The sequence below is a fragment of the Bacillus sp. HY001 genome (assembly GCF_007558965.1).
GTDB classification, from domain to species: Bacteria; Bacillota; Bacilli; order Bacillales; family Bacillaceae_G; genus Bacillus_A; species Bacillus_A mobilis.
In genome coordinates this window covers 1-54,725 of record NZ_VLTE01000040.1, presented here as the reverse complement: position 1 = coordinate 54,725, position 54,725 = coordinate 1, and the positions used below count along the sequence as shown (strand labels likewise).

Sequence of the window (54,725 nt, the reverse complement as noted above, 5' to 3'; positions counted from 1 at the left end):
CAATCGGACTTTTATGGGCAGTTGATCCCACACCTAACTTCTTTGCTTTCGCTGCATTTTGAGGTGGGGGTCTTACTGCCCATTAAAGCGGGATAAAATAAATCGTGGAGAAGATAAAAGATGCAAAGAACAATATTAATTGTAGAAGATGAAGATATTTTACGTGAGATTATGAAGGATTACTTATTAAACGAAGGGTATAACGTCTTAGAGGCGATTGATGGAAAAGAAGCGTTATTTATATTTGAAGAGCATGAAGTGCATTTAATTATTTTAGATATTATGTTACTGGAATTAGATGGCTGGGCGGTCTGTCGGCGAATTCGGAAGAAATCTAATGTACCTATTATTATGCTAACAGCTCGGGTGGATGAGGAGGATCGCACTGTTAATAGTCATATTCGTAATTTGCGTCATAAATTAGGACAAAAGGCAGCTTGTATTGTAACTGTTGTACGAGCTGGTTATAAATTTGAGGGACAAGTATGAAAAAAGGAATTGTATTAAAGTTATTTATATTAACAACAGCATTATGCACACTTATTTTAGTAACTATTTTTATTGGACAAACTATATTTTTTAAGCAATACTACGCAAATCGAAAAGTGAATGATATTAAAACAAATATTCAATCCTTTGAAAAAGCATATGTAAAAGCTGGGGATGACGCGAAAGCAATTCAAGAATTGGAACAAAATTTCTATCAAGAGAATGCGACATGGATTACAACGTTAGATCGTGCAGGTAATATAAAATATGCAAATGATTTCTCTTTAGAAATTCAATTAGACCCTAGCGAAAATAAGAGATTTTCTGAACGTTCCATTCACATACCGTTGTATAGTTTTATCAATTTAGAAGATATAGAAAGGATGAAATATAGTTTAGAACAAGGAAGCCATATTATTATCGATGGAGTACAGAAGGGGGATATAGCAGTCCCTGCGATGTTAACGATAAAAGAGAAAAATGTTGGGCTGGAGAACAAGCAACTGTCAGAAAGATTGTATGGGCCAAAAGCTGTATCTTCAAAAGAAAGTTCACAATTATATTTAGCAGGAAGCATTCAGAACGTGGAATTACCAGAGGGGGCTGTAGGAACGAACTTTATATATGGAAATCGTGTGCTTATAGATAGAATAAAGCAATTTCAGGTTGATTTATTATTGAATCAAAAATCTAATGATGCTACTTCTACAGAAATAATGGATTACGAAGAAAATAATATTAAATATAAGCTATTAATCAAACCAACAACAGCTACAGATGGTGAGATAAACTATATTTTTGCTATGACATCATTGCAACCAGTTGATGAAGCAGTACAAATGATAAAGGATTATTATGTATATTTAATTATCTTTGTACTAATTTTAATTGTGTTGATATCGTTCTATTACTCCAAAAAAATAGCCAAACCATTATTACAAATAAATAACACTACCAAAAAAATTGCAGGTTTAGATTTCTCTGAGACGATACCTATTACTACAAACGATGAAATAGGTGATTTATCACAAAATATTAATACGCTTTCTACAGCTTTGCATTCGTATATTCATCAATTGCAGCAAGATATAGAAAAAGAAAAGCAATTAGAAAATACACGTAAAGAATTTATCGCGGGTGTTTCACATGAGTTAAAAACACCTTTAAGTATTATGAAGAGCTGCATTTCAATTTTGGAAGATGGTGTTGCTAGTAATAAAAAGGAGTATTACTTTAAAGCAATGTCCAAAGAAGTAGATAAAATGGATATGCTCATTATAGATATGCTGGAGTTAGCAAAATTCGAATCTGGTACGTATAAAATGGAAATAGATGTCTTTCATATTGATGAGATGATTGATTATATATGTGAGCAATTAACCTCGGATATAACAGCTAAGCAATTACATGTTCATAAACAACTTTCTAAAATTGAGGTTGTTGCAAACCAACATCGCATAGAACAAGTTATAACGAATTTTATTACGAATGCGATTCGCTATACACCAGAGCAGGAGAATATTATTATTTCTACAATAGAAGAGAATGAACGTGTAAAAGTATGTGTAGAAAATAAAGGTGCACATATTGAACTAGAACATTTAGAAAAAATATGGGATCGTTTTTATCGTGGAGATACGTCTCGTCAACGCTCCAAAGGTGGAACAGGATTAGGCCTTGCTATTTCAAAGAATATATTAGAGTTGCATGGTGCGGAATATGGTGTTTCGAATACAGAAGATGGAGTATTATTTTATTTCTATTTAAATAAAAACGTGTAGAATTTTTGTTCTACACGTTTTTATCATTTTTAAATGAAATCGACATTATCTGCATTTTATCTTTATGAGCATTCATTACTATTTTCATTAGAAACGGAATGAAAAGCTGATAAGGAGATTGTTAAAATGAAAAAAAGAGCGATATTGCTTTTGCTTATTATAATAATAATGGGTACAGGTGTTAGTTTCATACATGCTAAGGGGCACAAAAATATATCAAAAGAGGATTTACGATTAGAAGGAAAAACAATTGTAATTGATCCGGGGCACGGTGGAGGAGATAGAGGGACGAAAGGAAAGAAATTTGGAACGGTTGAAAAAGAACTTAATTTAAAAGTAGCACAAAATATAAAGAAAGGATTAGAAGAAAGAACGGATGCAAAAGTTATATTAACACGCGAAAAAGATATGAGTTTACTTCCAGAAACAAAACAAAAAGAAGAATTACAAGCGCGTGTCAAAGTAGCAAAAGACCATGCGGCGGATCTTTATATTAGCATTCATCATGATGCTTTTGAGGATACAAATGTAAAAGGAGTAACAACTCATTATGGATCTAATAAAAGGAAAGATAAAAAATTAGCAAAGGTCGTACAAGAAGCTATTTTTGATCAAAATATAGACAGCCGAGATCGAGGCGTTCATGGCAGTGATTTTCTTGTCTTACGAGAAAATCCTTCCCCGGCTATCTTAATTGAGTTAGGATTTACATCTAATGCCAGTGATGAAAAAAGAATGAATTCAGAAGAATTCCAGGCAAAATCGCAACAAGGTATTGTGGATGGCATTATTAATTATTTTATTATGTAATAAAATAGGCAAGTAGAAAAATACTATTCTTTCTAAATCTTAATTAGAAAGAGTAGTATTTTTTATTTTGAGTGTATATCCAGTTTTCAAATTTAAGAATTAACTTAACTTTATTCTTTAACTGATTTCGACATTATCTGCATTTTATCTTTATCCATCTCTATTAATCTATTTATTGTAAACACCGGTTGAAACTAATAATTCAGCCTTACAAATAATGAATATGAAAATTAATAGGGAAAGGATCGGAAAATCATGAAAGAATCGAAAAATAAGAAAAAAACAAGTGTAGTAACGAAGGCAATCATATCTTTAGGAGTTGTTTTAGCAACGACCTTTTTCACATTCTTCTTAATTGGGAAATGGAACTCTACTCCAACGAAGGGAGTAGCTAATGAAAGTAGTAATCAAGTTAGTACGCAACAACAAGAAAAGAAAAAGGAAACACCACCAGCAAAACAGAAAAGACCTGATGGAAAACCGGTAGGAAAAGTTGTGTATTTAACATTCGATGACGGTCCTAGCGAACTAACTGGGAAATTTTTAGATGTACTAAAAGAGCAAAATGTCGCCTCGACATTTTTTATGCAAGGTAGTAATTTACAAAATACAGGTTTTCAGGAAAATGTAAAACGAGCAGTAAAAGAAGGGCATTATATTGGTGCTCATAGTATGACACATAATAGTGAGAAGCTATACAAAAAAGGACAATTTGTACCAGAGATGAAAGAAACGTTAGATCTTATTCATAATATTACGGGTACAACTCCTAAACTAGTTCGTCCGCCATATGGATCTGCACCAGGATTAAAGGGTGAGGAAATTCGTAATCAAATTGTAGAAGCAGCAATAAAAGTTTGGGATTGGACAATAGACTCAAATGATTGGAAATTAAAAGATAATCCAACTCAGATTATCGAAAATGTAAAGAAACAAACAACAGAAGAAGTAGAAGTTGTTTTAATGCATGAAAAGGTGCAAACATTACAAGCACTTCCGGAAATCATTAAATTCTATAAGGAAAATGGATATGAATTTGGTGTTTACAATGATGCAGATCATTTTCGACTAAACTTCCAGAAAGATCAACGTCTATAGTATAAACATAGTTATCTTAAAAGATGTTTGTATTACTAAAACAATAACTAAGACAAAGTCGATTTCCATGAAGTGTACCCCGATTGTTAAGCATATTCTAACAATCGGGGTATTTTTTATATTCAAATTCTCTTAGCGTATGAAATTCGCATTTTTCTACATAGCGAAATAGGACTTACACGCTCTAACCTCATTGTCCTCTGTACATGAAATAAATTTGGTTTGTAATATAATCTGAACTAAATTGAAGTCCATTTTTTATCCACCACATGATGATTCCTACCAATGAAGCGGTTTTAATCTCAATGGCAACATAATCTTCGGGTAGCTCTGTCTCACTATTATTTCTGCGCGTTTCTACTAATTTCTTTATTAATAGAAATAATTGTTCCTCAAAATGATTCATATTAAATAAAATAGATAAATAATGTCGATGAATATATAAATAATCAAGCAATTGTGTTAACTGTTGTTTTTCTGATAAATTGCTTACGTGTATTAAAGCAGTAATTTTATTAGAAAGTTCGTTTGAAATTTCATCAGTGAGTTGCATGAGTAAATCCTGAATATCTTGATAGTGTAAGTAAAATGTTGTCCGATTTAACCCAGCTTTGTTTGCTATTTTCTGCACTGTTAAATTTGAAATGGTGGATTCCTCCTGTAAAAGGGAATAGACAGCATTTTTAAACATTTCTCTTGAACGAAGTGTACGAGGATCCTCTTTTTTAGATGTAGACATTTTGAAACTCCTTTATAGATTTTTCTTTGACTTTCTCGACATAGCATATTTTCAATGTCGATTAATGAACATTTTCAACAAAATTGTTCATGGTCAAGAATATGTATCTTTGTTACTATGAATTTTATCGACACTGTGTCGATAATGCAACTATAGAAAAAGGGAGTTTAGAAATGGAGAAGGGAATAACAGAAAGAAATAAGAAAGTTTTATTACTTGTACTAATTGCTGGCTGTTTTTTATCAACATTAAACCAGACGTTACTAAATGTAGCGATGAGTAACTTAATGGAGGTATTTGATGTTACAGCTGCAACTGTACAATGGTTAGCAACAGGATTTATGCTCGTAAACGGTGTGTTAGTGCCAATTACGGCATTTTTAATGAAGCGTTTTACAACGAGGCAATTATTTACTAGCTCAATGATTTTTTTATTCATCGGAACATTACTATGTGCCGGTGCCATCAATTTTGGCATGTTATTAACAGGAAGAATGATTCAAGCAATTGGGGCAGGAATTATTATGCCGCTTATGATGACAGTTATTTTATATTTATATCCTAGTGAAAAGCGCGGGAGTATTATGGGAACTATCGGCTTTGCTATGATTTTTGCGCCAGCCATTGCTCCAACGTTATCTGGTTTTATCATTGAATATGTATCATGGAGATGGTTATTTATTGGATTAGCTCCATTTTTATTCATCGTCATTATTCTTGCGCTAAAATATTTAATGAACGTTGCAGATACGACAAAAGCAAGATTGGATATTGTAAGTGTCATTTTATCAACGATTGGCTTTGGTTGTGTTTTATTTGGATTCAGTAGTGCAGGAAGTAAGGGATGGGATCACCCGATTGTTATTACGACAATTATTACCGGGGTACTTGTTACAACGCTATTTTGCTTACGTCAAATAAAGTCTAACGATCCATTATTAAATTTATCCGTATTTAAGTATAAAATTTTTACTCTTACATCAGTGATCAATGTACTTATCACGATGATTATGTATGCTGATTTAATTCTTTTACCGATTTACTTACAAAACGGAAGAGGCTTTACCGCATTTGAATCAGGTTTACTTCTATTACCTGGAGCGGTCATTAATGCATTCCTATCACCAATTACAGGTAAAATGTATGATAAATACGGAGCAAAACCACTCTTTATTACAGGGTTAGTATTTATTATTATTTCGATGTGGGGTGTAATTGATTTAACTGAATCCACAACGTATATGTATGTAATGGTGCGTACTATTATTTTACGAATTGGGTTAAGTTTCATTTCAATGCCTTTAAATACAGCAGGACTAAATGCTTTACCTAGAGAATTAGGTTCACATGGTTCAGCCGTAAATAATACGGTTCGTCAATTAGCCGGTGCTATTGGAACAGCAGTTGTTATTACTGTATATACGACTCAAGCAAGTTTACATGCTTCAGAGTTATCTTTACAAAATGGAAATATTACAGCTATTCAACTAGCGAAATTATCCTCTATTTTCGGCTCAAGTGATGCGTATCTATTCATGTTATTCTTATCTTTCGTAGCATTAATCTTTGCATGTTTCATGCCTAAAAAAGTGGCAACTCAAAAACTTGAAAGTAAGACAAGTAATTAGAATCGTTTATAGAGTTGTTTAGAAAGTATATGATGAAAGAAAAGCAAGTGATCTAATAATTAAGGTCATTTGCTTTTCTTTTTGTTTATGAACTTAACTTTATAAGAGTTCTTTTTTATAATTACTATAATTTCTACTTAGGAATTGAAAATAAAATTAATCCAGATTATTATATTGTTATTGTAAATTTATTTTATTGAAGGAGGATACATAAATGAAAAACTCAAAAGGTTCTATTGAATCAGAGATAAGTAAAGCAATTACTCACTGGGAAAAGGACTATCTAGGACGCGGGTCTATATCCGTTAAGACAGATATATTACGGGATATGATTATTGTAAATTTACAAGGTATTTTAACGCCGGCTGAATATACTGTGTGCGAAACAAAAGACGGTATGCTAACGATAAAGAAAAATCGTTCGGAGCTAGTTGAATCTGGAATTGAAGATTTAAAAGAGATTATACTAGAATTAACTGGAGAGAAAGTGAAAAGCTTTCATACGGATATAAGTTCCCGTACAGGTGAACGAGTAATGATTTTTAAATTGCTTCATAATCTTGAGGAGAAGTTTTAAAAATAAAAAACATCTTAAGATTAGTGGAAGGATTAAGAAACCTACAAGTTTTGCATTTTATTAACATACTAACAATTAAAAATTTGAAGTTATTTAGGTATAATAAATCTTAAAAACGGATAAATAAATTGACAAACTATTTAATATGGTTTATCTTATAATTGTTTTAAAAAATTGATAGATGCTCATTTTAACAGTTTTCTATAATTAAGGCTTTAGCATTTTTTTAATATGTAATATTGACTAAATGAAAAAGTTTCTTAATGAAAAGATAGCGTATAACATAAATTGATATATTGATTGCATAATCTAGGAGATCAGAAATATACTTTTCTTTTTAACAGGAGTAATACATACATTCCTTTATAAAATGGGAGCTCTTCAAAAAAACTTTATTGAAGTTAGTTGAAGGGAAACCGACAATCTCCATAATTCAATGATGATATAAAATCATTGAATTATGGAAGTTGTCGGTTTTTTTTATGGAAAAAAACGATGTACTAAAAAGAGTGAATGAAAATTGAAATTAAAAAACTATCTTAAAAGGAATTTTTATAGGTTATTTTCGTTTGGAAGGGAGTATTGTACATGTTAATTTCGCTGAGTTCATCAACACTGTTAACATTATTTTTTATGGCGCTTAGTGCTTCTTCGCTAAGTGGGTTATTGTTTTTAAATACAAGGATACCTTTACGTTTTGTTCATATCCATATTGGTATCGCTGCATTGCCTTCATTGGTTTCTTTACTCGCACTTGTTAATCACAATGGAGATAGCGTTGTAGGGCCTTGGCATTTAGATACTTTAGCTTGGTTCATGGCTTTCTTTGTTCTTACAATTGGCTTAATCATTCAGCGTTTTTCTATACGTTATTTACTGGGAGATCGCTCATATCGAAAATACTTTGCACTTTTTACATGTACTACAGGTGTATCTTCGGTTGCATGGTTAAGTGATGATCTTCGTTTCATAATTATTTGTTGGGGAGCAACTCTTATAGGATTGGTTTTACTCATCGGGCTAAATAAAGGGTGGAAAGTAGTTAGCGAAGCAACAAAAATTTCTAGTTATTTATTTACAATAAGCTGGATCGCTTTGCTAGTAGCTATCATTTGGCTTTTTCAAGTCACTGGACAGTGGCAGTTAACATCAGTTTTAACGAATGAAAATGTAGCTCAATTTGGAACATTGGAGAAAACAGGAATTAACTTATTGATTATAGTAGCTGTGATGATTCCAGCAGCACAATGGCCTTTTCAAAGATGGTTAATTGAGTCAGCTGTTGCTCCAACTCCTGTTTCTGCTATTATGCATGCTGGTTTAGTAAATGCTGGCGGTATCATGTTAACTAGATTTTCACCTCTTTTTCATGATGATATCGCACAAATCATTTTACTAATTTTCTCTAGTATTTCTATCTTAATAGGTACAGGAATTAGTCTAGTTCAAGTTGATTATAAACGTCAACTAGTGGGATCAACTATTGCACAAATGGGGTTTATGCTTATTCAATGCGCATTAGGAGCCTATTTAGCGGCTGTTATTCATTTAATTTTACATGGTTTGTTTAAAGCTACACTGTTTTTACAAGCTGGTTCTTCCGTGCAACGTTTTGGGGCAGTGAAGCAGTCTAATGAAAAGATATCTGATTTATGGATTATGGTCGGACGTGTTTTCGGATTATTTATAGCGGTTGCTTTTTGGTTTACGACTTCTGGAGAAGGGTATGAATTCGTTAGTGCGTTCATCTTAGGGTGGTCATTATACGTTTCCTGGAAACAGCTTGTTGTTTTTGGAGAGGGCAGAATGGGACGAATTGTTGGCGTATTTATTTTAGCTGGATTTTCTCTCATTTACTTTACCGTTCATAATTCTCTTTATAAATGGTTGCATACTGACATGTATCAAAATGTTCAACCTTCAGCTTCAGCCGTTATTTTTGTTATATGTCTCTTATTATTTGGTAGTGCTATTACTACTCTCGTTACTCGTAATCAATTCTCTACTATATTTGCTGTAATGTATCTTTGGTTCGTTCGAGTAGGTGAGGCGAGACAAAAGTCAGTAGAAAGTCATCCAAGCTATCTGAAACATTATGTATCAAAGGGAGGTAATCAGTGATGAGCATATCGTCAAGCGTAACGAAAGAAACTTTAAAAAAGAAAGAGACAAACATTGAAGTACAAGAAAAAAGTATGAATGATTTAGTTGAATCTGCTAGCCGAGTGATTGCACCACTTTGGCCGATCGCTACATTTGCAGCTCATCACCCTTGGATGGGACTTGAAAAACAATCATTTGAACAAGTTGCAGATTGGTTAAAAGAAATTCGTAATGTGGATATATATCCGAGTGCTGCTATGATTCATTCGGCAAAGGCAAAAGGGGAGATTGAGGAATCATTTTTACAAAGTGGCTTGTCTCGTTGGCTTGATTCACAATATTTTCATATCCCGCGAAAGAAAGCGGAGCAGTTTTGCCAAGCAGCTTTAAAATTAGAGGAATTACCTTCTAGTCTATTATCATCGCTACAATTAAATAAACTGGCAGAAGAAATGAGTTATATAAATACAGGAAGTATGAAAGACTCTTCTATGCAACCTGTAAGTACACTGATAGAGAATCAAAAGGGTGAAAACCTATCTGATATTCTTAATTATCATATTATTAAATGGTGTAAATTATATCTTGATGACTCCGGGTCAAGTTGGACGATGCCAAATCGGGAGAAAGGTTTGTATCGTGCATGGCATCACCTTATTACATTTGATCCAGCGCTCAGTAAAAATGAGCGTAGCGTTTTAAAAGATTGGCCACAGGATGCCGAAGTAGCTTTAAAGAGAGCGTTATCTGAACTAGGAATTTCTGAATGTAATATGCAAGCTTACCTTGAAGGGCACTTGCTTGCTTTGCCTGGGTGGGCAGGAATGATATTATGGCGTTCCCGACAGTCAACTCAGGAGCAGGAACTCGTTATAGAATATTTAGCCGTTCGAATTTCTATGGAGCTGGCCATTGCAAAACCGTATTTACCTATAAAAAATCAAAAGGCTGATAAAAAAGTTGCGATTGTCCCACTTATAGCTTCTTGGATCCATTGGGGGAATATTTCAACTCTGGAATGGTCACAAATGTCTGCAGCTGAACAAAGCGAATTATTAGCATTTGCATATCGTTTTGATGAAAATATTCGCAGGAAACTTTGGCTAGAAGCTTGGGAACAGACGCATGCAGAGCAATTAAGGAAGAAAATCGCTTCTAAACAACGTGCAACTAATGATAGAAAACGTGTACTAGCTCAATTCGCATTTTGTATTGATGTCCGTTCAGAACCGTTTCGTCGCCACCTAGAAAAATTAGGCCCGTTCGAAACGTTTGGAATAGCTGGTTTCTTTGGGTTACCAATTGCGACTAGTGAACTAGGTAGTAATGACAGCCATCCTTCTTTGCCGGTTATATTAAAACCGAAACATCAAATAAAAGAGCTCGCAGATGAAAATGAATATAAATCTTATGAGCAACGTAAGAAGATAGACAGCTCAGTAAGTTATACGTTTAAGACGATGAAACAAAATGTACTGACAAGTATGTTACTGCCTGAGGTAAGTGGCCCTTTACTTGGTCTACAGATGGTGACAAGGAGTTTTGTACCAAGAAGAGTAGGTAGTTTCCTTCGTAACCTTCGTAAAACGATGTTACAAAAACCTGATACAACATTCTCTCTTAATCATGTTCATGATACAAAATGTGAGATACCTATCGGTTTTACGAAAGAAGAAAAAGTGAACTATGTGCGTCAAGCTTTAAAAATGGTGGGATTGACAGAAAAATTCGCGCCTTTAGTTGTAATGTGCGGCCATAGTAGTCAAAGTACGAACAACCCTTATGCTGCAGCGCTTGAGTGTGGTGCTTGTGGCGGAGCGGCGGGAGGATTCAATGCAAAAGTTTTCGCTACTTTATGTAACCTTCCAGAAGTAAGAGATGCTTTGTCTGCTGAAGGTATTAACATTCCGGAGGATACCATTTTTGCAGCAGCTGAACATAAAACAACAGTGGATGAATTGGAATGGATTTACGTCCCAGAACTTTCGGAAACTGCGCAAGAAGTATTTGATAGTATTGAGTCGGTTATGCCGAATGTCAGCCAACATGCAAATAGAGAGCGTTTAATGCAATTACCTAATTTTAAAACGAAAATAAATAATCCGAGTAAAGAGGCACAACGATTTGCAGAAGATTGGAGTGAAATACGTCCGGAATGGGGATTGGCCCGTAATGCATCTTTCATTATCGGGCAGCGTGAATTAACTCAGGATTGTGACTTAGAAGGAAGAGCTTTCCTTCATAATTATGATTGGAAACAGGATAAAAGCGGTGATATATTAGCTAGCATCATAGCGGGACCAGGAACAGTAGCTCAGTGGATAAACCTGCAATATTACGCTTCAACTGTAGCACCTCATTATTATGGTAGTGGAAATAAAACAACCCAAACTGTAACGGCGGGTCTCGGTGTTATGCAAGGAAACGCAAGTGACTTGTTGCCAGGCTTACCTTGGCAATCCGTTATGCAGTCAGATAGTGAGACGTATCATTCACCACTTCGTTTACTAATTGTAATTCAAGCGCCTATTGAATATATAGAGCGTTTGCTAAATAAGGATTTCACATTTCGAGAAAAGGTTCAAAATGGATGGATTAGACTGGCAAGTGTTGATCCAGAAGGACAATGGAAAAATTGGTAACAATCATGTCATGAATAATCAACTATCGTTACGAGTTTAAAAGTTCCATAAATACAATAATGAAGAAGGAGTGCTTCCATATGAATCCAAAGAATAAAAAAGTATTAGTATTAACAGACATTGAACACAGAATAGAGCCTATTATCCAGCAAGTAACTAACATTCAACAAGAAAACATGTTGACTATACACAGCTATGATTCTGTAATTGTACATCCTTATGGAGATATAATGAGATCTGTTATTATTGCTATTTATGAAGAAAATGTAGAAGAAATTTTTGTTGTCGGAATAGAGGATAAAGAAACTGATGTAGTTAATCTACAAATTCAACGTGATTCCATAAAAAATAATAGAGAAATAGACTATCTCTTTAAAAATTGCATGCCTGAATTTTCAAGTGGTAGCTTGAATGCATGGCTAAGCGGACAAGAAAATGTTAGTGAAAATATTGAGAAGAGTATAGATATGATTCGTCAGCATCCATTAGTACCTTCTAATGTTAAAGTTCATGGCTTCATGATTGATAAAACAGGTGGAAAAGAAATGGTTGTTAAAGTTTCTGCTAATAAAGTAGTTGAAACAGTTAATTAATTTATTGAAGACAAATAAATTCTTATGTATAAATTGCTGTTGTATAATAAATTTTATTATGTTTTAAGAATCAGAAGAGGTAGCCATGCAAAATAAAATTATTGTTATGTTTCAAAAAGATTTTCGCTTATATGATAACCCGGCTTTATTTGAAGCTACTCAGTCCGGTGAGGTTGTTCCGGTATATGTACATGACGAAACTTTTTCAATGGGAAGTGCGTCAAAGTGGTGGTTACACCATGCTATAATAGATGTTCAAAAGCAACTTGAGGCATTGGGCTCTACTTTAATAATTCGTAAAGGAAATACACAGGAAGAAATACTTTCTCTCATAGAACAGTTAGGTATAACGGCTGTATATTGGAATATTTGTTATGATCCGGACAGATTACAATCTAATCAAAAAATGAAAATGATGTTAGAAGATAAAGGTATTACCTGTAAGGAATTTAATTCGCATTTATTATTAGAACCGTGGATTATTAAAAAGAAAGATAACACTGAATATAAGGTGTTTACGCCTTTTTACAATGCATTTCAAAAGCAGGTAATACCTAAACCTATTAGTAAAGTGCAGCGTATAAAAGGAGGAAACTCTTTACCAGCAAGCTTATCTGTTTCAGAATTACACTTGCTGCCGACTATACGGTGGACATCTCATATGGAATCAATATGGGAGCCTACAGAAGAAGGAGCATACAAAACATGTCAGAAATTTTTCTCTAGCAAATTAGCCTCTTATAGTGAAGGAAGAGACTTTCCAAATGAAAATGCTCATTCGATGTTGGCACCGTATCTTTCATTTGGTCAAATATCAGTAAAGTTTATGTATCATTACTTAGTAAATAAAAGTATCGAAAGACAATGTAGTCTTTTGGAAAAACAAGTGAATAGTTTTATACGTCAATTCATTTGGCGAGAGTTTTCTTATTATTTGCTATATCATTATCCATTTACAGTATATAAACCTCTTAATAAGAGCTTTGAACATTTTCCGTGGAATAATGAAGAGGAGTTATTAACAGTATGGCAGAAGGGTGAAACTGGCTATCCGTTTATTGATGCTGGAATGCGGGAACTATGGCAAACAGGTTTTATGCATAATCGGGCAAGAATGGCTGTCGCTTCTTTTCTTGTAAAGCATTTGTTAATTCCGTGGCAAGAAGGAGCAAAATGGTTTATGGATACACTGTTAGATGCTGATATTGCAAATAATACAATGGGATGGCAATGGGTTGCTGGAAGCGGGGCAGATGCATCACCGTATTTTCGTATTTTTAATCCAATCACACAAGGAGAAAAGTTTGATAAAGAGGGGGAGTATATAAGAAAATGGGTACCAGAATTAAGAGATATGCCTAATAAATATATACATAAACCGTGGGAAGCACCTGAGCATATTTTACAAAAGGCCAATATACAGCTTGGCAATACATATCCTTTGCCAGTTGTTGATCATAAGGCAGCACGAGAGAGAGCACTTTGTGCATATAAAAGTATGAAAGAATTCGTATGAAATAGATTAAATAATATGTATTTGAAATTTTAATATTAGAATTTTATCCATTACAAGGACACACTAATCATATACAGTTTCTATAATCTTTTAGTAAAAAGGAGAATGTTTATGAAAAAATCTAGTATTATAGTGTTTTTACTAACGTATGGTTTGTTTTATGTTTCTAGTATTTTATTTCCTATTGATCGTACTTGGTATGATGCGTTAGAAAAGCCGTCTTGGACACCTCCTGGTATGACAATCGGAATGATATGGGCTGTATTATTTGGACTTATTGCATTATCAGTTGCAATTATTTATAACAACTATGGATTCAAGCCAAAAACATTTTGGTTTTTATTCCTTTTAAATTATATATTCAATCAAGCGTTCAGCTATTTTCAATTTAGCCAAAAGAATTTGTTTTCAGCAACAGTAGATTGTTTATTAGTCGCTATTACTACGTTACTTCTCATAGCGGTTTCTTCCAAATTATCTAAAGTATCGGCATGGTTGCTAATTCCATATTTTGTATGGTCTACATTTGCTACATATTTATCTTGGACAATTTATAGTATAAATTAAAGACGTAAATAAAAACTTGAGCATAATAAAAATGCTCGAGTTTTTATGTTGATTAATGATAATCTAAAATATAGAATATACACATCTTAGGGAGGGCATATATGTGAAGAAGTGGTTGAAAATTGTTCTGTACTCTTTACTAGGTATTTTACTTGTGGGAAGTATTGCTTTTTTGACTTGGTCTCAGTTTACTTATAAACCAACGAAAGAGGCGTTGTCGTTAGTAGATGATAAAAAAGATGAAGATCATATCGTTTTTGGAGAGAAAGATGCTAAAGTAGGGGTTATTTTTTATCAAGGTGCTAAAGTGGAAGCTGAGGCTTATAGTTACTTAGGGGAAGCTCTTGCAAAAGATGGACATTTTGTAGTGATGCCTAAGTTACCATTAAACTTAGCGATATTTGGAATCGATGAGGTGGATAGTGTAATTAAACAGTATCCTGAAGTTCAAAAATGGTATGTTGCGGGGCATTCAATGGGTGGAGCTATGATTTCTAAGTATGCCTTTCAGAATGAAGACAAGGTAGACGGGATCATTTTCTTAGGCTCGTACCCTGCAGATGACTTCTCTACGAAATCGATGCCGATGTTATCTATTTATGGAGAAGTAGACGCTTTAGCAACTGTAGAAAAAATAGAGAACAATAAAAAGTTCATGTCAAAGAATACGACTATGCACATGATAAAAGGCGGAAATCATGCCCATTTTGGCATGTATGGTGAGCAAAAAGGTGATAATGCAAGCTTAATTACGCCAAAAGCACAACAAGATGAAACAGTGAAAGTAATTGAAGAATGGTTGTTAAAACAAGGATAATGAAATTAATAAATCGATTGAAAAAGACTCTTACTATATTAAGAGTCTTTTTGTGCTAATTTTTTTATGCCTGTTCAGATTTATAATGAATATATTCGCATTAAATGCCTAAATTTGGGTATGAATGCTGAAAAATACAAAAGAGAAAAACCAACTAGTTAACCCTTCAAACTAAGTATACTCGTCTCTTTTCTTGAACCCTATACAATCCTCTCCAGTAAATCCCCCACTTTTTCTGCCATTACACGTGGTGGATAAGGCATTCCATTCTTTAACCACCATTCAACTACCCCTACATAAGCATTTGCAACAAAGTGAACAATTACATCTTCACTTTGACCATGATTTTTCCCTTTAGTTATATCTACATCATTCTTAAACTCTTCGATATTAAATGTAAGGAATCGGTTACGAAAATATGGTGCTCCTTCACTCGCTAACATCGTTGAAAAGAATAAATAATTACTCTCAAAGTATTCCATACAGTGGACAGTGGATTCTATAAAATCCATTTCAGTTGCTGACTCACAAAAATTACCCATGTTGTTTATATGTTCTTCCATGATCTTATCTAATAGATCAAATTTATCTGCGTAATGAAGATAGATGGTTCCACGGTTAACATTTGCCCTATCAGAAATATCCTGAATGGTAATGTTATTAAAACTTTTTTCAGACATCAGTTCGATAAGAGCCTTTTTAATAGCATCTTGGCTTTTGGTTATTCTTCTATCCACCTTGGACATTGTTAAATCCCCCAACTTTCCTTAAGATAATCAACAACTTTAATTGATATGTTCATTAATCAACGAATTGCACTAAATCAACCATTGTATGCAATTCGTTTCTATTTATAATTATAAACAGTTGTTGATTAACGAATCAATGATGATTATCTTTATTTTGCATTGCATTGTCAATGTACATTTTTATTTTCAAACCAAAAAAGAAAGGGTGTTATTAGTTATGTCTAATATACAAGATAAAGTTGTCATTATTATGGGTGCGTCAAGCGGAATTGGTGAAGCAACTACCAAAAAACTTGCTCAAGAAGGGGCAAAATTAGTAATTATTGCTCGTCGAGAGGATCGCTTAAAATCTCTCGTTGAATCATTACCAAACACTGAAATTTTGTACATGGTCGCCGACGTATCAAAGAGAGAGGAAGTTCAAGGAGCTGTCGATTTGGCAATCGAAAAATATGGTCGTGTAGATGTACTTTACAATAATGCTGGAGTCATGCCCACTGCTCAACTTTCAGAAGCTCGTTTTGATGAATGGCGTCAAATGTTAGATATTAACATTATGGGCGTTTTAAATGGAATTGCTGCTGTATTACCTGTTATGAAACAACAGCAGTCTGGTCACATTATTTCAACTGATTCCGTAGCTGGACATGTCGTTTATCCAGGGTCTGCTGTATACTGTGGTACTAAGTTTGCAGTTAGAGCGATTATGGAGGGTTTGCGTCAGGAAGAAAGAGAAAATAATATTCGTTCAACTATAATTTCACCAGGAGCTGTAAGCACTGAACTTTATACGACTATTAATACTCCTGAAGATCGAGAATGGGTAAAGAACCTGATGGATACAGAAGGTCTTGCGTTGAAAGCAAGCGATATTGCAGATGCAGTAGCTTATGCGATTAGTACACCTGAAACTGTTGCAGTCAGCGAAATACTAATTCGTCCAACGAAACAGATTATCTAATACTTTTTCAATTTTCAATGTTTAATGCTTTTAGTAAAAAGTATGTTACTAAGTTTTTCTATTATTCAAGATAATATTACGTACCTTTAGAGATATTAAAATAACATTGCAATTAAATGATTTGTATACAGGTTTCCTGTCTTAGCTAGGAAGTAACACAGGTACAAAACTTGAAGGAGGTGTGGGACCCGAGTAGGGAAAGAATTTAAGATGAAAACAAAAAAGATACAATTAAACCCACGACTCTTAATAACATTGTTTATTTTTCTTATCAGCATTTTAGGAGCAACATTTTATTATTTCCATCATACAGGTAGACAAGAACCTAAAGAGATAACTATTAAATATGGTAGTAATCGGATGCAAACATTAAATATCTATGCGCCAAAAGTTCAAAGCAAAGAAAAGTTACCTGTAATTATTTATGTACATGGTGGTGGTTGGAGGGGGGGAGATAAAACAAATGTTTCTGAAAAACCTAATTTTTTTAAAGAAAAAGGATATGCATTCATTTCAGTTAATCACCGCTTATCTCCAGAAGTAAAATATGAAGAAATGACAAGTGACATTTCCAATGCAATCAAGTGGGTATATGACAATGCTGATAATTATCATTTGGATCGTACGCAAATAAACCTAATGGGGCATTCCGCTGGAGGACACTTGATCATGTTAATTACCACAAACCCTAAGTACTTAAGCAATGTAGGACTTTCATCTAACGTAATACGTTCAACTGTAAACATAGATGGTCCACTTGATTTAGTAAGCTTTATTGGGAAATATGAAAGATATAATAAGGTGTTTGGAACTGATCAAAAGATTTGGGAAGCAGCCTCTCCAGTTACTTATGCAACAAATAAGAATCTCCCGCCAATGCTTTTGATTGCACGTGAAAAAACTTCAGTGGAAACATTTATGGATAAAACAAAAAAACCTAGAAATATCGTTCACTATTTTGAAGCGAAAAACCTTTCTCATAGTCAATTAACTCAGTTTCTAGGAGTGTCCAAAACGGAAGAATCGGCTAACATGACCGATACTGTACTTGAATTTTTGAGAAGCTATTAACATTTATATTTTTAAAACAATCAGGTTGTTTATTTCTCAAAAACAACTTGATTGTTTATCTACAATATTTTCTTTTAACCAAGTCGAAGTTCTAGAGAATAAAATCGATTTTCAAAAACAGGAATTAATTGTAAATAATTACAGATAGGAGTTATTTTTTTGTCTAAACGAAATAATTTATTTTTATTTATATTGACCATAGGAGCTTTCGGCATCATAAATACTGAAATGGGAGTTATGGGGATATTACCTAACATTGCTGATAACTTTCATATTAGCGTATCTAAGGCTGGATTGCTGGTGAGCCTCTTTGCCCTTACTGTTTCAATATGTGCTCCCACTACACCGTTATTATTTTCAGGAGTAAATCGTAAGAATGCAATGTTATTTGTACTTGGTATGTTCGTTGTAAGTAACATTGTATCCCTATTTGCACCAAACTTTACAGTTGCAGTCATTGCACGTGTGATTCCAGCCATGTTTCATCCAATATATTTTGCAGCTGCGTTTACAATGGCTGCTAGTGCAGTTCCTAAGGAGGAAGCTCCAATTGCTGTTTCTAAGGTACTTATGGGAATATCTGCAGGTATGGTAGTTGGTGTCCCAATCTCAAGTTTTATCGCTAGTACAGTTTCGTTTGAAATGGCAATGCTATTCTTTGCTATTGTGAATGCTATAGCATTCATTGCAGTAGTACTGTTTGTACCATCTATGCCGGTTAAGGAAAAACTTTCTTACGGATCTCAGTTAAGCGTATTAAAAAAACCAGTTACTTGGTTAGCTATTGTTGCTGTAATTTCACTAAATTCAGCTATATTTGGGGTTTATAGTTACCTTTCTGAGTACCTTAGAACCGTTACGAATATTTCTGGCAATGCCATTAGTTTAATTTTAGGGATATACGGTGCGGCAAATATTATTGGAAACATTATAGCAGGGAAGTTATTGACTAAACATGCCATTAAATCTGTAGCATATTTTCCATTCGCATTAGGGGTAGTTTACATCATATTATTCTTAATGGGACAGTTCACAGTACCTATGGCTATTATTACTTTAGTTTGGGGGATATTAGCTGGTATAGGAGCTAATATCAGTCAATATTGGATTACGTCTGCAGCTCCGGAAGCTCCAGACTTTGCTAACGGATTATTTATATCATCTGCTAATTTAGGAATAACAGTTGGTACAGCTGTAGGTGGATTATTTATATCAGAAATGGGTACACAATACGTCGTATTAGTGGGATTATTATCGTTGATAGTAGGTGCAGTATTTATTTTACTAAGAAACTACATGTATGTTTCTACTAAACTACTTTCTAGATAAAAAATTAATTCAATATTTTATCCTTTTCCCTACTCATTAATGATTATTCATTTTTTAGTGCAATATAATTGATGGATGCATAGGTAAAATATCAATAAAATAGGCTGATATTTTCACTCATTTCCGTCAAATAATAAAAGAAGTTTTTTTGCTGAAAGGAGCATAAATTATGCAATATACAAATCTTGGACGTACTGGGTTGAAAGTAAGTCGTTTCGTACTTGGCACAATGAATTTTGGGGAGTTAACAGACGAGAAAACAGCCTTTGAAATTATGGATAGAGCAGTTGAAGCAGGCATCAATTTTTTTGATACAGCAGATGTTTATGGAGGACCTCAAAGTCCAAACATGAAAAAAGGATTTGGACTTTCTGAAGAAATTATTGGTAGATGGTTATCTCAAGGTAACCGTCGTGATCGAATCGTTCTTGGAACTAAAGTGTACCAACCCATGGAAACAGGCCCAAATGATCGTGGCCTTTCAACTTATCATATTAAAAGGGCATGCGAGGCGAGTTTAAAACGACTGCAAACAGACCATATCGATCTCTACCAGATGCATCATGTTGATCGAAATACTCCCTGGGAAGAAATATGGCAAGCAATGGAACAACTCGTTCGTGAAGGAAAGGTTAGTTATATAGGTAGCAGTAATTTTGCTGGATGGGACATTGCTACTGCGCAAAGTATGGCTAATTCTCGTAACTTCCTTGGATTAGCTTCGGAACAAAGTCTATATAATCTTAGCAATCGTGCAATAGAGTTGGAAGTCATTCCAGCACTTGACTATTATAAAATTGGTCTGATTCCATGGAGTCCGATAGGTATGGGGCTTTTGGGTGGTAACTTTGATCAATCAGAGAATGGACGTCGCGCAATACCATCATTACAAGAAAGAATTAAACAACACCAAGAACAACTCAAAAAATATGAAATTCTTTGTAAAGAAATAGGTGAAGAGCCCTCAGTAGTTGCTCTTGCTTGGTTATTGCAAAATCCAGTGGTTACGGCACCTATAATCGGACCTCGTACTGTTGAACAGTTGAATAAGAGTTTACGTGCTTTAGAAGTAACACTTTCAGAGGAAGTACTTCAAAAACTAGATGAAATTTGGCCAGGACCTGGTGGTGCGGCACCAGAAGTATATGCTTGGTAATTGTTTTTGAATGGAAGGTTAGACACGCTTGATAAGTAACCTCTGCTTCTAAGTTCAATTTACGGTATTTCTTCAGTATAGTGGTGTTTCTATTACCTTAAAAAATTCATTAAAGTCGCTTATGAATTAAAACTTATATTTTAAACATAGTGTAGTGTTTTGTGAAAAAATAACAATTAGAAAATGCAGGTGACTTCATACTATTTTGTGTTAAATTACTGAAAAAAGCCTATTCGAGGTATGTTATGAAGGAAATTAGTAAGTTTCTATTTCTTTTTATTGTAATACTATTATTAACCGCTTGTGGTAGTGGGGACAATTCACAAAAGAGTCTAAATGAAAAAAAGAAAGGTCAGGAAAATAAAATGAGTAATATACTGGTAAAATTAAAATTTGAAAATGAAGAAGTGATGGTTCGTATGGAAGATACCCCAGTAGCTCAGGATTTTTTATCTTTACTGCCAATGAAATTTACAATCGAGGATTATGCAGGTACTGAAAAAATTAGTTATTTACCTAGAAAATTGTTGACTGAAAATGCACCAAAAGGAATCGAAGCGAAACGTGGGGATTTTAATTATTATGCCCCGTGGGGAAATCTAGCGATATTTTATGAAGATTTCAGATTTTCAAATGGGCTGATTAAATTAGGAACAATTGAATCTGGCATCGAAAAACTTGAAAACATTAGAGATAATTTTGAGATGGTAATTGAAAAAGCTGAATAAAGATTACCAGGTTTATTTTATAAGTCAGACTATCTCTTTGACATTACTGTATTGCAAATAAGTAATGATAATGGGAGATAGAAATGAAGAGTAAGTAGACGCTTTAGCAACTGTAGAAAAAATAGAGAAGAATAAAAAGTTCATGTCAAAGAATACAACTATGCACATGATAAAAGGGGGCAATCATGCTCATTTTGGCATGTATGGCGAGCAAAAAGGTGATAATGCGAGTTTAATTACGCCAAAAGCACAACGAGATGAAACTGTGAAAGTAATTGAAGAATGGTTGTTAAAACAATGATGATGGATTTAATAAAGTGATCGAAAGAAATTTTCTTTCTAAAGTTATTATATTTTGATTCAAAATATAATAGTGTAATTTAATTGGTAGCAAGTTAAGGATATAAATTTTACTATAAAAAAGAGCATGAAATTTGAAGTGACCCCTAAAAGTTAGACACGGTTATTTCATTAGGCAGCTTGATAAAAGTGAGTCCGGTATTGTACCGGGCTCATTTTTAATTTTGCCTTAATCCGTTTCGTATTATAATAATCTATATATTTTTCTAATTCTATTTTAAAGTGCTCTACATTTTCAAATTCTTTTATGTAGAGGAACTCCGACTTCATAATCCCAAAGAAATTTTCTATTACTGCGTTGTCGTAACAGTTGCCTTTTCGAGACATACTCTGGACGATAGCTCTTGATTCAAGTGTCCGGACGTACTGTCTCATTTGATAATGCCATCCTTGATCCGAATGCATCAGTAGCTGGTGGGTTTCAGGTAAACGTTCCAATGCTTTCTCTAACATGTCTGAAACAAGCGAATACGTCGGTCTAGAACCAATTGTATAGGTAATAATTTCACCATTATACAAATCTAATACAGGTGATACATACAGTTTTTCTCCAAACAATTTAAACTCTGTGATGTCTGTTACCCACTTTTGATTCGGTGCATCTGTATGAAAATTACGCTCTAAAATATTAGGTGCAATTCTACCGACTTTTCCTTTATAGGATTTATATTTCTTCATACGCACAACACACTTTAACCCAAGCTCTTTCATAATGCGCTGAACCTTCTTGTGGTTCACTTTCTGGCCACGATTCGTTAATTCATCACGAATGCGACGATAACCATAACGACCTTCATTTTCCTCATAAATCGCTTTAATCTCAGCTTTCAAATCGGCATCTACATCTGGACGATTCATTTTCTTTACTAAATCATAATACGTGCTTCGAGGAATAGTAGCTAGCTCCACGAGTGCCTTCACCGAATATTTATGCCTTAATTCATAGACTACTTGCGCTTTGTCTTGTTTTGTGATTTTTCCTTGTTTTGAACTAAGGCATTTAACTTTTTTAAGTACTCATTTTCCATCTCAAGCTGTTTAATGCGTGCTTCAAGTGCTTCGACTGATCCTTCAGCTAAAGGTTGTTTTACTTGTTTATTTGAATCTTTTTTCATGGATGGACGCCCCTTTTTCTTAGATTGAAGGGCATCAATTCCTTGTGTTTCGACCTGTTTTTTCCAAACAGAAATCGTTGAAGGGGCAGGAATATTAAAGATAGCTGCCGTCTCAAATAAGGACATACCGTTTTCAATCATAAAGTTTAGTACGTCTAGTTTAAATTGTTGTGTGTAATTTGTACATCGTTTTAGAAAAGCTTCCAGACCATTCTGTTTATATTGGTTTACCCAATTCAAAATGATTGTGTCACTTATACCGAGCGATCTACCCATTTCTCGATAACTTTCATTTCCGTTCAAATAACGTAGAACGATTTGTATTTTTTCATCAGCTGTAAATTTAGCCATAGAAAAACTGCACCTCCAATTGTTAGACTGTGTCTAACAATTGGGGTGCAGTTCAAATTATGCATGCTCTTTTTTATAGTTTTTATTTACTTAAAACGTCTATTCCAAAAGGAAATGAACCGACGGGAGTAGTAGCAATAACAGAATTGGTACTGGAATCAATGACGGAAACGGTATTATTGCCAGTGTTAGTCACATAGACAAGATTTGTCTTCTGATCAACTGTAACTTCTACGGGATTTATTCCAACAGGAATGGTAGCAATAACAGAATTAGTATTGGAATCAATGACGGAAACGGTATTACTGTCATTGTTAACAACGTAGACGAGATTGAAATTAGAATTCACTGCAATGCCAAAAGGAGTAGAGCCAACAGGAATGGTAGCAATAACAGAATTAGTATTGGCATTAATAACAGACACAGTATCACTAACTTGATTAGTCACATAAATAAGATTTGTATTGGGATTTACTGTAACCTCTGAAGGGTTTGTTCCAACAGGAATAGTAATGATAACAGAGTTAGTATTGGGATCAATGACAGAGACGGTATTACTGTTAGTATTAGTCACATAAACAAGATTTGTATTAGGATTTACTGTAACCCCTATAGGGGCTAAGCCAACAGGAATGGTAGCAATAACAGAGTTAGTATTGGCGTTAATGACAGACACAGTGTTACTGCTTTGGTTAGTCACATAAACAAGATTCGTATTGAAATTTAATGCAATCTCCGCTGGGTTTGTTTCAACAGGAATGGTAGCAATAACAGAATTAGTATTGGCGTTAATGACAGAGACCGTATTACTACCTTGATTAGTTACATAAACAAGATTTGTATTGGAATTTGTGGCCACCCCTACAGGAGCTATCTCAACAGGAATGATAGCAATAACAGAGTTAGTATTGGAATCAATGGCAGAAACAGTATTAGAATTCCGGTTTGCAACGAAAATTATATTAGAGGATATCCCAGTAGGTCCAGTACCCCCAGTAGATCCAGTAACCCCAGTAGGCCCAGTAACCCCAGTAGGCCCAGTAATTCCAGGAGGTCCAGTAACCCCAGTAGGCCCAGTAATTCCAGTAGGCCCAGTAACCCCAGTAGGTCCAGTAATTCCAGTAGGCCCAGTAATCCCGGTAGATCCAGTAATTCCGGTAGATCCAGTAATCCCGGTAGGCCCAGTAAATCCGGTAGGCCCAGTAACCCCAGTAACCCCCGTAACCCCCGTAACCCCAGTAGGTCCCGTAGGTATTATAAATGGTGGAGTGGGTGGTAGTGTAGGTCCGATAGAACTATGGTCTAATGGAGCTCCTTGTAAGGAGTTATATGGGTTAAATCGATTTTCTTCTGACATATTTCACCTCCGAAATTAAATTCTTATTAGTAAATGATATTTGTTAGTAGAATATGAAATTAAATGGGAAAATAGTGGTTTTATAATGAGAAAATTAATAAAAGTTGTATTTGAATGGAAAGTGGATTATGTAAGAAGTGGGAGGAAGGTTTCGTCACTTCTTACATAAGATTCTGTGCCTTTAGAATCGATATTTTTGTATAAAACAGTTAATAAAGCGTGTGAAAGTAAGAACGAAATCGTTATTTGGACGTAAAAAAACCTAGGAGAATTGAGGCTTTTTAACAGAATGGATATGATTCTTAAAAATAAAGATAACATATGACCGTTTTATACTGCGTTGATGTCGTTAAATAAGTTTATTAAAGAAATGGTTAGGTTAGAAGTGTATTCACTTCATCTATATTTTGTATTGTTTTATTGGGCTCCACTTTCATTAGTGAAACAAAGTTTCTTAGGAATACAAATAAACAAACAAATAGATCAATTTTTTTGTTAGAACTTGGTCTTTTTTATTATAAATGTTGGAAATGGGTTTCTAATATATTAGTTCTTAATCCATGGTAAAGTTATGTTTCTTTTCCCTCGAATGAAACTGTTAACTATAATTTTTATTTTTACGAACACCGTACTTTACGAACGGTGTTCGTTATGTTAAAGTTAATGTGCAATTGAGAACAAACCATAAATAAAAAAATAAAATTGCAAAGGAGGTTTGAGTGCTACATTTTTTCCAATCTTTGTTTTAAATAATAACTTTAATATCATGCAGGGTTAAGGTACACCATAGAGTGGTGTATTGAAATCTTGAAAATAGATTATAAATTAATAAATGTAAGGAGAGTTTATTATGTCAACTTTATCGAAAGAACAAAAACGTATTGCTATTATTGGTGGAGGTCCAGGAGGATTAACACTTGCTCTACTTTTACAACAAAATGGTATGGAACCTGTTATCTATGAACGAGAACTACTTGATATGAACAATCAAAGAGGTGGTTCTCTGGATATTCACGAAGAATCCGGGCAAATGGCATTGAAAGAAGCTGGCCTTTACGAGAAGTTCCAGGAAATTGCCCGTTATGAAGGGGAGGATTTCCGCCTTCTAGATAAAGATGGAAAGAATTTTATCGATGAAATCACTGCACCTGATGAAAAAGGGGAGCGACCTGAGATTGATCGCGGTGTGCTTTGTGATCTTCTTTTAAGCGCTCTTGATACAAGATGTATAAAATACGGGTATAAGTTAGAAAAAGCTGTTTCGCTTGAAAACGGTATGACACAACTTCATTTTGAAAATGGGTTTGTGGATACAGTTCATGGCCTAGTTGGAGCAGACGGTGCATTTTCACGTGTTCGTCCTTTGCTAACGAATACCGATATTGAGTATACAGGTTTAACTTTCTTTGAACTTAATATACTAAATGTGGCTGAGAATCATCCGGATTTATCCGAATTCAACAGACGTGGTAAAGTATTCGCTTTAGGTGATAATAAGGGAATTCTTGCTCAATTAAATGGAGACGGTCGAATTAAAGTATATGCTAGTCTAAAAGTTGAAAAAGACTGGCCAGAAAAAAATGATATTTCTGCAGATAAGCCTATAGAAGCGAAAGCTAAATTATTAGAGATATTTAATGAATGGGATGAAGACATAAAGAAATACATTCATTATGCTGAAGATTCAATCATACAAAGACGAATTTATATGTTACCAATTCATTTTCAGTGGAAACGTAATCCTAGTGTTACTCTAATTGGAGATGCAGCTCATGTCATGTCACCATTTGCAGGTGAAGGCGTTAACTTAGCGATGTTCGATGCATTGAATCTAGCTCTTGCAATCATACGAAATACCGATTTTGCTAGTGCAATTGAAGAATACGAAGAAAAAATGTATGCTTATTCATCTGAAAAAGCACAGGAGTCACATGATAATTTAGAATTAAGTTTCTCTGATGATGCAGCTGCTAAACTTGCAGATTTAATGAATTCATTCCATGAGCAATACAATACTGATTTTGCAAATTTATAATATATTTACTAATATATTCGACCATGATATAAAGTAATTATGGAAAATTCAAATCGAAAAATCATTAGTCGCAGGGATCGACCAGCTAAAGAGCCGTTAAGTCATGAACTCATCGTGAAAACTGCTTATGAACTTCTTAAAGAGCAAGGTATTGCAGGTATGAGCATGCGTAAGGTCGCAAAAGAATTGGATACTGGTCCATCTTCATTGTATGTTTATGTTAAAAATTTTCAAGAATTAAGTTCATTAGTATTGGATCATGGCCTCGGTCAATTGGTACTACCTGAACAAAAGCAAGACTCATGGAAGGAAAATTTAATTGGAGCGCTAAGCGCATATTTCTTATTACTATACGAGGAACCTGGTATCGCTGAACTTACTTTCTCATCTATTCCGAAGGGGACAAACTTTCTTAAATTGACAGAGTACATTCTTGCCACATTACAGGAGGGGGGAATTCATTCTAAATCTGCAGCATGGGGAGTAGATCTTTTATTACTATACGTTTCTTCAGTAGCATATGAACATACTTCTAGGAAAAAGAATGGGACTATGCAAATATCTGATATAAAAGAAACATTCAAAAATGTGGACCCAGTTCTGTTTCCGATTCTTTTCAGTCTAGGAGATGAGCTGTTCTCCGGAGATACGAAATCTATGGAGCGTTTTCACTGGGGACTTGAAGTGTTATTACACGGTATTCAACATTTCAATAAATAAAGGCCAAGTTAAAGAGAGAGGGAAAGTGAAATTCCTATTAAGTATGTATATAACCGTTATTATGATCTCTTTATTTTCCAATGACATTGCTAGTTTCGTGAAAAAGGACTCTTATATATTAAGAGTCCTTTTTATATAATTACTATGATTTTTTATGTATGCCTAGATCCTGGGTGGATAAATTCGCATGAAATAACCTCAATTGGGTATAAATATTAAAAAAATAGAAAGGGTTAAATATGAAAAAAATTATAGCAGTTTTGTTCACTTGCAGTTTTCTTTTATTAGGTGTACATGGGATGGTAGAAGCAGAGGAGTCTTCCAAAGAAATTTCTTATATAGAAAACAATGCAAATAAATTTTTTGAAAGTCCAAAAGTTTTTTATAGTAAGATTAAAAATCATACGTATAGTTCTTTCTATGTCCCTTACAAAGAGGCTGAAAATCATATACAGAAAACAGTTCTATATAAAGATCTACAATCGACTATGGAATCTGAAATAGGACCGTTTGTAAGTAAATTGGCTGGCAAAGAGCCATCACTAAACATTAATCCAAATAGACAAATTTATTTGATAGCAGCCTGGACAGAAACGGAAAAAGACTTCAGAGTAAAATATCTTATCGTTGATGCTGAAACAAAGACGACTCTTTGGACTGGAGAAGATAAAGGAATGAAAAAAATAAGCTGATTAAATCAGCTTATTTTTTATGTACTATCTTCAATTGTCCTCTTATTTTCTCCGGAATATCCTTTTCAGAAATAACCTCGTAGGAGTAAACATACCTACCTTTTACATGAATTCTCAAGTAAGTTTTTCTTATAAAATCATTGGGAGTATTCGTTCCTACTGTATACTCTTCCTTATTTCCAGACTCATCAATGCCTTCTAGTAAGTACATAGCTCTTCCGTTCGTATGATAATCCGGAACACCATATCCCTCCGCAACGGCATATACATTTTTGTCTTCAGCAAGAGGATTAAACCTGTCCAAATCCCCGCGCAATAGGAAAGGTAGTAAGTATATAAGGAGTCCTATTCCTAATATGCAAAGTAAAAGTTTCTTCATGATTGTTTCTCCTTTTGTCTATTTACATTTTTCAGTATAGAAAAAAGTTCTTATGAATATAGAGGGAAATTCTTTAAGTTTTTCTTAATAAAGTTTAACTGTGCGAAAAAAGACCAAAATCAAAATATTGCTGGGGCAATTGTAATGGGAGGGCCAGCTCGTACGATCCAAGATGTTATTTTAGATCAATTTGAGTACCTTTTGTCTATTGGAGAAATGAACATAGATGAATATACATTCTACAAAGCGCAATTTGAACTGTTAAATGATCCTAATTTCTCTGGTCAGAATCCACCAAAAAATTTTCACTTAGGATCAGCAGTCTTTTGGGATTCTATCCGGAAAATTAAAGCAGCAGAAATGTCAAAAAACACAAGACACCGCTTTAATATTCAAAAACATTAATAACTTATTACATAAAATTTTTTGAAAATTTAGGTTTAACATCTTTAAAATAGGTGTATTACATATTACATAACAACTAAATAAGAAAATAAAAAATCTAAGGGAGGAAAAATACAATGCATAAGAATGAAAGAAAACCGGTGGTCCATGAATATGATAATGAACAGGAAGTAGTTATGAAAGTAAAAGAGCTAGAATTGCAAGGGATTCACCAAGATGACATTTACGTCTTAACACATGAAAAACATCTAACAAAAAAGATTGCGGATGATACAAATACAAATACGATTGGAGTAAAAGAACAAGGATTGGGTACAAGTATTATCAACTTTTTCTCCAAAAAAGGGGATGAACTCCGAAATCAAATGGAGGAAATGGGGTTGTCGAAGGCGGAAGCTAATTTATATGAAGAAAAACTAGATCAAGGGAGAATTTTACTTCTAGTAACAGCTGAAACACCAACGGCGACTGATAGGCAACTGCAAAACTATCATTCTCTCTAATAGATTGCAATATCTCATAATTAGATAAGTTAATTATTTTAGGTTGTAGTATGGAAGAAAATAAAAGTAGAGAAGGGTGAGAAAAATGAAACATACAATATTTAAATATGCTGCGATTGGGATTACGACCGGAGTCATGGTTTCTCTATTAAAAAAAGAAAATCGGAAAGCTATACAAACAACAGGAAAAAGCGTAAAAGACAAACTACAAGAAGGAAACATAAAGGAAACATTAGAGAAGGTAACAGAGACAAGTAAACAATTCTCTGTAAATGCAGCTAATGTTGCAAAACAAACATTACCGCAACTGCTTACAGCCACACCAGTTGTCATTTCTACCATTAAAGACTTAAAAGAAAACGAAAATAACAAAAAGAAAAAAGATGAAAAAGAATATATGAAAGAAGGGAAAGAAGAGAGTGCTTAGATTTAATTCTAAAAAGAGAAAGTGAGGAAAAAAGTATGAAATCTCTATATGCAATTGATGTAGGAATTGGTTTTACTAAGCGGGCATATCGACAGGATGTAGATTCTGAGGTGACGATTAAGAGTGAAGCTTCCACACTAGCCCCTGTACCTAATCATGCTGAAAGTGAAGATTTAACAAAGGTAAGTTTTATAGACTTAGACTTTGCATACTACATGGGAAATGAAGCACATCAATCTGACGCTTCATTTCTTCCTCCATTTGACGAAGAAATAGAAGATTATTATGAAAGCGAACAGTTTAAACAACAAATATTTGGTTGCATTGCAAAGGATTATAAAGAAAATGTCGTGTTACCTTTAGTTGTAACCGGGCTTCCCGTTACTTATTTTGGTAGTCAGCATGAGCAATTACAACGTGCACTAAAAAAAGAAACTTCCGTGCAAATTGATGGGAAATTTATTAATATTACGGTGGAAAATGCTTTGATACTTCAGCAACCTGTCGCTTTACATGCCTATTTCTTAAAAGAGGGAATCATTCAGGAACAAGATCGTATCTTAATTATTGATGGTGGATTTCGTACATTAGAAATGACAGATATGAAACAGAATGTCATTTTAAATCATTATGAGACGGAACTAGGATGTAGCAAGCCTTTGAAAAATATTAAGAATATCCTGCAGAATCATGCAGGGGAAAGTGATCACTTGCATATTAACGACATACCAAAAGTATTAGAAAAAGGATATGGAGGTCGAGAAGGAAATTCTCAGACAAGTCAGGTTGATACTTTGATTCAAAAAGAGTTGGATACACACTTCCAAGACGTTATGCGTGTATTACAAGAACAATTTAAGTTAGAGCAGTATGACACTATTATTTGGACAGGAGGAATAGTAGATATCCACAAAAAACGAATTGAAATAATGCAAGGTGAAATTTCTTCTTTCCGTATGGTAGACGCTTCGAAAGAGGCTGCACTTCATGGATACTACATGATTGGAAGTCAAGTATTTGACGACATAACCAATCAATCTGTATAGGAATCTAAATTATAATAACGACCGAAATGAAGTTCGTTGAATTGACGTGCCAAAGTATGTGGCTTCTTTTCCACATATAAATAAGAAAAGATGAAAAGTGCTTGTATAGAGGAAATGTTTAAAATTTAGCATCCAAATAACTAATATATAGGGGGCTTCCTTGTAAGAGAAGAAGACCTCCTATATATTAGTTCGTAATTTAGAGGATCTAAAAACTTTTCCTCCAAGACATGAATACCTACATATAAATTTCATATTACGGATATTATTCGATCAAACATTAAACTATTCAGAAAGGAAGAATAAGATGGAATGCATAAAAATGCCGAAATGGGATTGGTATCATGTGAAAACTAGTGAACTTGAAAAACTTTCTTCTATAATCCCTCCTGATGTAACATCTTATTTCTCTCAATTTGTAAAAAAAATAAGTTCTCCTTGTGAAAATGGATTATATGTTGATACGTTTTCACCAAGTCAAACTTGTGTATATGGTTCGTTTTTATATGATCAAGATAAAAAGGACGCCAAAATCCAAAAGTTTCTTCATTATTTCGTAGCGCATGGAATACTGATAACGGTCCAGGAAAAAGAGGAAGAGGATTTTCAAAAATTAATACATAATTTCTCTATAGGTATAAAAAATTGTAATAGTTCCGCTGAAGGATTATGTGCTATCTTATCAATGTTTATATCTCACTATTTACGAAATGTTGACTATTTTGAAAACAATTTCAGAAATGTGTTATGGGATTTTTACCATCATAATAACATAGCAGTTTTAGAAAGAATTTATCATATTCGTCATGAATTATTTATGAACACACATGTGTTTCGTTTAATACAAGAAGTGTTACAAGGCTTGGAGGAAGCTTGGTTAGAAAAACTAACAAACACCCTTTGTTATAAACAAACACACGTAAAATTAGAGCGTGGATTACAACTCGTTAAAGAGTACCAAGAAGAATTAGACACGATGATTCATTTACAAGAAGTTGTTTCTTCTCATCGTGGGAATGAAATTATGAAAGCTCTTACTGTATTAACTGCTGTAAGTACGCCTTTGACAGCCTTAGGAGCATTATGGGGGATGAATTTTAAATATATGCCTGAACTAGAATGGAAATATAGCTATTTAATCGCTCTCTTATTTATTATTTTCACAACAGGGGGTATGTATTTGTATATGCGATTCAAAGGGTGGACAGGTGATTTATTACGAGTAAAGAAAAAGAAATCTTTTTTTAAATCTAATTAATTCTGTTTATAAAAAATATGATAGATATTAATCTAGGTATATGGTTAGTAATATTTATGAATTGGGGTAGTGCCATATCCCCCTCAAGTTAAAGTTTTGATGTCTCCGCAATGATAAAAATAAAGCTTTATAAAAGATGCTCTTGGATAAATCCAGGAGCATCTTTTTAAATGCGGAGCAGTGCACCACTGTAATCAATTTAAAGAATCGAAATCTTCCCTAATGAAATTTCTGTTCATTTTTAAATAGTGATATTGAGATGTTAGGTTGATAAATCTCCGTTAGTTTTGAATTGAATATTCTTCTTAATAGCTAAAATGTAAGGATTAGCTTTTTTAGGTCTCTTATATGCATTTGTTTATTTCTATATAAATATAAAGAAAATAACTTGAATAACCCTCAAAACAAAGATTTTTTGTCAGAAAAAAATAAAACATTATTAATTTTTATAATTAGTAGAATTTTTGTAGAAATAATTCTCTTAATATATTAAAATAACATCGTATTATGTCAGATTTTAATTAGGGGAGAGAAATTTTATGTTGAAAAAAATCATTCCAGTTGCTTTAGCATTAAGTACAGTTACTTTTACTAGTGTATTTGCTACGCCTTCAGCCCAAGCAAGTACAGAACAAAACCGATACATAGATGTACAAATGCTCGGTATTAACGATTTTCATGGGCAACTAGACACTGTAAAAAAAATTAACAATAAAGATGCAGGGGGAATTGAGTACTTAGGGGCTTATTTACGTGATCGTGAAAAACAAAATCCGAATACATTAAAGGTACATGCTGGCGATGTTGTTGGAGCAAGTACTCCTGTTTCAGCATTATTACAAGACGAACCTACGATTGAATTTCTAAATGATTTGAAATTTGATGTTGGGACTATAGGAAATCATGAATTTGATGAAGGTGTTGCGGAAATGAACCGCCTTATTTATGGTGGATACCATGAGAAAACAGGAAATTTTAAAGGAGCAAAATTTCCATATGTTGCCGCAAATTTCTATAATAAATCCACTGGTCGTTTATTTTTACCACCATTTACTATAAAAAAGGTACAAGGAGTTCCTGTTGGATTTATCGGAGTCGTAACAACGGATGTTCCTAACCTTGTTATGCCTACTATGCTAAAGAATGTAGAAATTACAGATGAAGTTGAAGCTATTAACAAATCCGTAAAGCAATTACAAAAACTAGGCGTTAAATCTATCGTTGTTCTTGCCCATAACGGAGGTACAACAGATGGGAACGGCGTAACAAATGGTGATATCGCCCGATTAGCAAATGAGACTGATCCAGAAGTCGATGTTATTTTTGGTGGGCATAGCCACACCTATGTAAATGGAACTGTTAATAATAAACTTGTCGTACAAGCAAATTCTTATGGTATGGCTTTTGCTGATGTTGATGTAAAGATTGATCGTAAGACACAAGATATTGTTGAGAAAAAAGCAGAAATCGTTACAACTTACCATGAAGGCATAGAGCCTGATAAAAAAATAAAGAAGAAGATGGAGAAATATCAAGCAAAAATCGCACCTCTTGTTAATGAAGTTGTAGGTAAGTCTATTGCTCCACTAGACCGCAAACTCAATACAGCTGGTGAATCTACTCTCGGAAATTTAGTTGCTGATGCCCAGCGTGCAACGATGCAATCCCAAATTGCACTTATGAATCCTGGTGGTATTCGTAATGACTTAGATGCTGGTGATATTACATGGGGAGAGATATATGGTATTCAACCATTCGGAAATCAATTAATAAAAGTAAATTTAACGGGTCAAGACATTCGAGATATTTTAAATCAACAATGGCAAAAAGATATAACAAGAATGCTTCAAATTTCAGGGATCCAATACACTTGGGATGCGAACAAACCTAATGGAGAAAAAGTAACAAGTATTCGCTTAACAAATGGAGAAGAAATAATTCCTTCTAAAACTTACAGCGTCGTTGCTAACGCATTTCTAGCTTCAGGTGGAGATGGATTTGTATCCTTTAAAAACGGTAAAGATGCTGAAACAGGACCAACTGATTTTGAAGCATTAGTAGATTATATAAAAAAATCAAAAGAACCAATTCAGTCTATTATTGATGGAAGAATTCAAAAAAAAAATTAGGTTTTTATTAATCTCAAAAACAAATAGATTATCTGCGCACTATACTTTTTCGTGTGCAGGTAATCTATTTTTTGTGGGTTTGAAATAAAGTCTTACTGTGGCCAATGGTTATACCGTCTAGATGCAGAGTGCAGAAAACAATGGAGTAGACAAAAAATAACCCCTAAATTAACTCTATGATGAAGAGACTACAAATAATTAAAATTTGGAACTTCATATTAGCCCAATATTAACTACACTATAATGGATTGAAGTTCATGTAGTTTTATATTCGTATGAGTGAATTAAGGATTTCTTAAGAACCTATTAAGAAATAAGTGAGTTTTAGGAATTAGAATAAATGTATCTTAACAGTAATAAGAGAGGTAATGGTATTAAACGGTAGTCCTTATAGTATGTCAAAAATTAATAAATTAGTATTTCAGGAGGTTTTTATGAAAAAGAAAATAATTATTGCACTTAGTGCTTCTGCTATAATACTGACTAATTTTGTAGGAAGTACTTATGCGGATTCGAAAATAGAAGTTTCTGTTACAGCTCCCTACAATACAAATCAAATAGCGGGATGGTTAGAAGCACATGCAAAGCCTTTAAAAACAACTAATCCAACTGCATCTCTTAATGAGTTAAAACCACTTAAGAATATGGTAGGTTCAGCTTCAATCGTAGGTTTAGGTGAAGCAACACATGGGGCTCATGAAGTTTTTACAATGAAACACCGTATTGTTAATTACTTAGTATCTGAAAAGGGCTTTACCAACTTAGTTTTAGAAGAGGGGTGGGACAGAGCTTTGGAACTTGATCGATATGTTCTTACTGGTAAGGGAAACCCAATCCAACATCTATCACCTACATTTAAAACGAAAGAAATGTTGGATTTACTTGATTGGATTCGGCAATATAATGCTAATCCAAAACATAAATCTAAAGTGCGTGTCATCGGGATGGATATTCAATCAGTAAATGAGAATGTTTATAATAATATAATAGAATATGTAAAGAGGAACAATTCAGATCTTGTGCCTAGAATAGAAGCAAAGATAAAAGGTCTTATTCCTGTAACAAAGGATATGAATACTTTTGAGATTCTTTCGAAAGAAGAAAAAGAAAAGTATATTTCAGATGCTAAACAAATCAGTGCTTTATTAGAACAAAATAAAAGTTATCTAAATGGAAAATCCAAAGAGTTCGCATGGATAAAACAAAATGCCCGTATTATTGAACAGTTCACTACAATGTTAGCGTCACCTCCTGATAAAACATCGGATATTTTTTTGAAACATGATATCGCAATGTATGAAAATGCGAAGTGGACTGAAGAACATTTAGGAAAAACCATTGTATGGGGACATAATGGGCACGTTTCGAAAACAAATATGATTCCTTTTATATACCCTAAAGTAGCTGGGCAGCATTTAGCAGAATACTATGGGAAACGGTATGTATCTATTGGAACATCAGTTTATGAAGGACAATATAATGTTTATAATAGTGACGGTGAATTTGGCCCTTATGGAACATTAAAATCAGATGATCCAAACAGTTATAACTACATCTTCGGACAAGTTAAAAAAGATCAATTTTTTATTGATTTACGTAAGGCGAACGGAGTGACAAAAACTTGGTTAAACGAACAACATCCAATTTTCGCGGGGATAACTACCGAAGGGCCTACTATACCTAAAACTGTTGATATATCATTAGGGAAATCATTTGATATACTTGTTCAAATTCAAAAAGTGAGTCCATCTCAAGTGCATCAATAAAAGTAGAATCATATGTCTTAATGACAACGTGATAAATGTTTCATATAGCGCTATGAAATTTTGTTATATAGCAAGAAAAATAATCATATTAGAAAAAATCAGCAATGTAACTTGTTAAGAGTAAAAAGAATATTCAATATTTAAAGCGCAAAAAAACACTGAAGCGACATCGGTGTTTTTTTGCGCTTTCGGGCACAGATGTTACTTCAATCCTATCATTATAGAAACAATTTCAAATGTAAGGAATTCGTAAGGGATAGGTAAGGAAAAAGAGATTTTCAATGTGTAGGATAAAAATATAAGGAGGCATAAAGGAGGGAATAAGTACGGCCTACATATAAAACAATCAGTAACAAGAGTGTTTTGTGAAAATAATGAGTACAATGTTTGCAAATGCATTGTTGCCTTTTCATCATTGAGAGAATTAGTAGCTGTATGGTTCGTATATGACACAGCTATCAACCATCTATACAATTTTAATAGAAGAGAGGAATGCTTTATGAAAACACGCAGTAAAATTACATGTGCAAGTCTATCACTTTTAATAGCTGGGAGTTCCCTGTTATACATAACACCAGCCTCAATTGTAAAAGCAGAACCCATCCAAAATGTATCTAGTTCGTTACAAACAAGTACGCAAAGCGATCGTACTGCCGTTAAGAAAGCAATGCGAGATGAACTGCAACTTGGATACCCCGGAATACTCGCTCAAATTTCTAAGGGTGGTAAAACTTGGAGTTATACTGCTGGGGTAGCGGATCTGAGAACTAAGAAACCAATGAAAGAAGATTTTCGCTTTCGCATTGGCAGTGTGACGAAAACGTTCATTGCAACAGTTCTACTTCAATTATCTGGAGAGAACCGTTTAAATTTAGACGACCCCATTGAAAAATGGTTGCCTGGTGTCATTCAAGGAAACGGATATGATGGTAACCAGATTACGGTCCGGCAACTATTGAATCATACAAGTGGTATTGCTGATTATATAAACTCAAAAGACTTTGATATTACGGATATAAAAAAATCATATACGGCTGAAGAATTTGTAAAGATGGGGATTTCTCTTCCACCAGACTTTGCTCCAGGGAAGGGTTGGTCTTATTCAAACACAGGATACGTAATAATGGGGATCCTTATCGAAAAAGTAACAGGAAACAGCTATGCGGAAGAGGTTGAAAATCGGATTATTGAACCGCTTGATTTGTCAAATACATTCCTACCTGGCAATTCAAGCGTGATTCCAGGAACCAAGCATGCCCGTGGATATTTACAACTAGACGGAGCAAGTGAGCTAAAAGACGTTACTTATATTAACCCAGGTAGCTCGGATGGAGATATGATCTCTAATGCTGAAGACTTAAACAAATTTTTCTCTTACTTACTCAGTGGCAAATTACTGAAGGAACAACAACTAAAACAAATGCTTACTACTGTTCCTACAGAAAGAGAGGGAACTAGATATGGTCTTGGAATTCTTGAAATTACGCTTCCGAATGGTGTTACGGTATGGGGACACAGGGGTGCTGTTCCAGGGTTTTCCACTTTTGCTGGTGGAATACTTGGAGGAAAACGTACATTTGCTATCAACGCGAACAGTTTAAACATTCAGAATTCTGAATTTTTTAAAGATATTTTACTTGCTGAATTTAGCAAGTAGGCAAAAAGAAAAAACGAAAAAATTTTGTCATTTGTAATTTCAATCGGAATAGATTATCGCTCGAAATGAGTATAGAGGGGATGAAATATATAGAAACAATCAAACCAATCATGAGGGATAGCTAAGTAAAAGGATTAGTTTATGCATTGGTCGATTAAAAGAGTAACACATATAATGAGTGATTATGATACATACTATTGTATTTGTATGGGTATTGTCACTAATTGTAAATTCATATAAAGTGCGAAGTCTAATTTAAGACTTCGCACTTTTTTCGTTTAACAGCTTTTATTGTAAAGCTAGTAACAATAGAAAAAAGGAGGATGTAACTAGCTATGTGTATGGATCTTGGTACATGTGCTATGTAGGAGATTTTGCTGAAAAATATACAAGAAAAAATCAAATTTAGAAGAATATATGTATGGGAGACAAGAAAGCTGAAGTAAAATAAAAATCTTTGCTTTTTATTTTATTATCTTCACACATATAAGAAACAAAGGAATTTATCCCGCTTTAATGGGCAGTAAGACACCCACTTCAAAATGCAGCGAAAGCAAAGAATTTAGGTGGGGGTCGGGCTCCCCATAAAAGTCCGATTGGTGAGGGCTGATTAAAGTTTCACTTTATATAAAGTATGTTATTGATGATAAAGGTTTAATTGGTTTGTTTTAGTAGTTTTATATTTATGAGTTAATTGGGAATTATAGCGGTTTTGTATACATAATTTTTCTCGCCTTAATTGATAGCGCGTAGATATAACGGTTATTTTAACCAAAATTTTCATGAAAATACCTTCAAAAAGAACGTAAGTTCGTGTATAATAAGAACAAACGTTCTTTTGTTGGGAGTGATAACCTTGTATGATTATTCTCTTTTACCGAATCGTATTATTCTTTGTGTAGATCTTCGTAGCTTTTATGCAAGTGTGTCATGTATAAAAAAAGGACTTGATCCACGATATACGAAATTAGCTGTTGTAGGAGATGTAAATCGTAGTGGATCGATCGTATTAGCAGCAACACCGCCATTAAAAGCGTTAGGAATAAAGAAGATGGCAAGGTTGTACGAAATACCGAAGCGGCCAGATATTATTATTGTGAATCCGATTATGCATACGTATATGAAGTGTTCAACTTACATAACAGGTTTAGCTTTACAGTATGTTGCGCCGGAAGATTTTCATCAATATAGTATCGATGAGTTTTTTATGGACATGACCGCCAGTATTCATTTGTTTGCGAGTAATCCGTGCGAGTTTGCATTAAAGTTCAAGCGAGAAATATATGAACGTACACGGATCGAAAGTACGATTGGTATTGGGCCAAATTTATTATTAAGTAAAGTAGCGATGGATGTGGAAGCGAAAAAGAATAACGATGGAATAGCGCAGTGGACGTATGACGATATACCCGAGAAGTTATGGAGTATTAGACCACTCAGTAAATTTTGGGGTATATCGTATAAAACGGAAATGAAATTAAATCGAAAAGGTATACATACGATTGGGGATTTAGCGCAGTACCCGTTGAAGTATTTAAAACAATCGTTTGGTTTAATAGGGGAAGAATTACACTTGCATAGTAACGGGATTGATTTCAGCAGAATAGCAGAGAAATATGTTCCAGCGACAACATCTATAGCGAAAAGCCAAATATTATTTCGTGATTATTCAATAGAAGAGTTCACCGTTATTTTATTAGAGCATGCAGAAGAAGTTTGTTACAGATTGAGAAGTGAGAAGAAATACGCGCAAACGATTCATTTTTCAGTCGGATATAGTAGGGAATACGGGGGAGGAATAAAAAAAGCACATACGTTAAATAGAGCAACAAATTTAACGATGGATGTTTACAACGTTTGTACCTATTTTTTATACGAGAGGCATACAGGAGAGCCGATCCGATCGGTAAGCCTTTCATTAACAAATTTAATACATGAAGGGGAAGAGCAAATTTCGCTTTTTGATAACATTATACAAAGAGAAAAAGAAATGAGACTAACGAAGGTTATGGACGAAATTCGAACCCGATTTGGTAAGAACAGTATTTTACGTGGAATTTCCTACACAAGCGTCGCAACAGCAAGATATAGAAACACATTATTAGGAGGACATAAATCGTGATGAATGTTAATATGCCAAAAGGAAGAGGAATGGTAAAGTGGCAACCGTTTGTTAACTCTACTATAATAAAAAGCGAATAGTATGTTTAATATAAAAGTCTATTGTTCTTTTTTATCACATCATATAATGATTAACTATATGTTAGTAATTTAGTATGTTATGTTTAAAATGTAAGGAGTTTTTGTAGCTGGAGGATATCTTCTATAAGGTAGGTGTAAAAATAATTGTTAGATTTAGCATAAAATCTAGAGGAGGAATTCTATGCGTGTACAAGAGATCTTGCTTGAGAACAGTAAAAAATACATGTTAATTGATGAAAAAGGGATTCCGATTGTTCCGGTAGTAAAATATCTCAAATATTTGGATAGTACAGGTAAAAGTAGGAATACTCAAAAGACATATTGTTATGCCCTAAAACAATATTTTTTATATTTAAGAGAAACTGAAAAAAATTACAAAGAAATAAAATTAGAAGACTTGGCAGATTTTGTTGGCTGGTTACGTCATCCGTATACTAGTTTAAATGTAGCGTCTATTACTCCTGTGAAATCCAAAAAGACTGAAAAAACAGTAAACTTAACCATTACTACAGTTACAAATTTTTATGATTATTTATACCGTAACGAAGAAATATCTAAAGACATGAATGAAAAACTAATGCGTCAGATTTATACAGGAGGAAGAACACGATATAAGAGTTTTCTACATCATATTAATAAGAATAAGCCCTCTATTCGAAATGTATTAAAAGTAAAAGAGCCTCGTAAAAGAATTCAAATACTCACAAAAGAGCAAGTGCGACAAACTTTCACAGCTACTACAAATATACGGGATGCTTTTCTTATTCAACTTCTGTTTGAAACGGGATTACGTATTGGAGAGGCTCTTTCTCTATATTTGGAGGACTTTATATTTGACCATCAAAAAGGACATCGGATTCGCTTGAGGGACCGAGGAGAATTAGAGAATGGTGCAAAGCTCAAAACAGGAGAACGGGAGATATTTGTATCACAACACCTTATGGATTTGTATGATGATTATCTATATGAAATTATTGATGGACTGAATATTGAAACAAACTTTGTCTTTATTAAGCTACGTGGAAGAAATATGGGTAGACCTATGAATTATAGCGATGTAGAATCTCTCTTTAAACGCTTGCGAAAAAAAACAAAAATTGATATTCATCCTCACCTGTTACGACATACACATGCCACCATATACTACCAAGAGACAAAGGACATCAAGCAAGTACAAGAGAGATTAGGGCATGCTCAAATTCAAACAACAATGAATTTGTACCTCCATCCTTCGGACGAAGATATCCGTAAGGATTGGGAAAAAGCACAAGATGCATTTAAAATCGATGAGAAAAGCTGAAGGTGGTAAATATGAAGCGAAAACGACAAATAAATATAGGAGAAGTAAATTTTCATGAACGATTGAAATATGAGCTTTCTAATTATATAGAAAAAACAATCCAATCTGATGGGTCTGTTACCACTAACCGTGTGGAAAACCCCTATTTTTTAATGAATAACAATTGGAATATCAAATTCTTAGAAAGTATCCCTCAATTTCGGAAAATGGCGGATAATTACAAGGGGAAACGTCGAAATGTGCATTTTCGAATAAATAGTCCAACTGTTAATCTTGAAATAAAATATGTATGGTATCAAAAATTATTCAAAGAACAGTGGGCATTAAGTAGTGGTTTTAATCAAAAAGCTGCATTATTAAACAAATTATCCATTTTTCTTAACGAAAAGTACCCCCATCTTCCCTCTTTATTTGATTTGGATATGGAGAAGGCTGAACGAGAATGGTTGTTTTGGTTAGAACAACATGGAATTCCTACAACAAAGACATCAAAGACCACAATGTTCGACGGATATACACATAAATCCCCCGCAGCAACCTATTTTCGTATCATTCATTCCAACTTCTTGGTGTTAGCAGATCCGCGTGATGAATGGGAGAAAGATCGTTGGGATGTACGGATATTACATACCAAATATGGGATATCCTACAGCAAAAGTTTAACCGCGCATTTTCTTGATTTCACTAAAATAGAACCAATAAAAATAAAAGATAGTACAAAAAAATATATCAAGCAACGTTTAATGGGACGACAGGATCTTTCGTTTGCTACAGCAAGGGGCTATTCAAGAACTTTAACTAAATTTTTTTCTTTCATATTTTCATTAGAACCAACATGGAATGATTTGAAAGGTCTCAAACGATCTCACATGGAGCTATATATTCAATGGTTGCATGAAGACACCAAAAATAAAGGAATTGAAAATCCAGAAAGATATATATCAGAAGGTGTGAAACTTATAAGTAAGTTTTTAGGAGACATTCAAAAATACGAATATGATATTGCTCCAACTACAAACGTAAAATTATTAATTTTCCCAGGAGATAAACCTAAAGTGAAAAAAAAGCCCTATGGGCAAATTGATTACATTCCTGACTTTGTACTGGAACAATTATTCGTTCATCTTAACGAACTTCATAAAGACATCATACCGGTGGTATGGGTAGCGTTTAAAACGGGGCTTCGCATTTCAGATGTATTAGAACTCACAACAGATTGCCTTGTACAATTGAATGGTAAATATTCTATTGTAACTGATATTGAAAAAACGTTTGTACAAGGTCATCGAATTCCAATTGATGAGGAGCTCGCAAAAATTCTTTCGGTTTTAATTTCAAATTCCAAAGAAAATAGCACACAAGATAATAATCCAGAAAAATATATCTTTGTACGATATCAAGGAATAAGAAAAGGTAAGCCCTATACGCAAGGTTGGATTCGAAGACATTTGAATGAACTAGCAGAAAAGAAAAACATTGTAGATGAAAATGGTGATATCTTTCGTTTTAAGACCCATCAATTTCGTCATACATATGCTGTGAAATTATTGAATGGCGGGGCAGATATTTTAACAGTACAAGAATTACTAGCTCATGCATCTCCTGAAATGACTTTACGGTATGCTAAGCTATTGGATGAAACCAAACGAAAAGCATTCGAGTCTGTTATAAATCAAGGAGTTTTCAGCTTTGATTTGAATGGTGAGGTGCAAAAGATTAATGCGGGTGAAGATATTCCTGAGGATATCTTACAAGCACTCTGGCAAGAGCATAAATTAAATGCGATGGACAACCCTTATGGAACATGCCACGCACGATTGAAAGGAGATTGTCCACATATGGAAGCACCACCTTGTTTGACATGTAATAGTGGTAGCCCTTGCAAAGACTTAGCGATTGGATTTTCAGAGCTGGATATTGAAAAATATGAGTTGCACATTAAAACAACAACGAGGGCTGTAGAAATAGCTAAACAGCATAATCGTGAGGATATGGTTGAGAAACATGAAAGGAATTTAAACAGATATCAAGGTATCTTAAATAATATTAGAGAAGGTAATATCATTTTCGGCCGACAAAATCGTATAAAGAGAAAGTATGGTGTGAAATATGAATAATTATGATCGTAGAGAACAGTTAAAAGCAATTCACGCATCCAGAAAGGCAGGTACCGCTCAAAAAATTGATGAAGCTATTCAAAGGCTCGTGCGAGCCAATCAGAACATCAATTTTAATAGCGTAGCAAATGAGGCGGGTGTTGCTAAAGCAACACTCTATAACACTACTGAAATACGCGAACGGATTGAATCTTTACGCCAGAAACAAGCTCAAGTTTCTACTCCAAAGCAAATTAAACGGGAAACGGATGAGAACAATAAGGATGCCATTATTGCTTCATTAAAACGGAAAATTAAGAAATTGGATGGAGAAAATAAAGAAATACGCGAGCAGCTAAAATTTGCTTATGCAGATGTTTATAAAAAAATCTAATGGCACTCCGTTCCCTACATATTCAATAATCGTGCCATTTTGTTAATAAATAATTATTGGATTAATATTAAGCAGGGCGAACCGTACCACCATAAATAGTGGTAAAGCAAAGTAGAAATTTATCTAGCTTGTGAGATGCTAAAAAAATGAAAGAGATCGTTGATATTAGACGGCCTCTTTCATTGCTCTCATTAAGCTTGTATTTCACTCATTAAAGCATGGGTATTACCTTCTGTATCTTTAAAGAATGTCATCCATGTTTCTGTTTGTCCCATTTTCGCTACAATATGTGGTTCATCGATAAAAACAATTTCCTTGCTTAATAAGTCTTCATAAGTCTCTTTAATTTTTTCAACTTGAAAATAAATGACTGAACTAGATTGAGCAAATTCCTCTTTTTCTGGAAGGCTTAAAAAAAGACGCAACCCGTTACATTCAAAGAATGCTATGTTGTCAGTATTAAATAGAAGCGATAATCCTAGTTTTTCTTTATAAAAAGTAATTGCCTTATCTAAATCTTTAACTGGCACCCCAATTTGACCGACTTTCTGAATCATAGTAGTTTCCAATGAGAATTTCCCCTTTCGAATATTATTTCATTCTAATAATATACGGTTTAACTTAGTATTTCTTATCCAAAATCACCTTTTTTCGAAATTCAATAGGAGAAACCCCGACATGCTGTTTAAACATTTTGCTAAAAGATACAGGATTTTGTAATCCCAGTTCAAATGTTATATCAGTCATATTGAAATCTAGTTGCGTTAGAAGCTTTTTCGCTTTTAGAATTCTAAACTCTGATATATGCTGATGAGGCGTTTTCTCATATATTTGTGAGTATGTTCTTAATAAATGGTTTGGCGATAAACAAGCAATTTGAGCAATGTCATTCAATTTAATTGCTTTATCATAATAGGACCTTATATAATCATGTGCGATACTAATCCTTCTATATAATTCTTCTCGTGTAGAATTACGTAGTGCACTTAATGATTCGACTTCTCTCCATGTATTGAAATGTTCAATTAGTATAATTTGCATTAACTTGTGAAATTGTTCTTCATAACCAACTGGATCATTCTCGAGAATAGATAAGTTTTCTTTAAATTTCGTTATTTGAGACAGTAGAATTTTACTTGTATCATAAGTTTTTTCAAAGAATCCAATATAACTCTTATCCTTAAAAGGATCGCTAAGAAGTCTATTGTTCGTTTCTCTTAGTGAGCTTAAAATTTCCTCTGCAAATCCATCTTTAAAAAAGATACAAAAAGATTCTACTTCCTTATTTTCATCAATTGAAATTGTATAAGATCCTTCATTAAGAAGTAAATATCTGCTTTCTTCGACAGCAAAAAAACCTTTACTAGTCTTGTAATGCGCTTTTCCGTTAGAAAATGTTTTAATGGATAATTGGCCGTTCCCTTCCCAATAAAACTGGTTACTTTTTGCATGTAAAACAAAATTAGTAGAATCCATACAATTCATAATATCGTCTCCATAAACATATAATTATAACCTTCAGATAATTCAATTATACATAATAATGGAGGTTGGGTATAAAAATCTTTTCCTTCCCAATGAGTTTTGTTGAACTTTATCATGAATAATTTTTAAAAAAGTTATTCAACAATCGAGCGCGTTTGTTGAATAAGAAGTAAAATTGTTTTACATATTAGTCATATATAATACGTAAAATCCTTTGTTTTTTATGATTTTTTACAATTTAGGTCTTGATAACCGTTTGAGTCCATTTGACCATTTTTCTTCCTTTTGGCATATTAGCATTGTTCACGATTTGTGGCCCCCTATTAGTGTGTTTCTGTATCTAGCTGTGGCGCTATGCGTGTAGGAAATCCCCCGCAAAATACTGTTCTTCCCAAACCTTGTGCGTATTTCATCCATTACTTTTGTTAGTTTTACTTCTTTTTCTCGTTGCGTGACATTATCGAAAAGAGAAATTTGTTCCTCCCCTTCTTGAATTAGATTCGTTAAAGAGATGCTTATGCTGCGGATAGGTTCTCCAGTATATTGTTCATGTAAAAAGTATGTACAAATCTTATAAATATCCATTGTTAAGTTAGTCGGACGACTTAAAGTATGTGTTTTTCTAATACCACCGTTATAACTCTTGCTATAACCAACAGAAAAATGAACGGTTTGAGCAAGTTTGTTTTGTCTTCTAAGGCGATAACAGACTTCTTCAATGTGTTCCAGTAGGACAATCGGAAACTCTTCTATTGTATAGTCACGCATTAGAATTTGGCTTTTTCCAATTGAAGTTGTAGCAGGGACATATTTCTCTGAAATACGGCTGAAGTCAATGCCGTTACTATGTAAGTGCAATTCCTCACCAATCTTGCCAAAACTCTGCTTTAAATATTTAAGTGGATAATTTGCTAAATCTCCAATTGAGTATATCCCTTTTCGATTCAACTTTTCTTCTGTTTTGTACGAAATACCCCAAAACTTATTAAGTGGCCGTATGCTCCATAATTTAGTTGGGACATCTTCATACTTCCAATGAGCGATTCCTTCTTTGTTCTTCTTTGCTTCAATATCTAAAGCAACCTTGCTCATTAAAGGGTTCGGAGCTATTCCGATGGTACATTCAATGCGTGTATGTTCATATATTTCACGTTTGAATTTCATAGCAAATTCATAGGGATCGTTAGCGAATAAATGAATGCTGTCAGTAACGTCCATCAGAAATTCATCTATGCTATATTGGTGAAAATCCTCATAAGGAACGTATTGCAAAGCTAACTTTGTTATGTAGTTGGAGCATTTAATATAAGTCCCCATAATTGGATTTACAACTAGAATATCTTTGCGACGAGGAATCTCGTAGAGCCTTGCCATCTTCTTTACACCCAACGCTTTTAATGGGGGTGTTGCAGCTAGAACGATTGAACCATTTCTATTCACATCACCTACTACAGCCAATTTGGTATGCATAGGATTTAATCCCATTTTGATGCAGCTTACTGAAGCGTAAAAACTTCGTAAATCAACACATAAGATGATTCTATTTGGTAGGATTGAATAGTCATACACCCTGATTCCCCCTTAAATATAATAAGAACGTAGGTTCGTTTTTTTATTATACACGAACCTACGTTCTTTTATAAAGGGTATTTGAAATAAATTAGAAAAGTTTATTTCAAAACAAGAAATTGCACAACTGATTAATGGATACAACAGGTTTTTAAATAAGCTGTTGTATCGTATGCAACAAAAATAGAAAAAACTCGATCTAAGTTTTTATTAAATAGAATTTTTTATAAAGTTACACGCCATCTTATTTTACATGCCTGAAAAAACACTTGGAAAAGTTCTTCATTATATAAAGGTAAATCCGATAAATTTACTTTATATCCGTTAAATAATGATTGTCCAGCTTTAACAAGTGGTAGTGTTGTTCCAGTAAGCGCGCCAGGATTTACTCCTTTTATATCCTCTTCAGGAGAAATCAATGCACCTAATGGGGAGTATTCTGTCTTAAATAAATTCCAATCAAAACAATTGTGAATTTCAGGATGTGCAGTTATGTAGAAAGCTGCCTCGTATTCAGGATCATCACCAGGTTCAATTTTTTTAGCATCTAATAATTTAATGTAATTCCGTTCGTGTTCTTCGCTTGAAAAATACATTTCTCCATCTCCTTTATAAATAGAAGTAAAACGATATGATTATATTTTTTGTTTTCGCCATGTTATAGCATATCCCTTGTAAAAACTTTGTAAAATTATATGTAAAAAACTGGAATGTTAGTTGTAAATAACATAAAATAAGAAGTAGAGTTACTTATAAATAACAGAAATAGGAGATGAGAGAATGTTATTTACTTTAGATGAAATTATGACACCAAGAGAAGCGTGTGATCGTTTGGGAGTTTCACTTGACAGCTTACATATGAAATTAAATAGATTGAAAAATAGTGATATGTTAAATAGATTAATTAAAGACGGGAAAGCGAAATATTATAAACCCGAAGGGAAGCAAAGGGGAGAATGGATATTTACTGTCGAAGCAATGGAGGAATTGTATCCTGGGAAAATGGTGTCCAATCTTTAACTTGAAAGATATTATAACTGAAAAGGAGAATTTCGCATGAAGAGACATACTTTTAAGGTACGAGAAAACACATATGATGTGTATATGGAAGAGGTGAGCCGTAGCGAATGTTTGATTGCTATACCTAAGTTGAATTGGTCTTATCTGCTTCTATATGATATAAGTCGATTTTAACAGTATGAAACGTAATGTGAAAAAATGATTCAATCGCTAATAAGATATAGAAGAGAAGATTTAGAAAATACAGCTGTGTTTTCACTACCGTTAGTGGTAGATAAAAAAGAGATACTATTAAGAGTTGAAAAAAATTTAAAGTACCGCATATAATTCACTAGATTCTTATTATAGGAGAGCTGCTTATATAATAAAGGAGGTACATGGTACATAATGAAAAATAAGAATAAAAGAAATCGGGAAAGAAAAGGACTCTTTGAATGAATCATGAGTCCTTTTTATCATTTAGAAGTGAAATTTGATTTGAAATGTATTCATTCATTATTGATTGGTGATAGTTAATCCAAGTTTCAATAGTCATATCGGCATCTCTAGCAAACTTTTTCGCATATTTATGTACAGTTTTATTTGTTTCTTTAAATCCATATAGGTTAATACCACCGGTGATTTCACCGATAAAATTAAATTCTTTGTGTTCACCAGGATAATAATTAAAGGCAATTTGATGGATTGTAGTGTCAACTACGTACCCTTCATAGAGAATATAAGAATGAAGTCCGAATGCACCGTTTTGATACATATTTTTAAGTATATGTTGATCGTGGAATTCATGGTGATAATAGCCTTGCATAAAGGATAATTTATTTCTGGATATTTCATTTGATTCTAATAATAAACAGTAAAGTAAAACACTTGCATAAATGCATAAACCACCGTTTTCATTGTGTTTTAAAACTTCTTTCCAGGCTGTATCCTCTTTTTTTAGAAAAGAGGATACTAGGTTATGATCCTCATATAAAGCAGCGTGAGTCAATTTTGTTAGATATAGAATCGGTTTTATAGTCTGTGCTGTGAAAAGATTCCCCGGTGCTCGTTGACTTTGATAGTGAGTGGGTTTTTGTTTTTTGTAATCATAACTTGTAAGCCATCCTTTTTTAAATACGGAAGAAATGTTTTTAACAGCTGTATTATGCGGATCTTGAGACTTGCTTATTTTCAAGGATATATCCATAAGAATCCTCCATTTGAGTTTGTAATTTCACATATCTTAGTTTTAGAGATTAATATTTACATTATATGACGGGTGCAAAATTGTTACCAGAAGTTACTTTGTTGGGAGGTAATCTCCAATCAAAAAAACCATAGAGAAATATATATTTATTTTAAAGGTAACATAGGAATATAATCTATGCATCAGACAAAAAGAAATCCTGTTGGGAATTTTAAGGATGAGTGCCGTGGAGAAAATAACACAATACATCTTCATTTAGTTTTACTAGTTCTTTCCTACTGTATTCCTCTATGTTAGTAGATGATAAGGGGATAAAAATGGTAAACTTAAATAAGTAATTGTATATTTTGAGGGCGGTCGAGTTGCTAGCCTTTCCCTTATTCAAAGAGAAAGGCTGAATTTAGTAGGTAAATTAGAGGGAACTAAATATTTTATTAAATAAAAAGAGGCGAGAAAGGATGGGGAATTAAGATGAATAAAGTTGGTTTGTTGTTAAAAGTAATCGTTACAATAGGTTTTTGGCTATATTTCTTTCCTGTAATACTTAACCCTAATAATGTTCCTTTTAGATTTCTTTTGAATACTTTCCCAGATGATATTGGAGGAACGGTTTTTAATTTCATGATTTTTTCTATTGGATATGTAGTTTATTTTTCCTTCGTAGTATTCATGGCACATAAGATAATTTGGTCTGAAACACCTAAATTAAAGAAAATACCAACAAGTAACAATGAATAAGAAATACATTCAGGTATTTAAATATACTAGTTAATGTGTAGTTTTTAAATATAACTTGGGTATTCGTATTTGTTGAGAATAATTCTGTCTATTTTACCAACATAATTTCACATACCACGTTTAAATTATTAATTAGTGATTGACACAACAATCTTTAGAGTGCTACGTTTTTAATATTAAAGTGATAAGTGGTTTATTAATTAGATGCAACATATATGAGAATAGATGCTGAAATAAGTTTAGAGAATGGAAAACTCTCTTCTGATATTCTGTAAAATTCCATATACGGATAATTTAATTATATAAACCATACATGTAGAGAGGAAGAAAGTAAGATGTTTAAAAAGGTTACATCGGTTGTTGCTTCTGTTTTATGTACTAGTTTTCTATTAACTGCTTGTAGTGGAGAGAAAGAGACTAAAAATACAGCAAAGGCAACTGACAAGAATGAAACAAAACAATCCATTAATTTACCGTATATAGCGGAGATCCCAACAATGGATGTAACAAAGGCAACTGATAGTGAATCAATGAATGTAATGCGTAATGTTTTTGAAGGTCTGTACACACTAGGAGAAGATAATAAATTGATTCCTGGAGTGGCACAATCTTATGACGTAAGTGAGGATAAAAAAACGTACACGTTTCATTTGAGAGAATCGAAATGGTCAAACGGAACGCCTGTAACAGCTGCTGACTTCGCGTTTTCTTGGAAACGTGCTGTGAATCCTGATACAGCAGCAGAATATGCATTTCTATTCTTTGATATAAAGAATGCAAAGAGAATTAATAGTAAAGAGCTACCTGTAGATCAGTTAGGGGTAAAAGCAATAGATGATAAAACATTAGAGGTGCAATTAGAGAAGCCTGTCCCTTATTTTATCGAATTGACAACGTTCGCAACGTTTTTACCCATTAACGAAAAGTATTTTGAATCACAAGCAAAGCAGTATGGCTTAGAAGCAAGCAAATTGGTTTATAACGGAGCGTTTACATTGGATAATTGGAAGCATGAACAAGGTTTTCAGTTGAAAAAGAATCCTAACTATTGGGATTCTAAAACAGTGAAATTAGATGAGATTAACTTTGATATTGTGAAAGATAAATCAACAGAAATAAATCTATATGAATCAGGTCAGCTTGACCGTGTAGGACTAACAGGTGAGTTTGTAGATAAATATAGAAAGAATCCCGACTTCAAGGAACGTTCTGAAGTTACAGTGCAATTCCTACGTATGAATCAAAAGAATGAAGTATTAAAAAATAAAAATGTTCGTTTGGCAATCAGTCAAGCAATGAATAAGAAAGCCTTTGTAGATACAGTTTTGAATAATGGTTCTCTTCCTGCAGACGGTTTTATACCAGTCGATTTTGCTACAAGTTCGGACGGAAAAGACTTCCGAAAGGAAAATGGAAAATTAGTAAAAGATGATGTGAAAGCAGCGAAGGAAAACTGGAAGAAAGCAAAGCAAGAACTTGGGAAAGAACAGGTAACATTAGAATTGCTTACAAGTGATAATGTGTTTGCTAAAAAGAATGCGGAGTACTTAAAAGGTGAATTAGAAAAGAATTTAGAGGGATTAACGGTCAATGTGAAGCCGCAGCCGCGCAAACAACAAATTCAATTGCTACTAAATAGTAATTATGATTTAGGTGTTGATGTATGGGCTCCCGATATTCCTGATCCAATCACATTTTTAGATATATTCGCGACAGATAGTAGCTATAACTTTGATAAGTATTCAAATCAGGCATATGATGAACTAATTCATCAAGTGAAAACAGATTTAGCTGGTAATGAAACTGCTCGTTGGGAGGCAATGAAACAAGCAGAAAAAATATTATTAGAAGATGGAGCGGTCGCACCATTTTATCAATCAGGCAGATCATACTTACAGCGTTCTTCTATTAACGGAATTATAACAAACGACTTTGGTGGAGAATTTAACTATAAGTTTGCTGAAATTAAAAAATAAGTAAAAAAAGGAGTCGAACATCTTCGACTCCTTTTAGTTTGCCATTTGATACACTTATGCATAATTGCATATGCAGTTATACTATTATAACAACTACAAATAACACATTTTTTGATATGCTTATGGTAAAATACCATATACTAACATTAGGTTGGAATAATATAATAAGAGATATTGCAGCATTCTTTTTTAGATTTAGAAGGGGAAATAATATGAACGAAATGCTTAAGAAAGAAGATAAAACTTTGGAACAAACATTGAAGAAATTCTTGGATAGAATTATTGATGAAATTGATTTCCAAAGAAAAAATCAAGAAGATATTGCAAAAATAGTTGGTATTTCTCCTGGAACTCTTTCTAAAAATTTAACTGGAAAAAACCAATTTGGATTTTGGAATTTAATCAAGTTACTGAATATATTATATCCGAGTGATTTTCATAAACAGAGAAAGATGTTACACACTTTCTGTTCTGTCACAACAAGTAAGAAAAACTTGAGGATTGCCATGGAATATGCGAATGCAAAAGGTGACTTATCACTTCTCAAGTTATTAGTAGATCGAGAGAGAAAATCTTCACTCGCAATGAATAGAGAGTGGGCTTATGTATATGAAATGGTATTACTTAGAAGTAACGGGACGATTAAAAAGCAGGAATTGTTATCCAGGCTTGAAGACCATAAGGGGAGTAAGATAATTAAGACAATCGAGATGAAGGTCTTATGTGGTATATTAACTTACTACACTATGTATGATTTAGAAAAATACAATTCTCTGTTCGAGTATGCCGAGATGTTGCTTCCAGATATTAATGCAATTACCGATAGTTTTATTAAGTCATCTTATTTAGGTAGGATTAAAGAAGGATTAGCTTATGCCTATTTAGTACAAGATAACCTTAAAATGTCTAGGAAATTATGTAAGGAAATTTTAGCGATAGATGATCCTAAAAATTGTTTCCACCTTTTAAGAGCATCAGCACTTGCTTATATAGCAGAATCATATACCTTTGATTGTTATGATAGTGCATCTTGGTATATGAAGAAGGCACTAAAGCAGTTAGGACCATGTAATTTTGAAAGGGAAAAACAAAGAAAGCAATCAATTCTTAACACCTATGCTTTTATTAAGTTAGTGAATAAGCAAGAATTGGAGAATATTGATATATATCATTCTGCAGAAAAATCTTTTTTAGAAATTATTAGAGGGAATCACAAGAAAGCAGTTGAAATCCTGAATGATATAGAAAAGAAAAATGGTATGCTCACACCGATGCAATATTGCTATTTAGGGATAGCAAAGAATGATATTTCTTTAATTGAAAAGTCAATTATGCTACTAGAGTGCGCTGGGAATCGCTTCTATTGTAGATTCCCTAAAAAAATAGTGGTAGAATTTAATGGAAATGGTATAATGTACGAAGGTGGTGCTATATGAAGAAAATATTATTTATATTAACAAGTATCGTTTTAGCGGCAGGAATTGTTTACACCGCTGCTGGTAGTAAAGAGCAACCAAACAAATTAGTGAAAAAAGATTCAGAACAATTATTAGCTAGAATGGCTGATCCTGGAAGTGGAATGGGTTGAGCCTTAAATAATTCGAATGCGATTGTCTCAGTAGAGGCAATCGCATTTGTTGTTTTTAGGGATATTTCCTAAATATCGATTTTGAAATTCGTGAAATGTATGTGAAGAATTCACAAACTGAAAACGAGAACCGAATTGAATTGAAATTTTAACTCCTAAAATCGACACATCGAATCGAGAATCTTCCTATTATATATACTTACTAAAATAATGAATTTCCAATATCTATTGTGGCCAAGTTTTGACGTCTTGTACGTTCTCTTAAATAACGTTCCGTCGTCATAATAGACTCATGTCCTAAATAGTCCCTGATTTTTTTTAATTCAATACCCTTTTCCATTAAGTAATTAGCCATGAAGTGCCTACAAGTGTGAGGAGTAATTCTATCCTGTCGATAGCGCAGAAAAGTTAAATTTGTTTCTTCAATTTTTTTTGCCACAAGAGAAGATAGATAGTCTGCTCTATAATTTGATCCATCAGCTTTAGGGAGAAAAGCGGAGGTATTCGATGCATCTAGTTTTGTTGTTTGTTTACGTAAACTTCGAACATGGCATAAAGCATCCAATGTATCTTCAAAGATACGAACTTCCCTACTTTTATTCCCTTTACCAACTACACGAAGTAGATAGGCATTTAAAGATGAATGAAAGACCAAATCTGCCCATTTAGCAGTTGCGATTTCTTCGATTCGTAGTCCTGTTGTAGTTAACAGGAAAAATGCAGTGTAAACAAAATAGTTGGATTTTTTCAGTTCATCTAATATCTGGGTAACTTCTTCTGGATAAAGGTCACGATTGACTAGCTCTTCTTTTTTTACGGATACTTTTTTAAGGCGACTACTAAAGTTGTCTGAGAGTCCGTTATTATCATACACATATTTTAAAAACTGCTGAACTACTGTTTTCTTTTTACGTAATGTAGTGGCAGCATATTTCTTACTTAATTCATAGAAGTAGATTTCCACGTCATTATGGGATAACTCCTGGATGGTTCCGATTGCTTCTTTTATGTAGCGAAGAAAATGAGAAAGATCGTGCAGATACTGTTGTTTTGTTCGCTCACTTCTTTTTTTCGTTAAAGAAGGCTCATCGTGTAAAAATAAATAAACTAATGATTCTTCACTTAATTGGGAGTAGTCAATATTACGGATACCCAAACCCATAATTTTTTCAAAATGACTGCTATCAAAAAAATCTGATTTTGATTTTACAATTTGGTTATTATGTTCGTAATTTATAATATTCAAATTTAAACACAACCTTTTATAGAATTAAATATTAAACAAATATTTTTATATAAAATTTTATAATTCTAATTATACCACAATAAATACATAATTTATTGTGGTATAAAATGAAATGTTTAAATATATATTTTTGGCTTATTATTTAACGTTTCTATTTAGGTAATGTATAATGGAAATGTTTAATTGATTTTTTTGTACATTTCAATCCAAATGCGGTAGGAGGAGATTTTTTTGACTAGTCTTCGTCTGAAAATTTTACAAGAAATCCATAACTTAGAAGATACCCATTGTTCAATTTGCCCTCTGAACAACCTATCAGTGAATTGTACAGATGAGCAAGAACAGGCAAAACAGAGAAACTACAAACATTG

48 protein-coding genes and 3 pseudogenes are annotated in these 54,725 nt (G+C 33.6%); 39 read left to right on the top strand and 12 right to left on the bottom strand.

The features are described from left to right. Positions 1-120 precede the first annotated feature (120 nt). The 4 genes from FOT98_RS19595 to FOT98_RS19580 all read left to right on the top strand — a co-directional run bounded on the left by FOT98_RS19595 (position 121) and on the right by FOT98_RS19580 (position 4,178). Entirely contained in the window at positions 121-489 is a 369-nt protein-coding gene (locus tag FOT98_RS19595; RefSeq protein WP_063263377.1) for a response regulator, read from the top strand. Next, positions 486-2,270, top strand: coding sequence for a sensor histidine kinase (locus FOT98_RS19590; protein ID WP_063263376.1), 1,785 nt, complete (start codon positions 486-488; stop codon positions 2,268-2,270). The genes FOT98_RS19595 and FOT98_RS19590 overlap by 4 nt, the downstream gene beginning before the upstream one ends. 126 nt (positions 2,271-2,396) lie before the next feature. After that, positions 2,397-3,080, top strand: a complete 684-nt coding sequence (locus tag FOT98_RS19585; protein WP_063263375.1) for an N-acetylmuramoyl-L-alanine amidase family protein — start codon at positions 2,397-2,399, stop codon at positions 3,078-3,080. Positions 3,081-3,335: 255 nt separating this feature from the next. Further along, entirely contained in the window at positions 3,336-4,178 is an 843-nt protein-coding gene (locus FOT98_RS19580) for a polysaccharide deacetylase family protein (RefSeq protein WP_063263374.1), read from the top strand. A gap of 190 nt (positions 4,179-4,368) precedes the next feature. Here the strand turns inward: FOT98_RS19580 and FOT98_RS19575 are convergent, their stop codons facing one another. After that, positions 4,369-4,917 (bottom strand): TetR/AcrR family transcriptional regulator, encoded by a 549-nt coding sequence (locus tag FOT98_RS19575; protein WP_063263373.1) that lies wholly within the window; start codon positions 4,915-4,917, stop codon positions 4,369-4,371. Positions 4,918-5,090: 173 nt separating this feature from the next. Here FOT98_RS19575 and FOT98_RS19570 point away from each other — a divergent pair, with 173 nt between their 5' ends. The 8 genes from FOT98_RS19570 (at position 5,091) to FOT98_RS19535 (ending at position 15,360) form a co-directional block, all read left to right on the top strand. Beyond that, positions 5,091-6,545 carry a DHA2 family efflux MFS transporter permease subunit gene (locus FOT98_RS19570; RefSeq protein ID WP_063263372.1) on the top strand — a complete coding sequence of 485 codons (1,455 nt, stop codon included), beginning with the start codon at positions 5,091-5,093 and terminating at the stop codon, positions 6,543-6,545. Positions 6,546-6,759: 214 nt separating this feature from the next. After that, positions 6,760-7,122, top strand: a complete 363-nt coding sequence (locus FOT98_RS19565) for a Na-translocating system protein MpsC family protein (protein ID WP_000798165.1) — start codon at positions 6,760-6,762, stop codon at positions 7,120-7,122. Between the two features lie 588 nt (positions 7,123-7,710). Continuing rightward, the gene (locus FOT98_RS19560; RefSeq protein ID WP_063263371.1) at positions 7,711-9,243 is read left to right on the top strand and encodes an NADH dehydrogenase subunit 5; all 1,533 of its coding nucleotides are present in this window, start codon (positions 7,711-7,713) and stop codon (positions 9,241-9,243) included. Beyond that, complete coding sequence (locus FOT98_RS19555; RefSeq protein ID WP_063263370.1) at positions 9,243-11,867, top strand: DUF2309 domain-containing protein; 2,625 nt, start codon at positions 9,243-9,245, stop codon at positions 11,865-11,867. Before FOT98_RS19560 ends, FOT98_RS19555 begins: the two co-directional genes overlap by 1 nt. Positions 11,868-11,947: 80 nt before the next feature. Next, complete coding sequence (locus tag FOT98_RS19550) at positions 11,948-12,460, top strand: carbonic anhydrase (protein WP_063263369.1); 513 nt, start codon at positions 11,948-11,950, stop codon at positions 12,458-12,460. An 85-nt stretch (positions 12,461-12,545) separates the two neighbouring features. Continuing rightward, on the top strand, positions 12,546-13,976 hold the full coding sequence (locus FOT98_RS19545) for a cryptochrome/photolyase family protein (protein ID WP_063263368.1): 1,431 nt from the start codon (positions 12,546-12,548) through the stop codon (positions 13,974-13,976). Positions 13,977-14,087: 111 nt separating this feature from the next. Next, a complete protein-coding gene (locus FOT98_RS19540; protein WP_063263367.1) occupies positions 14,088-14,543 on the top strand; it encodes a TspO/MBR family protein in 456 nt (151 codons plus the stop codon). 103 nt (positions 14,544-14,646) lie between these two features. Continuing rightward, complete coding sequence (locus tag FOT98_RS19535) at positions 14,647-15,360, top strand: alpha/beta hydrolase (protein WP_063263366.1); 714 nt, start codon at positions 14,647-14,649, stop codon at positions 15,358-15,360. Between the two features lie 200 nt (positions 15,361-15,560). Here the strand turns inward: FOT98_RS19535 and FOT98_RS19530 are convergent, their stop codons facing one another. Continuing rightward, a complete protein-coding gene (locus FOT98_RS19530) occupies positions 15,561-16,106 on the bottom strand; it encodes a TetR/AcrR family transcriptional regulator (protein WP_063263365.1) in 546 nt (181 codons plus the stop codon). A gap of 220 nt (positions 16,107-16,326) precedes the next feature. Here FOT98_RS19530 and FOT98_RS19525 point away from each other — a divergent pair, with 220 nt between their 5' ends. The 6 genes and pseudogenes from FOT98_RS19525 to FOT98_RS19500 form a co-directional block, all read left to right on the top strand. Next, positions 16,327-17,070, top strand: coding sequence for an SDR family oxidoreductase (locus FOT98_RS19525; RefSeq protein ID WP_063263364.1), 744 nt, complete (start codon positions 16,327-16,329; stop codon positions 17,068-17,070). Positions 17,071-17,280: 210 nt separating this feature from the next. Beyond that, positions 17,281-18,141, top strand: coding sequence for an alpha/beta hydrolase (locus tag FOT98_RS19520; protein WP_064774883.1), 861 nt, complete (start codon positions 17,281-17,283; stop codon positions 18,139-18,141). 159 nt (positions 18,142-18,300) lie between these two features. Beyond that, the gene (locus FOT98_RS19515; RefSeq protein ID WP_063263363.1) at positions 18,301-19,470 is read left to right on the top strand and encodes an MFS transporter; all 1,170 of its coding nucleotides are present in this window, start codon (positions 18,301-18,303) and stop codon (positions 19,468-19,470) included. Positions 19,471-19,639: 169 nt separating this feature from the next. Then, positions 19,640-20,626, top strand: a complete 987-nt coding sequence (locus FOT98_RS19510) for an aldo/keto reductase (protein ID WP_063263362.1) — start codon at positions 19,640-19,642, stop codon at positions 20,624-20,626. A gap of 245 nt (positions 20,627-20,871) precedes the next feature. Continuing rightward, complete coding sequence (locus FOT98_RS19505) at positions 20,872-21,354, top strand: cyclophilin-like fold protein (RefSeq protein ID WP_063263361.1); 483 nt, start codon at positions 20,872-20,874, stop codon at positions 21,352-21,354. Positions 21,355-21,448: 94 nt separating this feature from the next. After that, positions 21,449-21,655: pseudogene (locus FOT98_RS19500) on the top strand (alpha/beta hydrolase); the annotation flags it as partial. A gap of 170 nt (positions 21,656-21,825) precedes the next feature. On the opposite strand, the gene FOT98_RS19495 reads toward FOT98_RS19500, so the two are convergent. The 3 genes and pseudogenes from FOT98_RS19495 to FOT98_RS33475 form a co-directional block, all read right to left on the bottom strand. Next, a protein-coding gene (locus FOT98_RS19495) for an IS3 family transposase (RefSeq protein WP_085966858.1) occupies positions 21,826-23,180 on the bottom strand; the annotation gives its coding sequence in 2 pieces (ribosomal slippage) (positions 21,826-22,727 and positions 22,727-23,180; 1,356 coding nt in all). Positions 23,181-23,262: 82 nt separating this feature from the next. After that, positions 23,263-24,039: a YVTN family beta-propeller repeat protein gene (locus FOT98_RS19485; protein WP_333729815.1), complete on the bottom strand. Its 777-nt coding sequence runs from the start codon at positions 24,037-24,039 to the stop codon at positions 23,263-23,265. 42 nt (positions 24,040-24,081) lie between these two features. Then, positions 24,082-24,537 (bottom strand): annotated as a pseudogene (locus FOT98_RS33475) (exosporium leader peptide-containing protein); the annotation flags it as partial. 850 nt (positions 24,538-25,387) lie between these two features. Here FOT98_RS33475 and FOT98_RS19480 point away from each other — a divergent pair. The 3 genes from FOT98_RS19480 (at position 25,388) to FOT98_RS19470 (ending at position 27,984) form a co-directional block, all read left to right on the top strand. Further along, on the top strand, positions 25,388-26,572 hold the full coding sequence (locus tag FOT98_RS19480) for an FAD-dependent oxidoreductase (RefSeq protein WP_063263359.1): 1,185 nt from the start codon (positions 25,388-25,390) through the stop codon (positions 26,570-26,572). A gap of 39 nt (positions 26,573-26,611) precedes the next feature. Continuing rightward, positions 26,612-27,292 (top strand): TetR/AcrR family transcriptional regulator, encoded by a 681-nt coding sequence (locus FOT98_RS19475; RefSeq protein WP_063263358.1) that lies wholly within the window; start codon positions 26,612-26,614, stop codon positions 27,290-27,292. A gap of 299 nt (positions 27,293-27,591) precedes the next feature. Continuing rightward, positions 27,592-27,984, top strand: coding sequence for a hypothetical protein (locus FOT98_RS19470; RefSeq protein WP_235608044.1), 393 nt, complete (start codon positions 27,592-27,594; stop codon positions 27,982-27,984). A 10-nt stretch (positions 27,985-27,994) separates the two neighbouring features. On the opposite strand, the gene FOT98_RS19465 is transcribed toward FOT98_RS19470, so the two are convergent. After that, positions 27,995-28,363, bottom strand: coding sequence for a YxeA family protein (locus FOT98_RS19465; protein ID WP_063263356.1), 369 nt, complete (start codon positions 28,361-28,363; stop codon positions 27,995-27,997). Between the two features lie 105 nt (positions 28,364-28,468). Between FOT98_RS19465 and FOT98_RS19460 the strand changes: the two are divergent. From FOT98_RS19460 to FOT98_RS19405, 12 genes and pseudogenes are all read left to right on the top strand, one after another. After that, a pseudogene (locus FOT98_RS19460) lies at positions 28,469-28,741 on the top strand (alpha/beta hydrolase); the annotation flags it as partial. Positions 28,742-28,884: 143 nt separating this feature from the next. Further along, a complete protein-coding gene (locus FOT98_RS19455; RefSeq protein WP_063263354.1) occupies positions 28,885-29,271 on the top strand; it encodes a YflT domain-containing protein in 387 nt (128 codons plus the stop codon). A gap of 85 nt (positions 29,272-29,356) precedes the next feature. After that, complete coding sequence (locus tag FOT98_RS19450; RefSeq protein WP_063263353.1) at positions 29,357-29,698, top strand: hypothetical protein; 342 nt, start codon at positions 29,357-29,359, stop codon at positions 29,696-29,698. 35 nt (positions 29,699-29,733) lie between these two features. Then, on the top strand, positions 29,734-30,744 hold the full coding sequence (locus FOT98_RS19445; protein WP_063263352.1) for a ParM/StbA family protein: 1,011 nt from the start codon (positions 29,734-29,736) through the stop codon (positions 30,742-30,744). 307 nt (positions 30,745-31,051) lie between these two features. Next, positions 31,052-32,002: a magnesium transporter CorA family protein gene (locus FOT98_RS19440; protein ID WP_063263351.1), complete on the top strand. Its 951-nt coding sequence runs from the start codon at positions 31,052-31,054 to the stop codon at positions 32,000-32,002. A 539-nt stretch (positions 32,003-32,541) separates the two neighbouring features. Next, positions 32,542-34,131 carry a bifunctional metallophosphatase/5'-nucleotidase gene (locus FOT98_RS19435; RefSeq protein WP_063263350.1) on the top strand — a complete coding sequence of 530 codons (1,590 nt, stop codon included), beginning with the start codon at positions 32,542-32,544 and terminating at the stop codon, positions 34,129-34,131. A gap of 434 nt (positions 34,132-34,565) precedes the next feature. After that, positions 34,566-35,897, top strand: a complete 1,332-nt coding sequence (locus FOT98_RS19430; RefSeq protein WP_063263349.1) for an erythromycin esterase family protein — start codon at positions 34,566-34,568, stop codon at positions 35,895-35,897. Positions 35,898-36,396: 499 nt separating this feature from the next. Next, on the top strand, positions 36,397-37,554 hold the full coding sequence (locus FOT98_RS19425) for a serine hydrolase domain-containing protein (protein ID WP_063263348.1): 1,158 nt from the start codon (positions 36,397-36,399) through the stop codon (positions 37,552-37,554). A gap of 856 nt (positions 37,555-38,410) precedes the next feature. Continuing rightward, positions 38,411-39,676, top strand: a complete 1,266-nt coding sequence (locus FOT98_RS19420) for a Y-family DNA polymerase (RefSeq protein ID WP_063263347.1) — start codon at positions 38,411-38,413, stop codon at positions 39,674-39,676. Positions 39,677-39,937: 261 nt separating this feature from the next. After that, a complete protein-coding gene (locus FOT98_RS19415; protein WP_001265871.1) occupies positions 39,938-41,056 on the top strand; it encodes a tyrosine-type recombinase/integrase in 1,119 nt (372 codons plus the stop codon). An 11-nt stretch (positions 41,057-41,067) separates the two neighbouring features. Further along, complete coding sequence (locus FOT98_RS19410) at positions 41,068-43,173, top strand: tyrosine-type recombinase/integrase (RefSeq protein ID WP_000824132.1); 2,106 nt, start codon at positions 41,068-41,070, stop codon at positions 43,171-43,173. Next, on the top strand, positions 43,166-43,546 hold the full coding sequence (locus tag FOT98_RS19405; RefSeq protein ID WP_001067218.1) for a DUF6262 family protein: 381 nt from the start codon (positions 43,166-43,168) through the stop codon (positions 43,544-43,546). Before FOT98_RS19410 ends, FOT98_RS19405 begins: the two co-directional genes overlap by 8 nt. A 191-nt stretch (positions 43,547-43,737) precedes the next feature. On the opposite strand, the gene FOT98_RS19400 is transcribed toward FOT98_RS19405, so the two are convergent. The 4 genes from FOT98_RS19400 to FOT98_RS19385 form a co-directional block, all read right to left on the bottom strand. Further along, the gene (locus tag FOT98_RS19400) at positions 43,738-44,115 is read right to left on the bottom strand and encodes a VOC family protein (RefSeq protein ID WP_000450430.1); all 378 of its coding nucleotides are present in this window, start codon (positions 44,113-44,115) and stop codon (positions 43,738-43,740) included. A gap of 52 nt (positions 44,116-44,167) precedes the next feature. Next, entirely contained in the window at positions 44,168-45,031 is an 864-nt protein-coding gene (locus tag FOT98_RS19395; RefSeq protein WP_000995745.1) for a helix-turn-helix domain-containing protein, read from the bottom strand. 303 nt (positions 45,032-45,334) lie between these two features. After that, positions 45,335-46,600 carry a Y-family DNA polymerase gene (locus tag FOT98_RS19390; protein WP_000272590.1) on the bottom strand — a complete coding sequence of 422 codons (1,266 nt, stop codon included), beginning with the start codon at positions 46,598-46,600 and terminating at the stop codon, positions 45,335-45,337. A 224-nt stretch (positions 46,601-46,824) separates the two neighbouring features. Further along, entirely contained in the window at positions 46,825-47,196 is a 372-nt protein-coding gene (locus tag FOT98_RS19385) for a hypothetical protein (protein ID WP_000273950.1), read from the bottom strand. Between the two features lie 184 nt (positions 47,197-47,380). Between FOT98_RS19385 and FOT98_RS19380 the strand changes: the two genes are divergently transcribed. Both FOT98_RS19380 and FOT98_RS32470 read left to right on the top strand, forming a co-directional pair. Further along, positions 47,381-47,620 (top strand): helix-turn-helix domain-containing protein, encoded by a 240-nt coding sequence (locus FOT98_RS19380; protein ID WP_000899536.1) that lies wholly within the window; start codon positions 47,381-47,383, stop codon positions 47,618-47,620. Positions 47,621-47,656: 36 nt separating this feature from the next. After that, entirely contained in the window at positions 47,657-47,794 is a 138-nt protein-coding gene (locus FOT98_RS32470; protein ID WP_154698455.1) for a YueH family protein, read from the top strand. A gap of 265 nt (positions 47,795-48,059) precedes the next feature. Here the strand turns inward: FOT98_RS32470 and FOT98_RS19375 are convergent, their stop codons facing one another. Next, positions 48,060-48,806, bottom strand: a complete 747-nt coding sequence (locus FOT98_RS19375; protein ID WP_000355316.1) for a hypothetical protein — start codon at positions 48,804-48,806, stop codon at positions 48,060-48,062. 471 nt (positions 48,807-49,277) lie between these two features. Here FOT98_RS19375 and FOT98_RS19370 point away from each other — a divergent pair, with 471 nt between their 5' ends. The 4 genes from FOT98_RS19370 (at position 49,278) to FOT98_RS32465 (ending at position 53,108) form a co-directional block, all read left to right on the top strand. After that, complete coding sequence (locus FOT98_RS19370; protein ID WP_001045035.1) at positions 49,278-49,544, top strand: hypothetical protein; 267 nt, start codon at positions 49,278-49,280, stop codon at positions 49,542-49,544. 335 nt (positions 49,545-49,879) lie between these two features. Beyond that, positions 49,880-51,520, top strand: coding sequence for a peptide ABC transporter substrate-binding protein (locus FOT98_RS19365; RefSeq protein ID WP_000475303.1), 1,641 nt, complete (start codon positions 49,880-49,882; stop codon positions 51,518-51,520). A gap of 212 nt (positions 51,521-51,732) precedes the next feature. After that, positions 51,733-52,956: an AimR family lysis-lysogeny pheromone receptor gene (locus FOT98_RS19360; protein ID WP_001004561.1), complete on the top strand. Its 1,224-nt coding sequence runs from the start codon at positions 51,733-51,735 to the stop codon at positions 52,954-52,956. After that, positions 52,953-53,108 carry a hypothetical protein gene (locus FOT98_RS32465; RefSeq protein ID WP_000721800.1) on the top strand — a complete coding sequence of 52 codons (156 nt, stop codon included), beginning with the start codon at positions 52,953-52,955 and terminating at the stop codon, positions 53,106-53,108. Before FOT98_RS19360 ends, FOT98_RS32465 begins: the two co-directional genes overlap by 4 nt. Positions 53,109-53,310: 202 nt before the next feature. Here the strand turns inward: FOT98_RS32465 and FOT98_RS19355 are convergent, their stop codons facing one another. Beyond that, the gene (locus FOT98_RS19355) at positions 53,311-54,354 is read right to left on the bottom strand and encodes a tyrosine-type recombinase/integrase (RefSeq protein ID WP_001021532.1); all 1,044 of its coding nucleotides are present in this window, start codon (positions 54,352-54,354) and stop codon (positions 53,311-53,313) included. Between the last annotated feature and the right edge of the window lie 371 nt (positions 54,355-54,725).

What these genes read in the sequence shown, in the direction of transcription:
- FOT98_RS19595 (WP_063263377.1), top strand. Translation starts at nt 121, where the DNA reads ATGCAAAGAACAATATTAATTGTAGAAGATGAAGATATTTTACGTGAG.
- FOT98_RS19590 (WP_063263376.1), top strand. Translation starts at nt 486, where the DNA reads ATGAAAAAAGGAATTGTATTAAAGTTATTTATATTAACAACAGCATTA.
- FOT98_RS19585 (WP_063263375.1), top strand. Translation starts at nt 2,397, where the DNA reads ATGAAAAAAAGAGCGATATTGCTTTTGCTTATTATAATAATAATGGGT.
- FOT98_RS19580 (WP_063263374.1), top strand. Translation starts at nt 3,336, where the DNA reads ATGAAAGAATCGAAAAATAAGAAAAAAACAAGTGTAGTAACGAAGGCA.
- FOT98_RS19575 (WP_063263373.1), bottom strand. Translation starts at nt 4,917, where the DNA reads ATGTCTACATCTAAAAAAGAGGATCCTCGTACACTTCGTTCAAGAGAA.
- FOT98_RS19570 (WP_063263372.1), top strand. Translation starts at nt 5,091, where the DNA reads ATGGAGAAGGGAATAACAGAAAGAAATAAGAAAGTTTTATTACTTGTA.
- FOT98_RS19565 (WP_000798165.1), top strand. Translation starts at nt 6,760, where the DNA reads ATGAAAAACTCAAAAGGTTCTATTGAATCAGAGATAAGTAAAGCAATT.
- FOT98_RS19560 (WP_063263371.1), top strand. Translation starts at nt 7,711, where the DNA reads ATGTTAATTTCGCTGAGTTCATCAACACTGTTAACATTATTTTTTATG.
- FOT98_RS19555 (WP_063263370.1), top strand. Translation starts at nt 9,243, where the DNA reads ATGAGCATATCGTCAAGCGTAACGAAAGAAACTTTAAAAAAGAAAGAG.
- FOT98_RS19550 (WP_063263369.1), top strand. Translation starts at nt 11,948, where the DNA reads ATGAATCCAAAGAATAAAAAAGTATTAGTATTAACAGACATTGAACAC.
- FOT98_RS19545 (WP_063263368.1), top strand. Translation starts at nt 12,546, where the DNA reads ATGCAAAATAAAATTATTGTTATGTTTCAAAAAGATTTTCGCTTATAT.
- FOT98_RS19540 (WP_063263367.1), top strand. Translation starts at nt 14,088, where the DNA reads ATGAAAAAATCTAGTATTATAGTGTTTTTACTAACGTATGGTTTGTTT.
- FOT98_RS19530 (WP_063263365.1), bottom strand. Translation starts at nt 16,106, where the DNA reads ATGTCCAAGGTGGATAGAAGAATAACCAAAAGCCAAGATGCTATTAAA.
- FOT98_RS19525 (WP_063263364.1), top strand. Translation starts at nt 16,327, where the DNA reads ATGTCTAATATACAAGATAAAGTTGTCATTATTATGGGTGCGTCAAGC.
- FOT98_RS19520 (WP_064774883.1), top strand. Translation starts at nt 17,281, where the DNA reads ATGAAAACAAAAAAGATACAATTAAACCCACGACTCTTAATAACATTG.
- FOT98_RS19510 (WP_063263362.1), top strand. Translation starts at nt 19,640, where the DNA reads ATGCAATATACAAATCTTGGACGTACTGGGTTGAAAGTAAGTCGTTTC.
- FOT98_RS19505 (WP_063263361.1), top strand. Translation starts at nt 20,872, where the DNA reads ATGAAGGAAATTAGTAAGTTTCTATTTCTTTTTATTGTAATACTATTA.
- FOT98_RS19480 (WP_063263359.1), top strand. Translation starts at nt 25,388, where the DNA reads ATGTCAACTTTATCGAAAGAACAAAAACGTATTGCTATTATTGGTGGA.
- FOT98_RS19475 (WP_063263358.1), top strand. Translation starts at nt 26,612, where the DNA reads ATGGAAAATTCAAATCGAAAAATCATTAGTCGCAGGGATCGACCAGCT.
- FOT98_RS19470 (WP_235608044.1), top strand. Translation starts at nt 27,592, where the DNA reads ATGGTAGAAGCAGAGGAGTCTTCCAAAGAAATTTCTTATATAGAAAAC.
- FOT98_RS19465 (WP_063263356.1), bottom strand. Translation starts at nt 28,363, where the DNA reads ATGAAGAAACTTTTACTTTGCATATTAGGAATAGGACTCCTTATATAC.
- FOT98_RS19455 (WP_063263354.1), top strand. Translation starts at nt 28,885, where the DNA reads ATGCATAAGAATGAAAGAAAACCGGTGGTCCATGAATATGATAATGAA.
- FOT98_RS19450 (WP_063263353.1), top strand. Translation starts at nt 29,357, where the DNA reads ATGAAACATACAATATTTAAATATGCTGCGATTGGGATTACGACCGGA.
- FOT98_RS19445 (WP_063263352.1), top strand. Translation starts at nt 29,734, where the DNA reads ATGAAATCTCTATATGCAATTGATGTAGGAATTGGTTTTACTAAGCGG.
- FOT98_RS19440 (WP_063263351.1), top strand. Translation starts at nt 31,052, where the DNA reads ATGGAATGCATAAAAATGCCGAAATGGGATTGGTATCATGTGAAAACT.
- FOT98_RS19435 (WP_063263350.1), top strand. Translation starts at nt 32,542, where the DNA reads ATGTTGAAAAAAATCATTCCAGTTGCTTTAGCATTAAGTACAGTTACT.
- FOT98_RS19430 (WP_063263349.1), top strand. Translation starts at nt 34,566, where the DNA reads ATGAAAAAGAAAATAATTATTGCACTTAGTGCTTCTGCTATAATACTG.
- FOT98_RS19425 (WP_063263348.1), top strand. Translation starts at nt 36,397, where the DNA reads ATGAAAACACGCAGTAAAATTACATGTGCAAGTCTATCACTTTTAATA.
- FOT98_RS19415 (WP_001265871.1), top strand. Translation starts at nt 39,938, where the DNA reads ATGCGTGTACAAGAGATCTTGCTTGAGAACAGTAAAAAATACATGTTA.
- FOT98_RS19410 (WP_000824132.1), top strand. Translation starts at nt 41,068, where the DNA reads ATGAAGCGAAAACGACAAATAAATATAGGAGAAGTAAATTTTCATGAA.
- FOT98_RS19405 (WP_001067218.1), top strand. Translation starts at nt 43,166, where the DNA reads ATGAATAATTATGATCGTAGAGAACAGTTAAAAGCAATTCACGCATCC.
- FOT98_RS19395 (WP_000995745.1), bottom strand. Translation starts at nt 45,031, where the DNA reads ATGAATTGTATGGATTCTACTAATTTTGTTTTACATGCAAAAAGTAAC.
- FOT98_RS19385 (WP_000273950.1), bottom strand. Translation starts at nt 47,196, where the DNA reads ATGTATTTTTCAAGCGAAGAACACGAACGGAATTACATTAAATTATTA.
- FOT98_RS19380 (WP_000899536.1), top strand. Translation starts at nt 47,381, where the DNA reads ATGTTATTTACTTTAGATGAAATTATGACACCAAGAGAAGCGTGTGAT.
- FOT98_RS32470 (WP_154698455.1), top strand. Translation starts at nt 47,657, where the DNA reads ATGAAGAGACATACTTTTAAGGTACGAGAAAACACATATGATGTGTAT.
- FOT98_RS19375 (WP_000355316.1), bottom strand. Translation starts at nt 48,806, where the DNA reads ATGGATATATCCTTGAAAATAAGCAAGTCTCAAGATCCGCATAATACA.
- FOT98_RS19370 (WP_001045035.1), top strand. Translation starts at nt 49,278, where the DNA reads ATGAATAAAGTTGGTTTGTTGTTAAAAGTAATCGTTACAATAGGTTTT.
- FOT98_RS19365 (WP_000475303.1), top strand. Translation starts at nt 49,880, where the DNA reads ATGTTTAAAAAGGTTACATCGGTTGTTGCTTCTGTTTTATGTACTAGT.
- FOT98_RS19360 (WP_001004561.1), top strand. Translation starts at nt 51,733, where the DNA reads ATGAACGAAATGCTTAAGAAAGAAGATAAAACTTTGGAACAAACATTG.
- FOT98_RS32465 (WP_000721800.1), top strand. Translation starts at nt 52,953, where the DNA reads ATGAAGAAAATATTATTTATATTAACAAGTATCGTTTTAGCGGCAGGA.